We start from the raw sequence: 56884 nt of genomic DNA on the forward strand, positions 1-56884 counted from the left end.
TGATGCATGGGCTGGAAGTTGTAATCCTCACAAACCTCGTCCTGGAGCTTTTCTATATCCTCGTTAACGAACTCTATTATCTTTCCGCACTCAACACATACCAGGTGGTCATGGTGAGCCTTTCCCGCAACGAACTCGTATATGGTACGGTTGTTTAGCTTTATGACCTCTTTTATGACTCCAAACTCCTGAAGGAGCTTTATAGTTCTGTATATGGTAGAGCGGGATACGCTCCTATCGGACTTACTTGCTATCCAGTTTACCAGCTCTTCCACTTCAAAGTGTTTGCCGTAACCCGCTATGAGGTCAATAAGGTTTAACCTGCTCTGGGTCACCTTCATATTGTTACGTTTCAAGAACTTGGTGAACTCCCTCTTTATCTCTCTGAGATTGACACTCATTGCAAAATAATATAGTTAGTCTCATTTTCACCTGCAACTGCCTTTCACTCCCTTAAGAGCTTCCCTACCTCTTCTCTAAGTTCCTCTGTGAGTTCTTCATAGCTTTTTTCATCAGGATATAGGGGTTTTCCTACCCTAACCTTTATCTTTTTAGGCTTAGGGAGCTTATCGTATATAGACCAGGCATCGTACGTGCCTTGAAGCCCCACGGGTACTATGGGTATGTTGAGCTCCCTGCTCAGTATGGCTACCCCCTTCTTGAACTCCATAAGCTCTCCCGTGCGTGTGCGGGCTCCCTCTGGGAATATAACCACAACCTTACCCTCTTTAAGGGCGTAAGCGACCTTTCTAAGGGAATTCTTCAGGTCTCTGTTTATGTTGACAGTTATGACGTGGGCAAGATTGCCGAAGAGCCTAGCAACCGGATTTCTGAAGTAGACCTCCTCGCCAAGGAAGTAGGTGTTTTCGGCGACTCCACCGGGAAGGACCGAGGCGAGGACAAAGGCGTCTAAGTAACTGGCGTGATTGGGAGCGAGGATGAAAGGTGGTTTCGGCAAGTTTTCCAGTCCCTCTACCTCAATCCTGTTGTAGAGCTTGAAGAATAAATTCAGTATGGCTCTTCCCAGTCTGAATATAAAGGGATAGTCTTTCAGTTCGTAACCTGGCGTTTCCTGTAGTATTTCCTTCCAACTCACCTCTCTTATCTCAACGTGCTCCTTCCTGTCTTTAACGAGGTTTATAAGCTCTTTTACCGTGCTGTGTTTTGAAAGCTCCTCCTCGCTTATGCTCACACCGAAGGACCTCTCCAGGAAACTAAGAAGCTCAACCTTTCCCAGGGAATCAAGACCGAGGTCAAGCTCTATATGGTGCGACGGCAACACCGTTTTTCCTGTTTCCTTCTCCAGGTACCTCTTTATCAACTCACCTTCGGGACTTGTAAATACACTCATGTCCTCCTGGGTCTTCGGTTTTTCAAGAGCTTTCTCGTAGAGTTCTGGTAACATAAACCTCCTTAGCTTCCCTAACCTTGTCTTGGGTAGTTCTGTCGGGGACAGTCTGAACCCTACTATCCTCTTCCAATCCGGGAGTTGTCGGTTAATAGGGTCAATCACTTCCCACTTTATGGTTTCTTCAAGGTTTACAATCCCCTTAGCCTTGACCTTCTCCAGGTCTGGGTATATGAGGGCATGTAGTTTCCCTTCCCTATCAAGGATGCCCACTTCCTTTATAAGGTCTGAGCTTCTAAGTATCAGATTCTCAAGCTCCTCGGGTTGAATGTTCTTTCCTGTTCCAAGCACTATCAGCTCCTTCTTCCTACCCTTTATGTAGAGGTAACCCTCTTCATCCATCTCCCCCAGGTCGCCGGTGTATAACCAGCCGTTCTTTATAACCTCCTCAGTTTCCCTGGGCTTGTTCCAATAGCCCTTCATAACGTTGGGTCCTTTTACGAGAACCTCTCCATCTTCTGCGAGTCTGATTTGAACGCCTTTTATGGGTAAACCCACGGAACCAAGTTTTAGCCTGTCCGGGGGGTTAAAGGTAACTATCGGTGAGGTCTCGGTAAGCCCGTAGCCTTCTATAACGGTGAAACCAAGGGTTGTGAAGTCCTCTGCTACCTGAAGGTCTAATTTAGCCCCTCCGCTTACCATATACTTAACCTTCCCTCCGAATACCTGGTGAACCTTGGAGAATACTCTCCTGCGAACAGGCTGGAGTTTTACTCTTTCCATCGCCTTGAAGAGAAGCTTCACAAAGAGGTTCTCTTCCAGTTTCTCCTTAATCCTCTTGTGAAATAGGACATAAAGTCTTGGAACTCCAACTAATATAGTTATACCGTATCTCTGGAGTTTTTCCAGGATATCTTCTGGCGTAAGCTTATCAAGGAAAACCACCGTAGCTCCTATGTGAAGTGGCACTAAAAGGGTTACCATAAGGGGGTAAGAATGATGAAAGGGTAGAATGGCGAGCGTTGAATCTTCCTTTGTAGCTATTCCTGTTTCCGCAACACCCTCTATGTTGGAGAAAAGGTTTCTGAAGGTGAGCATAACTCCCTTCGGAGCTCCCGTCGTTCCGGAAGTATAGAGAAGTAGAGCTATATCCTCAATATCCCTATGGAAGAATCTTTCATATGGTTTGGGTAACGCAACCTCATCGTAATTTATAACCGTAAGCTTAGCCTGTGCAAGCGCAATTGCATCTTCAAGAACTTCCTTTGTCTGGTTTGAACACAGGGCGATCTTGGGTTTTGCATCGGTTATTATGTAGGAGACTTCTTCCGGCGTTGACATGAAATCAACCGGGACCGCTATTGAACCCCTCCTCCAAATGGCGTAGAGGGAGTAGACCCACTCAGGTCTGTTTTCCGATATTATAAGAACCCTTTCATCCGGTAAAGAGTCTATTAGATTTGCAAAAGAGCCTATGTGTTCTATAAGTTCTGCATAACTTATCTCCTTCCCCCCGTAAATTAAAGCAGTCTTTCCGTGATCTCTGACCATTATCTTAAAAAATAGCATGAAGTTTCTTTTAGAGAGCAACCTTGCAAAGCTGGCTAAATGGTTAAGGTTTCTCGGTCATGATGTAAGGGTGATTGAGGGTCCCATAAGGAAGGAGGAGCTTGCAAAAAACCAGGACAGAGTTTTCATAACCACCTCCAAGAGGTGGGAAAAAACCTTAAAGAGAGCCAATATCAGGTATCTCACCGTTCCCCGTTATGACTGGGAGTTACAGCTCTGTATGGTGGTAAAGCACTTTGGTCTTGAACCCAAGTTGAAGCTTGACATATGCGCTTACTGTGGAGCCAAGCTTGTGCCCGTTAAGAAAGAGGAGGTTAAAGAGCGAATCCCTCCAAAAGCTTACGATACAGCTTACGATTTCACCCTGTGCCCCAAATGTGGAGCTCTCTTCTGGAAGGGAACCCACTACGAGGGGATGGTCAGGATGCTTGAGAGAGCCTTAAAGAGGTGTTAGATTACTCCCGATGGTAAAGGTAAAGATATGCGGTATAACCAGACCAGAGGATGCGGAGTTTGCGGTTAGAATGGGTGCTGACTACGTGGGGGTTATACTCTATCCCAAAAGTCCACGTTTCGTCCTACCTGAAGATAGAAAGGAGATACTACGAGCTTCGGAGGGGGCTGTAAAGGTCGCCGTCTTTGTAAACCCAACCCTTGAAGAGGTTTTTTCTGCCTTTGAAGAAGGGTTTGACCTGGTTCAACTCCATGGGGAGGAAGAACCCGGATTCGCTTATAAGTGTGGAATAGAAAGGGTTATAAAGGCTTTCAGGGTGGGAAAAAAACCGCCAGATATAGAAGAAGTTTGGAAAGAGGCACACGGTGTTCTCCTGGATACCTATTCCGAGAAGGCTTATGGAGGGACAGGGAAGGTTTTTAACTGGGAGTTGGCTAAGGCAGTTGCCAGAAAAGGTTTCAGACTCTTCCTGTCTGGGGGATTAAAGACGGAAAATGTAAAGGAAGCTGTTCTTAAGGTTAGACCCTATGCCGTTGATGTTTCATCGGGCGTTGAGCTTGAGCTGGGAGTTAAGGATAAAATTAAGGTTGAGAGTTTTATAAAGGAGGCTAAGAGCTTATGAAAGTCGGTTACGTTGCGATAGTGGGTAAGCCCAACGTTGGAAAGTCCACCCTGCTGAACAACCTGCTGGGTAGAAAGGTCTCAATAGTTACACCCAAACCCGGGACTACCAGAATAAGAGTTCTTGGGGTGAAGAACATCCCGGAGACAGCCCAGATAGTCTTTCTTGACACGCCAGGTGTTTACCATTCAAAAGATTCCGACGTTCTCATAAAGGCTATGAACCAGCTTGCCCGCCAGAGCCTTGAAGATGCGGACGTTATCCTCTTCATGATAGATGCCGAGGAGGGGTGGAGGAAGCGGGACGAGGAGGTCTTTCAGAATTACGTAAAGCCCCTCGCCGAAGAGAAACCCATTATCCTCGTGATAAACAAGGTAGACAGGGTAGGTCCAGCCAAAAACGTCCTGCCCCTTATAGAGGAACTCCACAAGAAACATCCTGAGTTTAAAGAGATAGTTCCCATCAGCGCTCTCAAAGGGGCGAACTTGGACGAACTTGAAAAGACCGTACTCAAATACCTCCCCGAAGGGGAACCTCTCTTCCCAGAGGACATGATAACCGACCTTCCATTAAGACTCTTAGCCGCCGAGATAGTCAGGGAGAAGGTCATGCTCCTCACTAGGGAGGAGGTTCCCACGGCTGTTGCGGTCGTGATAACGGAGATAAAGCCGGGAGATGCAGACCCCAACGTCCTTGTAATAAAGGGAGAGATAATCGTGGACAGGGAGAATCTCAAGCCGATAATAATCGGGAAGAAAGGGCAGAGACTAAAGCAGATAGGGAAGCTCGCAAGGGAAGAGCTTGAGCTCATAACCAACAGGAAGGTATATTTAGAACTCTGGGTGAAGGTGAAGCCCGACTGGAGGAAGAGACCGGAGCTCGTGAGAACCTTTGGCTACATGATGGAGTGATTCTTTCCTCCTTGACAGGGCGATTTTGAGATTGTATCTTAATATCAGCAAAAGGAGGTCGGGAAGAATGGACATGGAGACGGTCCAGCTAGGTCAGGAGTTCACGATAAAATCCATAAGGGACAGGGAAAACCCGATAGTGAGAAAACTCTACGCTATGGGACTCAAAGAGGGAAAGAGAGCAAGGCTCCTACTCAAGAATGGCAGGGTTTATCTCCTCCGCCTTAACAACTCAAGGCTCATAATAGACAGAGATTTAGCCCGGTTCATAGAAGTGGCTTGAAAGGTAATGCCTCACACTCTATCCCGACTGAAAATTTTGAGATTTTATCTCAATCCTGTATTACTTTTACTTATCCCAACCCTTTCCCTCGCTTACTTTCCCTTCACGACTGAGGATGCAGGGACTATCGGAAGAACCTTCGGTTTTGAACTTGAAAACAACTTCACCTACTTCAGATACTACGACGGAACTTATCACCAGGACTACATATTCCAGATAGCGATGGGTCTGGCTCCTAACCTTGACCTTGCGGTGTTTGTGCCTTACAGCAAATTTTATGACGGAGAAAAGACAGAGGGGCTGAATGACGTGGGATTTTACATAAAGCATATTCCCTATCAGAAAAGGCTAAGGCTTGGTTATCTCCTTCAGGTGAACTTTGATACCGGGAAAGAGGGTATAGGCTACGGCAGAACAACCGGGAACGTAAACCTGATTGCGGAGACCACTCACATGGGAACGACCTACGGCATTAACCTGGTCTATATAAAGTCGGGTCATGTGGAGGAGCTCAGGGACTCTTACGGAGCTACATTAGGGGTCTTCAGGGAGTACGGAAATATACTGTCTTACGGATTGGAGCTGAAGGTTCTTACTCCGGAGGACAGGGAAGTGAATACCCTTGACACCCACGCCCTTTTGGGAATGGTATATCACTGGAAGAACAGGGATATAGCCTTAGGTTTTCACAAAACGCTAACGAGACACAGTTCCTTTGTGGACTATGGTCTCCTTGCCGGTATTAAGCTCTCCTTTTGAGGTCAGGATATGAAGAGGATAAAGGTTGCCATAGCTGGAAACCCCAACGTGGGGAAAACGACGATTCTGAACCAGATAGCCGGGACTTCCTTAAAGGTGGGGAACTGGCCCGGAGTTACGGTTGAGAAGAAAGAGGCTGTCGTGAAGTTTGGGGACTACGAAATTTACCTGGTTGACCTCCCAGGGATATACACCCTTGAACCCATCTCGGAAGATGAGAGGATAGCAGTTCGTTTCCTTGAAGAAGAAAAGCCCGATGTGATACTTAACATACTGGAAACCCCAAACATTGAGAGAAACCTTCTCCTAACCACGGAACTTCTGGAATTTGGAATCCCAACGGTTGTGGTTCTGAACATGATAGATGAAGCTAACAAGCTCGGCATTGAAGTTGATGAAAAAAGGATTGAGGAGCTTTTGAATGTAAAGGCTATAAAAACCATAGGAAGAACCGGTTTAGGTACTAAGGATATACTCCCAGCCATAGTTGAGACCTATGAGAAAAAGCTCAGTCCAAAACCTGTGACCTACACTCCTGAGCTTGAAGAAGCGCTTAAGAGGGTATATGACTCCTTAGAAAATAAGGAGGTAAACAAATACGAGCTTATAAAGCTCCTCTTGAACGGGGAAAAGTTTTCCGAACTGAGGAGGGAGCTTGAGAATAGGACAGGAAAGAAGGTTTACGACCTGGTCAACGATGAAAGGTACGCCTTTGCCCACGGTCTCTTTGCGGAGGTCGTTAAGAAAAGAGGAGTTTCGGCTAAGGATATAACCGACAGCATAGACAGAGTGGTTCTTCATCCCTATCTGGGGTTTTTAGTGTTTGTGGCAGTTATCTACATAACCTTCAAACTTGCCTTTGACTTCTCGTCCCCTTTTGTAGACTGGATAGACGGTTTCATAAACAACTTCTTAGCGCCTCTTACTTTTTCCATTATGAAGACTCTCCATCTACCGGAGTGGTTCCTCCGCTTTTTCTCAGAAGCGGTGGTTGGTGGCGTCGGCTTCGTCTTAACCTTTGTCCCTCTTATAGCCGTCCTCTACTTATTTATAACCTTCCTTGAGATGTCGGGCTACATTCCGAGGGTAGCCTTCCTCATGGACAGGTTTATGCACAGGATAGGACTTCACGGGAAGAGCGTAATTCCCCTGATACTCGGCTTTGGGTGTAACGTCCCGGCGATAATAGCCACGAGAACTATGGAATCAACGAGGGATAAGCTCCTTGTAATAATGATGATTCCCTTTATGAGCTGCCCAGCAAGGCTTGTTGTCTTTGCCTTCTTTGCCTCTATATTCTTTAAAGACCACCCAGCCCTCGTTATAACCTTTCTGTACATGCTCGGTATATTTGTTGCCCTTTTGACCGGTTTTCTCCTGAGAAAGACCGTTTATAGAGAGACTCTTTCCCACTTCGTTATGGAACTTCCACCCTACAGACTTCCCTCCCTGAGGTCCGTTTTAACTATAGTGTTAGTTCACGTGAAAGACTTTCTTTACAGGGCGGGGACCTTAATATTCGGTGCCTCTATAGTGATATGGCTACTCCTTAACTTACCGCCGGGTGTAAAGAACCCTTCAGAAAGCATCGCAGGGTCAGTAGGCAGGGCAATAGTTCCTGTTTTTGAACCCATAGGTATAAGCGACTGGAAGGCGACTACCTCTCTTATCCCCGCATTTCTTGCGAGGGAGATAGTTTTAAGTTCCATGGGCACAATATACACAGCTTCAGAAGGCGGTGAGAAGAAGGAGAAAACCTTTGACCTCTGGGAAGCTCTGAAAAGTCAAGTCACAGGTTTGGGAACAGCTCTGAAGGATGCGGTGAGCTCTGTTCTCACCTTTAGCATCACCTCCCTTCAGGTTGATGAGGAAGAAAGCGATACCCTCAGAGAGCTTATAAGGAAGGACTTCACACCAGCTTCAGCCATGTCTTTTATGGTATTTATCCTTATATACACCTCGTGCCTGGGAACCTATGCTGTTATGGTTCGTGAGATAGGTAAGCTAAGAGCCACCCTGTTCCTCGGATACAGCTTCATCGCCGCTTGGGTTACAGCCTTCGTCATTTATAAGGTATTTAACATACTGGGATAATTAACGAATTCTTCCAACTTCTCTGCGTTTATGCCGCTCAGGGAAACGTCCGCATCGGGATGCCCATAAAGGTTACATAGGGTAACTATCTTGGTGTCGGTATGCTTTTTTAAGAGTCTTATCACGAAGTCCGTCCTGTAACAGTGAACTCCGATCATCAGGGTGAGGTCGTGATTTCCATGCAGGATTGAGATATGAGGATTTGGAGGGTCTATTTCCCTTGACGGGTCAAAGTTCTTATTCTTGGGTCTGTAGTCGGGAAGGACGTGAACGTTGAGGTTGGGAAACAACTCCTTTAGCTTCTTTACGAGTTCTGCCTTTCTCTCGGTTTCCTCACTCCATCTCCAAAGAACCAACGGTCCAACTATTATCGTGGGTCTCTCAGCTTTCATTAGGAGCTTCACAGCCTCCCTAAAGGCTTCCTCATACCTAACCTTCTCCCCGTTTATGAAGCCAACGTTCTTATCCTTTTCCTTAACTATCGGAAGTCTTGTCCTGTCCTCCTCAGGTCCGGAAACAGCTTTTGGGATTTTGTAGTACTCGGGTATGAAATCTCTCAGGGGCTCAGCCGGTTGAGGTCTTTCCCTCTTCTGTCTCTCATCATGCTCTTCAACTTTCTCTTTCAGGGACAGAATCTTCTGGGAATCTTCCACGAAGAGGTCAAGCTCAACCTGAAACTCTCCGTGGTAAGCCTTTTCCTCCTCCTCAACACCAAGGTCGTAACAGGTTGTTCCTATTATGTCTATAAGTACTCCGTTGGCTCCCCAGTCTTTAGCCTTCCTGAATATTTCATATCTCTTCTCGTAGAACTCATAGCAACAGTGCCCTATATAGGTGTATCCGTTTTCGGCACACCACTGAAGGGTATCCCGAAGCATTTCAAAGCTTGTTATGGTTATAGGTATCATGCCCCTCTCGTAAGCCATGCGGTACAGGTCTCCAACTGTACACCCACCACACTCACCACAATCATCTGTGTGCCTGTAGTCACACCATGCAGGCTTTGCGCAGTATGGGAGAAGCATAACCTTCGCCTTCTTAATGTTGTCCTTCAGACCACCCCCTATACTACCTATCACCTTGTTCAGACTTTTTTTTTCAATACCGAGGTCTTGGGCTTCCAACTTCCTCAAAGGGAACATAACGGCTTCAACAAAGTCATCAACCGTAAGGTTTACACTCTCAAACCTGTTTTTCTCAAAGAATTCCCTTATCCTCTTTTCTACGTCCTGGACGGGTGTATGTTTCAAATAGGCTTCCAAGTCGTATATGAGCCTTTTAGGGTTTATGAAGAGGTCCCCGTTAATAACCACCTGCTGGAGCAACTTCCTATCGCTGTCCACCTTTGCCGAAACCCTGAAGGTCCCTCCTGGACACCTGTATATACCGAAAAGGACTTCTGAGCTTTCGGGTGCACGCTTTACGTGATATATCCATTCATCGCTCTTGAAGTAGTCCTTCTTCTCCTCTAAAAGCCTTTTCTCTTCTTCCGTGAGTTCCCCCCATTGGGCTTCTATCCCAAATTCTTCCTTAAAGGCTTGAAGGAAAGCCTGGAAGACCTCCTCCTTTTCTGGTATCCTTCCAAGCTCTCTTTTAAGCCACGTTACCCTGTCCTCTGCTGCCTTAATGCCCTTTGAAGTAAGCTTTTCAACTGGTATCTGTAGAGATTTGAGCATTCTCTCCACATTGAAGTCAACCAGAACCGTTCCCTGATAGAGGAAGGCATTGCCCTCAAAGACACCACCCGTTCCCGAAATCTTTTTACCTTCAACCTCTATATCGTTCCTTGGTCTGAATTCTGCTTTGACACCGAGCTTGTTGAGAGCTTTTGCGGCAGCCTTGCATATCTTCTCCGTAATATGCTCGTAACTGAGTTCCCCAAAGTCTCTCCTATCAGCTATTATTTCCCAGCCTATCTGGGTCTCGTCAAAGTATATGGCTCCTCCTCCCGTTATCCTCCTACCTACCTCTATACCCTCCCTTTTCGTGTACTCCTCCCTCACCTCCTGCTCTATGGCTTGATGGTATCCTATGAGAACACACTCGGGCTTGAACTGGAGGAATCTTATGGTGTTTGGTATTTTACCTTCTGCTTTTAGCTCAAGCATAACCTGGTCAAGAGCTATGTTCTCATTCTGGGGTCGCTGCCCTGTATATATAACTCTCCACATATCTTTCCCTCCGTTAAGGGCAATTATACAAGAGTGTAGAACATATATTTAAAGAGTATGCTGATTAAGGTCATCTTGGCGCTCTCCCTCCTCGTACTCTTCTCTTGCTCTGTGCTTGTTGAGGAGAGAAGGGCTGACTCCTGCCTGATTGTTGATGACCCTACAGGTAATCGGGGTACGCTGAAGGTGAACTGCCCTGAACTTTCCTTTCTTCTCTTTTACGACAACTCCCCCGATGGGAGAGACCCTCTGATCCTTGAAGTTAAAGGGATTAAAGCCCGGCGCCTGGAAGGGAAAAGGATAGAACCTTACCACATACAGACAGGCAGCTATGAAACTCTCTCGGGGTGGGCTTATGAGGAGGAATGGAAACTTGGAAATTACTCCCTCAAGGGTTTTGAGTATTATGTGAACGGAGGTACAGCGTGCTACGAAGAGGAGGAGAGAGCAACCGTTGAACTGGTTCGTAATGGAAGAAGGGTTAAGCTGCTAAATCGCTACTGGCATGAAACTGACTGCGGGGGAAATTAAGTCCTTCTAAACCTAAACCTTATACCTTCAAAGAATTCATACACAACCGGTATCACGAAAAGGCTCAGCGGTAGGGCTGTTGTGAGACCCCCTATCACAGCAACCGCAAGGGGCTGCCTCAACTCTGCACCTTCTGTTATTCCAAGGGCTACCGGGAGTAAAGCAAACATTATCGTCAGTGTTGTCATAAGTATAGGACGAAGTCTCTCTTTTCTTGCCTTCATTATCGCATCTCTGACAGTTTCTCCCTCCTTACGGAGCTGAACTATCCTTTCTATGAACAGGACTGAATCCCTTGCCACCAGACCTATCAATAGGATCACACCGAAGTAAGAGGGCAGATTCAAACTTCCGCCCGTGATGTATATGAGACCGAAGACCCCCGATATGGCTAAGGGTAAGGTGAGCATAACCGTGAAGGGGTGGACAAGGCTCTCAAACAGAGATGCAAGTATCATATAAACTCCTGCAACCGCTATTATGAGGGCGAGGGCAAGACCTGCAAAGGCTCTCTGGAACTCCTTTGTCTGTCCGGTAGGTTCAAAGGTGTATCCGGGAGGGAGCCTGTCCCTTAAAAAACCCTCTATCTCTGAAACCGCCTCTCCGAGGGATTTGTCCCTGAGGTTTGCAAAGAGTATAAAGGAATACTGTCTGTTATACCTGTTTATGACCGTATATCCTGGACCGAGCTCGTACTCTATAACGGAAGTTATAGGAATAAGATCTCCCTTTTTTCCTCTTACGAAAACCTTTTTAAGGTTCTCATAGGTCTTCAGGAAGCTTTCTTCGGCTTTAACGTAAGTATCATAGCTCTCTGAACCTAGTTCGTAAGTTCCCACCCAAAACTTTCCAAAAAGAGCTGTTAAGGTGTTTCCTATATCCTCAACGTTAAGTCCCAAATCTCTCAATTTGTCCCTGTCTATCCTTATCTTTATCTCTGGCTGGTTTATCCTTATGTCTGTGTCTATGTCCGCGTAGCCTCCCTTTTCCCTGAGGAAGGAAGTGAGGTTATCCGCTATCCTTCCGAGCTCTTCAAGGGATTCACCCCTTACCACATACTGTATGTCCGTCTGCCTTCCTCCCCTCGCCCCCACTACCGATGGAACCTCAACGGAGGCTCTAACATCCTTTATCTTCCTCAATTCGTCCCTCAGCATGTTCATAACTACCTTCTGGTGAGGTCTAACACTCCTGTCCTTGAGGGTAACGAAGAACATACCCCCGTTCACTGTAGGGCTCACGAGTCCCTCACCCACAGCCATTCCGTACCTGAGAACGTAAGGGTTTGACATAAGAACCTTCTCTATCTCCCGTGCTTTCCGGTTTGTGAATTCAAAAGAAGAGCCCAGAGGGGTTTCAAACCTTATTATGAACCTCCCCTCGTCAACCACCGGGAAGAACTCCTTCTTGGTAATTTTTGCGAGCTGGAGACCTCCCGCAACGGTGGCGAAGGAGAGAACAAGGACTATCAGCTTGTGGTTGAGCGACCACCTGAGGGCAACGTCAAAGATTCTCTCAAACCTATCGTAAGCCCTCATGAATACGTTCTTCTTACCAACGCTGACAAGTCTTGCGGAGAGCATGGGAGTGAATGAGACCGATACCAGAAAGGAGATAGCTATGGAGGTTATCAGGGTGAAGCTGAAAACTCCGAAGAAGACACCTACCGGACCTTTAAGGAAGAGTATGGGGAGGAATATAACTATAAGGGAGGCGGTAGAAGAGAGGAGGGCAAAGACCACTATCCTCGTCCCCACGGTTGCAGCCTCTTTTCCCTTAAGACCCTCCTCGTTCCTTCTGTATATGCTCTCAAGAACAACTATAGCATCGTCAATGACTATTCCAACCGCGACGGCGAGGGCGAGAAGGGAGAGTGTGTTCAGAGAGTTACCCGTGAGATAGAGGACGAATATAGCTCCTAAGATTGATATAGGTATGGCGGAAACAGGTATAAGGGTGAACCTTACGCTCCCCAAGAAGAGGAAAACCACAAGGGCGGTGAGGAGACTACCTATAACTATCTCGTGGGTTGCGTCCGCAACGCTCCTCTTTATGAAAACTGAGGCGTCGTAGTTTATATCTATGTTTACACCCGCCGGAGCTACCTTCCTGAGCTCCTCTATCTTCCTTATCACCCCCTCCGCAGCCTGAACGGTGTTGGTCTTGCTCTCCTTGTAAACTATGAGGGCAACGGCTGACTTTAGGTTAAACCTAACAGCGTTCCTGAGCTCGTCGTAGGAGAACTCGGCATGCCCAACATCCCTGAGCCTTACCCCGTCCCTTAGAATCAGGTTGTTTATCTCCTCTGCGTTCTTGAACTTTCCTATTATCCTGAGCACGTACTCTCTATTTTTGCTGTATATACTCCCAGCCGGGGTTTCTACGTTGTTCTTTCTGAAGACCTCTATAACATCGGTTACGGTTAAATTTCTGGAGTGGAGCCTCTCCGGGTCAATCCTTATCCACATGACCCTGTCCCTGAACCCTCCTAAGTGAACCTCTGCAACACCCCTGACCCTTTCAAACTCCCTCTTTACGACCTTGTCAGCGAAGTAGGATATTACGCCGTAATCCACGTCTCCATGAACGAGGACGGCCATTATGGGAGCCATGGAGGTGTTCAGCTTCCTCACAACCGGTGGGTCAACCCCCTCGGGCATTCTTCTGTAAGCTCTCTGAACCGCATCCCTGACTTCCTGAGCGGCTACGTCAATATCTTTCCCCAGGTCAAAAACTACGCTTATGCGGGAAACGCCGGTGTAACTCTGAGCTATTATTGAGTCTACACCGCTTATGGAGGCAAGCTCCTCCTCTATCTCCCTCGTGACTACCGTGTCCACCACGTATGGGTTAGCTCCCTCGTAGGTTGTGCTTATACTCACCACGGGAAAATCAACATCGGGAAACCTATCAACGGGAATGTTTTTGTAAGCGTATATGCCGAGTATTATGAAGGTGAGCATAAACATGAAGGTGGTTACCGGTCTGTTTATAAAAAACTTGTACATGAGAAGTATTATAATATACCGTATGACTGGTCAGTCATTACTTGTGGTTTTGGTGGCTTTTACCTTTATACTCTCCTGCGGAAGCCCCAAAGAGTCTAAGAAAGCACCCGCAGAAAGAGTGTTTGAGGTGAAGACCGTAGAGCTCAATCCCGTTGACTACACACTCAGATACGAAACCAATGGATACTTAGAGGCTGTTGAAACGACCCAGGTCAAGCCTCTGGTCAGTGGGAAGGTGGTAAGGATACTTGTAGAGGAGGGTAGCTGGGTAAAAAGGGGCGATCTTATGCTAAAGATAGAGGACAAGGATTACAGAGCCCTTTATGAAGAAGCTCTTTGGAACTTGAGGGAAGCCCAGGAAAACTACCAGAACCAGCTCAAGGTTTATGAAAGAAGAAAGAGACTATACGAGAAGGAGCTTATAAGTAAAGAGGAGTTTGAAGAATCCCAGACTAACCTTTTAACGCTCAAGGCAAAGATAGAAAGTCTAAAGGCTTCTCTTGAGAAGAGGAGAATAGACCTCCAGAGAACCGAGTTGAAAGCCCCCTTTGATGGGTACGTTGTGAGAAGGCTTGTAAGCGTTGGTGACCTTGTAGGACCTTCTTCGGTATGTTATGAGGTGGTGAAGCCAGATCCTCTCAGATTTGTGTTTAAGGTTCCCCAGGAGGTGGCTCCTTCCTTAAAGCTTGGCTCTCCAGTGCATATCAAGCTTGGCAGTGGGGAATTAGAGGCAGAAGTTGAATACATCTCCCCCTCCGTAGATGAAAACAGACTGTTAACTGTGAAAGCCAAAGTTAAGAACACTTACGGAAAGCTCAAGCCTGGAATGTACGGGGTGGTGAGTTTTGGATACAAGAAGGTTAAAGCTTTCCTGATACCGGAACAGGCTGTTCAGCTCTTCCAGGAACAGACATTCCTTTGGGTGGTGAGGGATTCAAGAGCGGTCCGCCTTCCCGTTAACGTGGTCGGGCATGAAGATGGTAAGTCAGCGATTCTTGGGCAGATAAAGGAGGGAGAGAAGCTTATAGTTGAAAACCTTATGTTCCTGAAGGAAGGTGTGAGGGTAAAGGAAAAATGAGAGTCCTTCTCCTCCTTTTCCTCTTTACATTCTCTTACTCCATAACCTTAGAAGAAGCCGTTCAGTTAGCCCTGAAGAGAAACATTGAAAGTATAAAATCTGAACTTGACCTGAAGAAGGTTGAAGAGAGGATAAGGGAGGTCAAAGGAAGCGTACTGCCAACGGTTTCTTTCTCCGCTCGCTATACAAGATGGGACCCAAACTATATATCCTCCTTTGTGCCTGAAAACAAGTATATTCTGACCCTTTCACTGAACCAGCCGATATTTGACAAGAGCGTGTGGGATGCCCTTAGGCTTGCCAAGAGGAGCAGGGAGCTTCAGGAGGCGGTGATTAAAGACGTAAAGACAAGTTTGAAGGCTGAGGTAGAAAAACTTTACTGGGCGGTTCTCTTAAAGCGGGAGGTTCTTAAAGAAAAGGAGGAGTCCCTTACTTACTGGGAAAACTACTTTAAACTCGTTGAGGAAAAGTACAAGGAAGGGATAGTACCTAAGTATGAGTTCCTCAGGGCAAGAGCCCAACTAAGACAGGCAAGGGCTGACCTTATAAGGGCAAAGAGCGACTACACGGTTTCCCTCAACTCCCTGAAGAACCTTATAGGCGTGGACGAGGACATCACCGTGGAAGGTACCTTCGGTAAGGGCACCCTTAAAATTGAAGACCCGCGAGAAACCCTGATAAAGAACAACACGAGCTTGCTCGTCCTTGAGAAGACTTTGAAAGTTCAGAGGGAAAATGTGGAGCTCAAAAAAGCTGATTACTATCCCAAGCTCTCCCTCTTTGCCAACTATAACGTGGAGAACATAAAGGACTTTAAGAACGGAAGCATACAGGAAGAAGTAAGGAAAGGCTACAACCTCGGTGTGAGCCTTGACTTTACCATATACGATGGTCAGAAGAGGAGTGCGAGAGTTATGCAGGAGAAATTAGAGGAGATGAAGGTTAGGGAGGAAATTGAATTCAGGAAGAGAGAGCTCCTCAACCAACTGGACTCTCTTCTATCCCAGCTTAAAGCCCTTGAAGAAGAGCTCCTTGCCCGAGAGGATACGCTCCTTGCCTCCGAAGAGTCTTTGAGAAACGCAACTGAGAGGTACAGGGAAGGTGTAGGTTCCCAGGTTGAACTCCTTGATGCGAGAAAAGCTTATGAGGAGGCGAGACTTTCTTACCTTGACTCGGTGTACGTATACAACTCAACGATAGCAGACCTGAAGGCACTTTTAGGGTTTTAGTTTACTCGCTCAGGAGAGCCTTAGGATAAGAGCCAAGGATCTTCACCATCTGAGTCCTGCTCTTTAACTCTCTTAAAACTTCCTTTACCTTCTCATCTTCCCTATGTCCTTCAAGGTCAACAAAGAACACGTAATCCCATGCCCTCTTTCTTGAAGGTCTTGATTCTATCTTCGTGAGATTCACCCCCTTCAGGTAGAAAGCCTCAAGGGCTCTGTAGAGAGCTCCAGGCTCATCTCTGACAGCAAATATGAGGCTCGTCTTGTCCTTTCCCGTGGGTTTCATCTCTCTTTTAGATACTATTAGGAAGCGGGTGAAGTTATCCATGTTCTCTTGAATATTGCTTGCGAGGATATTCAGGTGGTAAGTGTAGCTTGCGACCTCACTTGCTATAGCAGCGGAGCCCTCCTCTTCAAGAACTATCTCGCACGCCTTGGCGGTACTCTCAGTTTCCAAGAGTTGAGCGTTGGGCATATTTTTCTCAAGCCACCCTCTACACTGACCGAGGGCTACCTTGTGGGAGTAAACCCTCTTCACTTCAGAAAGGTTCTCTACGTTTGAGAGAAGGTGCAGATTTATTGGTATAACCACCTCTCCTGAAATCTTCAGGTCGCTCTCCAGGAACATATCAAGGGTGTAGTTCACGACCCCCTCTATCGTGTTTTCAACGGGTACCACCCCGTAGTCCGCCCTCTCAGACTCTACCTCAACGAAGACGTCCCTTATGGTGGCGCAGGGGACGTACTGGGCGGAGAAGCCGAAGAACTCCAGAGCCGCCTGATGGGTGAAGGTAGCCTTAGGACCGAGGTAGGCTATCTTGAGAGGCTTCTCCAAAGAGAGGCAGGCGGAGATTATTTCCCTGTATATGTGGACAAGGGCTTCCGGGGGGAACTCCTCTCCGAACTTCTCCTTATTCAGTTTCAGGACCTTCTCAAATATCGCCCTCTCCCTTTCGGGGACGTGAATCTCCATGTTCTTCTTCTTCTTTATCTCCCCTATCTCCCTCGCTATCCTCGCCCTCTCGTTCAGAAGGCGGAGTATCTCCTCATCTATCCTGTCTATCTCCTCTCTGAGCTTCTTTAACTCCTCCACACTTCTAATTTTAGCCGACCTCCGTGTCTTATACTATTCCCATGAGAAAATTGACGGGTCAGTCACTCCTTTTCCTCCTCATCGTCCTCCTGTTCTCCTGCGGGAAGGAGGAGAAAGCCCTCTACCTGAGCGGAAGGATAGAAGGAGACGAGTATGATATCGGAGCGAAGATAGGCGGGAAGGTGGTGGAGGTGAGGGTAGAGGAGGGTAAGGAGGTGAGGAAGGGGGAAGTTCTTGCAAAGCTTGATTCTAAGGAGCTTGAGGCTAAACTGAGAAGAGCCGAGGCTGTGGTGAGGTCCTTAAGAGAAAAACTCCGTGCCCTTGAGGTGAAAAGGGAACTCCTCGTTAAGGAGCTGGATATAAATCTGAAGGCTTCCGTAAAGAGAAGGGAGGTGGCGAGGGACGAACTTCAGGGGCTTGAGCACACGAAGAGGGAGCTTGAGGTCAGGAAGGAGAAGCTCCTGAAGGACCTGAAGAGGTTCAGGGAACTCTTTAGTAAGGGTGTTATCCCCCAGAGCAAGCTTGAAGAGATAGAAACCGAGGTTGGTTCCCTTGAGGAGAGGATAAGAGCTCTCGGAAAGGCTATGGAGGAATTGAGGAAGAAGGTGGAACTGGCTGAGCTGGAGATAGAGCTGGCGAGGGAGAAGAGGAAGGAGATAGAGGCTCTTGAGAAGGAGATAGCTTCTCTGAGGGAGAGGGTAAGGGAGGCTGAGGCTGGGGTGGAGGAGGTGCGAGCATTGCTGGAGGACACCATACTTCGGTCTCCAATTGAGGGAACGGTGGTTGAGAAGTTCGTTGAGGAGGGAGAGGTAGTTCCCCCAGGAAAGGTTCTCTTTACTGTGGTGAACCTTGATGAACTCTACTTCAAGGGCTACCTTCCCGAGACGAAGCTCGGACTTCTGAGGCTCGGTCAGGAGGCTTACGTAAAGGTAGACTCCTTCCCGGAAAGGAAGTTTCCCGCCGTGGTCTCCTACATAAGCGACAGAGCGGAGTTTACTCCCAAGGAGGTTCAGACGAAGGAGGCGAGGGTAAAGCAGGTCTTTGCGGTTAAGATGAGGCTGAAGGAGAACCCGGGACACGTCCTGAAGCCCGGTATGCCCGCCGAGGCTTACGTGGAACTGAGATGAAGGTAATTGAGGTAAGGGACCTCCGGAAGAGATACAAGAAGAAGGAGGCTCTCAGGGGTGTCTCCTTTGAGGCGGAAAGGGGAGACTTGGGAGTCCTGCTCGGTCCCGATGGTGCAGGGAAATCAACCCTCCTAAAGGTTCTGGCTGGGGTCTTGGAGTTTGATGAGGGGGAGGTCAGGGTCTTGGGGGCGAACTTTAGGGATTATAGGGAGGTTGAGAGGGTTAGGGGGAGGATAGCCTTCATGCCCGAGGGTCTCGGACATAACCTCTACCACACCTTGAGCGTTGAAGAAAATTTAGATTTTTTCGCCGAGATACACGCTCTCCCAAAAGAGGTTGCACGGGAGAGGAAAGAGCTCCTCCTTAAAGTTACCGGACTTTTGGAGTTCAGAGAAAGAGAAGCGGGGAAGCTCTCGGGAGGCATGATGCAGAAGCTGGGTATAGCCTGCTCCCTGATACACCTTCCGGACCTGATAATCCTTGACGAACCAACCACGGGAGTGGACCCCATATCCAGAAGGGAAATATGGAAGCTGCTCCTCATGGTCTCCCAAAAGGAGAAAAAGACCGTTATTATATCTACCTCTTACACCGACGAGGCTGAGAGGGGCACCTTCTTCTCCCTGCTCCACGAAGGCAAGGTCTTGAAGAGTATGAACCCGGAAGAGCTTGGGGATAAGAGTGCCGGGGACATATTTGTGGAGATGGTGGGAGAGAGGAAAGAGGAGGTATCTATTCCCTTTGGGATAAGGGGAGAGGCACCCGACCCTGCCATAGTGGTAGACAGAGTCTCCAAGTTCTTCGGGAGTTTCAGGGCGCTTGACGGGGTCTCCCTTGAGGTCAGGAGGGGTGAGGTTCTCGGATTGCTCGGACCCAACGGAGCGGGGAAGACGACCCTGATAAAGATACTCGTAGGTCTCTACGAACCCTCAGAGGGAAAGGTTCTCGTTGCCGGGGAGGATGACCCTAGAAGGATAAAGAGAAGGATAGGCTACATGTCCCAGAAGTTCTCCCTTTACTCGGACCTGACGGTTAGGGAAAACCTCCTCCTGTGGGGCTCTGCCTACGGGATACTGGGCGGGGAGCTTTCCGAGAGAATAGAGGAAGGTTTGAGGATGCTCAGACTTGAGGAGTTCAGAAACATCCTCGTGAAAGACCTTCCCCTCGGTATTAAACAAAGACTCGGTCTCCTATCCTCCTTCCTCCACGGACCTCCCATACTCTTCCTTGACGAGCCGACCTCTGGAGTTGACCCAGTAGAGAGAAAATTCTTCTGGAAGCTGATAAAGCACCTGTCTGAGGAGAAGGGGGTAACCGTTCTCGTTGCAACCCATCACATGGAGGAGGCTGAGTTCTGCGATAGGGTCTGCCTCCTGAGCAGGGGTAGGGTTATAGCCCTTGACACGCCGGCGGTTTTAAAGCGGGAGCTTGAGCTTGTGGAGGGGAGAGCTTACGAGGTAAAACCCAGAGACCTTTACTCCTCCTTGGAGGCTCTGGAGAGGAAGGGCTTGACGGTAGTCCCCTACGGGAGGAGACTCAAGTTCTTCACGAAAGGGGAGACTGAGGAGGTTCTGAGGGAGATAGATTACGAGTGGCTGAGGGAGGCGGAGGTCAGTATGGAGGACGTTTTCGTCGGCAGGCTGGAGAGGTATGAGGCTTCACAGGGTTAAGGCGATATACCTTAAAGAGCTCAAGGAGCTCGCGAGGGACAGAATATCCAGGGTCGTCGTCTTAGTTGTTCCCTTGATAATAACCCTGCTCTTCGGATACGGGATGTCCCTTGACGTGGAGAACGTTCCCTTCGTCGTGTGTGACGAGGACAAAAGCGCTCTCAGCAGGGAATTCGTGAGCAAGCTTAAGGAAAACAGGGAGTTCTTCAACTTTAAGGGTTACGTTTCCTCCCAGAGGGAGGTGGAGGAACTTCTCCTCAGGGGGAAGGCAAAGTTCGGAGTTGTCATACCTGACAGCTTCGGTGAGAGGCTGAAGGAAGGGAAGAGTGCGAACCTTCAGGTTCTTATAGATGGAACGTTCCCCTTCCAGGCGGAAGTGTCCGGAACTTACGTGGATGCAGTCGCAAACAGCTTCATCCTTGACCTGATACCCCACCTGAGGGAAATGCCCTTCAGCATAGACACCCGTTACTGGTTCAACGAGGAGCTAAAGCAGAAGCACATAACCTCTTCGGGAATACTCGCAGTTGTCTTCACTGTATCGCCAGCCATATTCACGGCGATAATATTCTCACGGGAAAGGGAGAGGGGGACGATTTACAACATCTACACCTCACCTGTGGGGAGGCTTGAGTATCTCCTGGGAAAACAGCTACTGACCCTGAGCGTATACACCGTTAACGTCCTCTTTCTCTCTTTGGTGGTCGTATTCCTCTTCAAGGTTCCCTTCAGGGGGAACTACCCCTTCTTCTTCTTTGCTACGGAGCTCTTTATACTCACCTCCTCAAGCATAGGCATGCTTGTCTCCACATTCCTGAGAACCCAGATAGGGGCGATAGTGGTAACCATGATAATCACGATAATTCCCGCTTTCCTCTACTCTGGATACCTCATACCCGTTAGCTCCATGGGCAGGGAAGCTTACATAGAGGCTCACCTCTTCCCCACCCTTTACTACATGAACATCGTTAAGGGTAGTTTCCTCAAGGGAGTCGGACCCCTTTCTCTGCTTAAAGATACGGTGGCGATACTCTTCTTTTACATCCTGTTCCTGAGCCTGAGCTACATAAGGTTTAAGAAGAGGGAGAGATGAGAGGTTTTCTTTTCTTTCTTTACAAGGAGGTCGTTCAGTTCCTGAGAAACTGGGGACTCCTTATCTTCGTCACCTACGCCTTCACCCTTGATGTTTACATAGCCGCCGTTAGCATGGACGTGAGTCTCAAAAACGCGAGCTTCTACGTTCAGGACTACGATAACTCACCCTTATCAAGGGAGCTCGTGTCTAAGTTCAGAGAGCCCTTCTTTTCCTTTAAGGGTTACGTCTTAGGAGAAGACGAGATAGATGAGCTACTCCTGGAGGATAGAGCCATAGGTGTTATAAGGATACCTCCGAAGTTTGAGGAGAGGTTCATGGAGGGGAAGAAGGTCAGGATAGGGATACTGGTGAACGGTTCGGAGGCTTCGGCGAGCAACCTCTTCTCGGGATACTCCTCAAGGATAATCTCGGACTTTCTCATAAAGGAACTCGGTTTTGAAGAGAAGCCCTTGGAGGTCAGGAGGAGGTTTCTCTTCAATCAGAACGCGGACAGCACCTACTTTATGGGGGTCTCCGAGCTCCTCACCGTCCTGACACTGCTCCTCGTTATTCTTCCCGCTTCCGCGGTTATAAGGGAGAAGGAGATGGGCAACATTGAGATGGTTCTCATATCTCCCTTCCCTACACGTCTTTTCTTTCTCACCAAGTCCCTTGCGATGACCCTCGTAATCCTTATCTTCACGTTTCTATCCCTAACGGTCGTTATAAAGGGAATCCTTGGCGCTCCCTTCAGGGGAAGTTACGCCACATTCCTCCTCATCACCTCGGTTTACGCCTTCGCCACCACAGGGCTCGGTATGTTCATAGCCTCCTTCGCGAGGAACATGCTCCAGGTAATCCAATTGACGATGATGACCCTGATGCCGATGCTCTACCTTTCGGGAACATGGTCCCCTATAGAGTCCATGCCCAAGTTCTTCCAGTATCTCTCCCTCCTCATGCCCCTCAGGTTTTACATAGAGTCTGCCTTCGGGATAATATTCAAAGGTCTCGGTCTCTCGGAACTCTACCCCAACGTTATAGCCCTCCTACTGATAGGGGGTCTCCTGTTTGTTGGAGGAAACTTCTTTATATCAAGGAGGCTCTAACCCTCCATCTCGTTCACGGTTGCCCCGTCGTAGAGTCCGTGTTCAACGGCGACCCTCACGAGGGCGAGCTCGTCCTCACTCAGCTTTTTACCTTTCAGAACCTGTCTTATGAACTCCTGAACAACCTCCTCAACCGTCTCATCGGTTATATCCTCTATCTGTATCTCGTCCCTCTCGGCGACGAACTTTCCAAAGCTCACCGCAAGCTCCTCTAAGTCTGTCATTCTCTACCTCCAAAGGTTTGTTAAAGCATATTCCCTGGGAAGTCCAAGTTGCTGACCTTTGTCAAGTTTCCTATTATCTTAATCTTATACATGGAACCCCAGAGGAAACTTAGGCTTCTTTCAAAACTTGCAAAGTTTGAATGTGAGAAAGAACCTGACCTTGAGGGATGCATATACAAAGCGTCCACACCGATGGGGAAGAAGCCCATACTGAAAACCATGCTTTCAACTTACTGCGATAAGAACTGTGATTACTGCGTCTTCAGAAGGGACAGGGACAACACACCGAGGCTATTCATAAACCCTGAGGACATGGCTAAGGGTTTCATGGAGCTTTACAGAAAGGGGAGAGTTCGGGGACTCTTCCTGTCCTCTGGAATATTCATCCACCCTGAGGTAACCATGGAGAAGCTCATAGATACAGCCAGCATTCTCAGAAAAAGGTACGGGTATAAGGGGTACATACACCTTAAACTCATGCCCGGTGTGAGTCTACAGACGCTTGAGGAAGCAGTCAAGCTTGCTGATAGGATTTCTATGAATATAGAAGCTCCCAACGAGGACAGGCTTAAACGTATAGCTAAAGGAAAAAGCCTCAGGAATGAAATAATTCCAAAGATAGCCCAGGTAAGCAGACTCCTTGAGAACTACGAAAGTAAAAGCCACATAACCCAGGTAATGGTAGGGGTCAGCGGTGAGACCGATGAGGAACTTCTCAGGAGTAGTGAGTACCTTTACAGAAAACTAAGACTCAACCGCGTTTATTACAGCGCCTTCTTCCCCGTGAAAGATACTCCTCTTGAGAACAGACCTCCCGAATCAAAAAGAAGAGAGCATCGGCTCTATCAGGCAGACTTCCTTATAAGGGATTACGGCTTCTCATGGAAAGAGCTGCCTTTTGAGAACGGTAAACTCCCAGAGGATAGGGACCCAAAGGAGGCGTGGGCTGAGAGGAACATCCACCTCTTCCCGGTTGAGTTGAACAGGGCGGATTACGAACTTCTAATAAAAGTTCCTGGAATAGGTATAGAAACGGCAAGAGAGATAATAAGAAGGAGACTAAAGGGTGCTCTAAAAACCCCGGAAGACCTTAAAGGCATAAGGAACCTGAAGAAGATATTGAACTACGTAACACTGATGGGAAGGTACTACGGGGATATTCTTGTTTATAAGGTGTAAGATATATCTTTAAAAGAAATATGAAGGACAGAAACCAAGAGCTTACCCCCATGCTTGCCCAATACCACTACTTTAAAAACGAGTATTCGGACTGTCTTCTATTCTTCAGGCTGGGAGACTTTTACGAACTCTTTTACGAAGATGCGGTGGTCGGCTCAAAGGAGTTAAACCTGGTACTTACCTCAAGACCTGCCGGGAAGGGAAGGGAGAGGATACCCATGTGCGGTGTTCCTTATCACTCCGCCGATAATTACATAAAGAGGCTTGTTCAGAGGGGTTTCAAGATAGCTATATGTGAGCAGGTTGAAGATGCCTCTCAGGCTAAGAGTATAGTAAAGAGGGAAGTTGTCCGGGTAATAACCCCCGGCACATACTTTGAGAAAGACACCGCCGGGTTTGCCTGTATATACAGAAAGGGGAAGTTTTATTACCTTGCATATCTGAACCTGTCAATCGGTGATTTTGTGGGTGCAAGGGTAAAGACTGAAGAACTCCTTGATTTTCTTTCCAAGTTCAACATAAAGGAGCTTCTGATTAAAGAGGGAGAAGAACCCCCCTCGGCGGTGATAAAAACCCTGAGCGTATTTATAACAAAACTGGATGATGAGTTCTTTGAAGAGGGTGTAGAACTTCTAAGGAAGGCGTTTGACATACACAGCGCAAGGGCGTTGGGCTTTGATGAGGAGGAGTTTCTTATTCCCCTTGGCGCGGCGTACAGGTACGCAAAGCTTACCCAAAAAGGTTTCACGCCCTTTATCAAAAAACCAAAACCCTTTCAAGACGAAGGTTTTGTGCGCATAGACCTGAAGGTTAGAAGGGGACTTGAGCTTCTTGAGAGTATAGAGGGGAGGAAAGACCATTCACTCTTTGGGGTTCTTGACATGACCCTTACGGGCATGGGGCGCAGGAGACTTAAGTTCCATATACTGAACCCTTTTAGAAACGTTGATAGGATAAGTAAAGTACAGGAAGCTGTTGAGGAGCTCGTACAAAATAGGGAGAAAAGGTGCAGGCTCAGAGAGATACTGTCAGGAATGGCTGACCTTGAAAGACTCGTATCACGTATAAGTGCTAACATGGCGACTCCACGTGATATCCTTCACCTAAAGAACACCCTTTACAAGGTGGAGGACCTCAGGGAGGAGATAGGGAGTCTTGGTTCAGGGCTCTTTAAGGATATGGTGGTAAACCTTGAGAGCCTGAAAAGCATAGCTGATGAGATAGACAGGGTTTTGGTTGATGAGCCACCTATTCATGTGAAAGAAGGGGGACTTATAAAAGCCGGTGTTGATGGGTTCTTAGATGAGCTACGTTTCGTTAGGGACAACACAAGGAAGCTCTTAAAGGAGTATGAGAAAAAACTCAGGAAGGAGACAGGCATATCTAGCCTGAAGGTTGGTTACAACAAGGTTATGGGTTACTACATAGAGGTGACTAAACCCAACCTCAAGTACGTGCCTGAGCATTTTAGGAGGAGACAAACACTGACCAATGCAGAGCGGTTCATAACGGAAGAGCTAAGCAGGCTTGAGGAGAAAATACTCTCCGCCCAGAGCAGGATAAACGATATAGAGTACGAACTCTTTGTTCAGCTGAGGGAGAAGATAAATGGAGAACTTGAGAAGGTCGGCAGGAACGCCCAGATCGTGGGAGAGATAGATTACATACAGGCTCTTGCGGAGGTTGCCGACAAAAAGGGATGGGTTAAACCGGAGGTCAACGATGAGTTCTGCATAGAGATAGAGGAGGGGAAACATCCTGTTATTGAAGCTTTTACCAGAAGCTACGTGCCAAACGATACCTTCATAAATGAGGAGAGTTTTATACACCTGATAACGGGACCGAACATGGCTGGTAAGTCCAGCTACATAAGACAGGTGGCTCTGATAGTCTTGCTGGCTCATATGGGTAGCTTTGTTCCCGCTAAAAGGGCTAAAATTGGGAGTGTTGACGCCATATATACTCGTATAGGTTCTGGAGATATCCTCGCCCTTGGTGTCTCTACCTTTATGAACGAGATGCTAGATGTGGCTAGTATGTTACTGAACGCCACAGACAGAAGTCTCATAATTCTTGACGAGATAGGAAGGGGAACTTCAACCTATGACGGGATAGCCATAACCAAAGCGCTAACTGAGTTCATTTCCAGAAGAATCGGAGCTAGGACTTTACTTGCCACCCACTTCCTTGAGCTTACAGAGCTTGAGGGGAAAGTTAGAGGGGTGAAAAATTACCACATGGCTGTGAGTGAAGAGGGCAGCGGCGTAGTTTTCCTATATACACTGCTACCCGGTAAAGCTGAAGGGAGCTTCGGTATAGAGGTTGCAAGGATGGCCGGATTGCCTGAGGAGCTTATAAACAGGGCTAAAGAAATCCTGCTCAGTTTTGAGGACAAGAGCCTGCCCCTCTTGGAGGAGACTTTTAAACGTTCAGAAAAGAGCATAACAGAGGCGGAGTTAGATGCCATTATAGAGGACGTATTATCCATAGATGTGGCAAATACAACGCCCTTACAGGCACTGCTGAAGCTGGCAGAATTGAAGGAGAAAATAATCAGGGTAAGAGAAGGTAGATGAGGGTGGCTTTATTCACAGATAACTTCAGGGGGGACATGGGAGGAGGCACAAAGATAGTTATTGACCTTGCTAAAGGGCTTAGAGACGAAGGGCACGAAGTCTTAGTTGTAACCGGACAGGAGACGGATGAGGCGGCTGAAGGTTTCAGAGTTTTTAACCTTCCAAGCTTGAAGTTTCCCTTTTACGATAAAGCTGAGATGGTCTTTCCAAGTATCGGGCTTATAAGAACTATGAAGGAGTTCAATCCAGACATAATCCACTACCACGAACCTTTTACGGCGGGAATATTAGCTCTCCTGGTATCAAAGAATATAGGAAAACCGGTAGTTGGCTCAATTTACATAGATCCGAGCCACGTTTCCCAATACACGCTGAAAATAGACAGAGGTGGTTTTGCCAAGGCTCTAGTCGGTTTTATGAGCAGGCAATCAGACGCGCTCGTATTCATATCTGAGTATCAGAGGAAGACCTATGAGAGGTTTTTGGATAGAAGTAGGATAACGAAGGTCATATATCCCGGTATTCCGGACTACTTTTTCAGAGGCAAGGCGGAGTTTGGTAAAACTGTGGTAACCGTCTGCAGGCTAGCTCCTGAAAAGAACCTGAGTTTCGGTTTTAGGGTTATAGCCAAGCTCCAAAGGATGGGTAATTTTGATTATCTCTTGGTGGGTGAAGGACCGGAGAGAAAAAAACTTGAGAAGCTTGCCAAAAAGCTGAATTTGAAGGTTGAATTCCTTGGAAACTTGAAAAGGGAAAGGCTCCCTGACCTTTACAGCAGGGCTTCCCTGTTTTTCCTTCCGTCAAAAACAGAAACCTTCGGGCTTGTCCTTGCAGAGGCAATGGCTTCAGGGCTTCCTGTTGTGGCTCTCGGCAGGGGAGCGGCTCCTGAGGTCATCGGTGAAGGAGGAATTATATGTGAGGAGAACGAAGACAGGGTCGCGGAAGCTATGGCCTCCCTGTTGGAAAACTCCAGACTCTGGAAAGAGAAGTCGGAGAAGGCAAGGGAGAGAGCTAAATTCTTTAAAATGGACAGGTTCGTAAGGGAGCACGAGGAGCTTTACGGTAAGCTCCTTTAATTCCCTTTCTAATGAAATTAAATTAAACCCTATGGACGAGATTAAGCTTGTTGATGAATACTTAGAAAAGTTAGACTGGGAGGTAAGAGAGAACAGCAACATGACCTACTCCCTTCAGGGTCTTAACTTCTACGTCACCTCAAAGGTCATAAGGAACTACTGGCTCAAGAGGATATACCCCGAGAAGATAGCGGAGGCTCATATAAACGGAGACTTCCACATCCACGACCTTCAGGTTCTGAGCGTTTACTGTATGGGATGGGACCTCCTGGACCTCCTCATGACAGGCTTTAAGGGAGTTCCCGGAAAGATAGAGAGCAGACCTCCCAAACATTTCACCTCAGCCCTTGGTCAGGCAGTGAACTTCCTTTATACCCTTCAGGGGGAGGCGGCGGGTGCTCAGGCGTTCTCCAACTTTGACACACTCATGGCACCCTTCGTAAGGTACGACGGACTGAGCTACAGACAGGTGAAGCAGGCTATACAGGAGTTCGTTTACAACCTCAACGTCCCTACGAGAACGGGATTCCAGACCCCCTTCACGAACCTCACCTTTGACCTTAAGGTTCCCGCTTTCCTCGCAGACCAGGCTGTTATCGTCGGTGGAGAGGTTAAGAACGAGACCTACGGAGAGTTCCAGGAAGAGGTGGACATGATAAACCAAGCTTTCTTCGAGGTTATGACCGAGGGGGACGCGAGGGGAAGGGTTTTCACCTTTCCCATACCAACCTACAACATCACGCCCGACTTTGACTGGGACAACCCCAAGCTAAAGGGTCTCTGGGAGATGACCGCCAAGTACGGCATACCCTACTTCGCCAACTTCATAAACTCGGACATGAAGCCTGAGGACGTGAGGAGTATGTGTTGCAGGCTCAGGCTTGAAACGAGGGAGCTCCTGAAGAGGGGAGGAGGGTACTTCGGTGCCAACCCTCTGACGGGCTCTATAGGAGTAGTTACCATAAATATGCCGAGGCTCGGATACCTCTCCGAGAGCGAGGAGGAGTTCTTTGAAAGGCTCGGGAGGCTCATGGACTTAGCTAAGGAGAGCCTAGAGATAAAGAGGAGAGCGATAGAGGACTTTATGGAGAAGGGTCTCTACCCTTACTCAAAGTTCTATTTGAGGATGGTAAAGGAGAGGTTCGGCGAGTACTGGAAGAATCACTTCTCTACTATAGGACTGGTAGGTATGAACGAGGCTTGTCTCAACCTCTTCGGTGTAAGCATAGCAGACCCAAAGGGAAGGGAATTCGCCATCAGGGTTTTAGACTTCATGAGGGAGAAGCTCCTCCAGTATCAGGAGGAGACAGGGAACCTTTACAACCTTGAGGCTACACCTGCAGAGGGAGCCTCCTACAGGCTCGCAAAGCTTGATAAGGAGAGGTATCCGGACATAATAGTGGCAAACGAGGAGGAGGTAAAGAGGGGAGCGGAACCCTTCTACACCAACTCCACCCAGCTGCCCGTAAACTACACCGACGACCCCTTTGAAGTTCTTGAGCATCAGGACAAACTCCAGGTAAGGTACACCGGCGGCACGGTGGTTCATTTCTTTGTGGGAGAGAGGATAAGGGATTCGGAGAGCGTAAAGAACTTCGTCAGGAAGGTCTGCGAGAATTACAGGCTACCCTACTTCACCATAACCCCCACCTTCAGCGTCTGTCCCACCCACGGCTACATCTCCGGGGAGCACGAGACCTGTCCCATATGCGGTGAGAGGTGCGAAGTTTACTCAAGGGTTGTGGGATACCTGAGACCGGTGAGCCAGTGGAATGCGGGCAAACAGGAGGAGTTCAAGCTCAGGAAGACCTACAGGATAACCTAAATGCGAATAGGTGGTATCCAGAGGTTCACCCTCATAGATTTTCCCGGAAAGGTAGCCTGCATAGTTTTCACCCAGGGGTGCAACTTCAGATGTCCTTACTGCTACAACAGGTCCCTTGTCCTCCCTGAGTACTTTGAAGAGCCTATCCCCGAGGACGTGTTCTTCAGATTCCTCAGGAGCAGAAGGGGGCTTCTGGACGGAGTGGTAATAACCGGGGGAGAGCCGACCGTTCAGGAGGACCTCTTGAATTTCATGGAAAATATAAAGAGCATGGGGTTTCTCGTGAAGCTTGACACCAACGGGAGCCATCCGGAGGTTGTAAAGGAGGTTATAGAGAGGGAGCTCGTAGATTACATAGCTATGGACGTAAAGGCTCCTCTCAGGAAGTACAAAGAAGTCATAAGGGTGGAGGACTTTGACGTGGGGAACATCGTGAGGAGCATTCACCTCCTAATGGACTCCGGCGTGGACTATGAGTTCAGAACAACGGTGGTCAGGGAGCAGCTGACTCCGGAGGACATACTTGAAATAGGAAAGCTCATAAAGGGTGCCAAGCGATACGCCCTCCAGAAATTTGTGGTTACCGACACCCTCCTTAACCCCAGTTTTAAGGAGAAACACACCTACACCGAGGAGGAACTTGAAAGGATAGCCGAAGGACTGAGAGAATATATAGAGGAGGTAAAAGTGAGATGAAGGAAGTTCTAATAGGGTTAGCGCTTATAGGAGCTCTCGCTTTTGGGATAACGGAAGGGGAGTTTAAGAGCGACGTTGATTACGTTCAGAGGGTGGAGAAGAGGCTTGATGTGTTGGATAAAAAAGCGCAAGAGGAGGGGCTAAGAACCGAAATAATAGATGAACTGAATTCTTACGGTTACCCACTTCAGGTTATAAAGGATAAGTATTTCATGGAAAACGAAGCCAGGTATAAGAAGTTTTACGAGAAGGTTAAAAGGGTTTACGAAAAGGTCCTGTTCGTAAAGAGAGGGATATTTCCAGAGATATTAAGGAGGGAGATATCAGGACTTCACATTCCTTTCTGTGACGTAAAGAGCGAAGGTAAGAGGAGAGAGACCTTGACCCTTGTTATGAAGAACCCGGATAAAGAGGCGGATGTGATTAAGGTTATGACCCAGACCCAGCTTCAGTATGCTCACCTTCTTGGTATAGAGAGTATAAAGTTTGAGAAGTGCAGGTGATACAATATTTAAAGGGAGGTATAAGATGGAAATTTACTGTGATGCAGAGAGGATATTTATATCAAGAGACTACAGAGTTGAGGGTATATCCAAAAAAGAGTTTATAGAGACGCACAAAGAGAATGTAGTCTGGCAGTCTGCGAAACTTTCGGAAACACCCAGAAAGCTCACCAACACCAGATACCACCTTGTAGGTGCTGGTGGAGCAAAGTTGGTTAGGATGGACAGGAGCAACGGTGAAACCGTGGAAATAGATGCGGGTAATGAGGTAAAAGATATAGCAAGCGACCTCAGAGACGTATTCTTTGTGACCGCGGAAGGGATTTACAGGGTTCCTGCGGAGAGGTTCGCTGAGCCGGAGATAGTGAGACTTCCCGTATCCGACATCTTGGACAAGCCTGTAAAGTCGGTTGATGTCCTCGGTAACTTCCTCTTTGTGATAGCGGGGAACTTTCTATACAAGCTATCAACGGAAGGAGAGAAGCTATCCGAGAAGGCTCTCGCCGATGGACTTAAAGTTCTCTCCGATTACGATGGTCCCGTTGCCATAACCGAGAAGGAGGTAATTTACTTCACCGAAGACATGGAGGTTCTCTCAAATGGTAGCTACGAAGGGGTTTTTATAAAGGCGGAGCACGGAGCCTACAACACCTTCCTCCTCTCAGATAAAACCTTCAGCGTCTTCGGGAAAACCGGAAAAAGGTACGCCCACGTTGAGGCGGCTCATTACTCCTCCTTTACGGAAGGTCTGAACCACATTTACTTCTATGACGAAGAGGAGAAGTCCCTCTCCCTGGCAGGTAAGAAGGACCTCTTGGGGGATAACTTCCAGGAGATAGACCTTGCAACGCTTGTAGGCATAGTTATGGGGTCCCTTATGCTCGCCGAGAGGGAAGGAGCGGAGGTTCTCGTAAGGGAAGAGAAGGGTTTTATAGACACCCATATAAATGGAGAGCTTGTACCTGTGGAGAAGATCATACTCAGGCTTTCCAAATACTTCCCGGAAGTCTTCTACCTGTATAAAAACCCCGGATACTATGAGCAGATAGATAGTTTTGCCGAGAGGTTTGACCTGTTTAAGGTGGAGGGTAGAGATATAAGGCTTAACACGGATTTGCTTGAGAGACTCATTGAGATGCACTCTTCCTTTAAAACCTTTAAGGAGGATATAGCGAAGGGGATCATAGACCTGGCAGTTAAATAACTTTTACGCTTCTCTCTCCCTTCTCTATATAACCGCACAGAAAGGAGTCTTTTCCAAGTATCTCAAGGGCTCTTTCTTTATCTGCCTCGGATACAACAGCTATCATTCCTACTCCCATGTTGAATGTTCTGAACATCTCCCTCTCTTCCACACCGCCAAGCTGTTGAATCCAAGGAAAAACTGGGTTCTCCGGTATTCTTTCCTTCTCCACTACAGCTCTGACATCTCTTGGTAGGACTCTTATGAGGTTCTCAGGTATGCCTCCACCCGTTATATGGGCGAGTCCCTTGACCTTTACCTGGGACTTTAATCTCTTTACTTCCCGTGTGTATATCCTTGTTGGTGTCAGTAGAACCTCACCAACGCTCTTACCAAATTCTTCAATTTTATCCGTAAGTTTTACACCGCTATCCTTGAGGACTTTCCTTATCAGGGAGAATCCGTTGCTGTGAAAACCTGATGACCTTATACCCACCAGTATGTCGCCAGGTGAAATCTCCTTTCCTGTTATTACATCCCCCTTTTCACATATACCCACGCAGAAGCCGGCAAGGTCATAAACCCCTTCCGGGTAAAAGCCAGGCATCTCAGCTGTCTCCCCTCCTGCAAGGAAGACCTCTCCCATCTTGCATCCTTCAATAATCCCGTTTATAACCTTCTTAAGAGTTTCAAGCTCTATCTTCCCGACCGCTATGTAATCCAGAAAGAATAAGGGGTCAGCTCCAGTAGTTAAAACGTCATTCACGTTCATGGCAACGAGGTCAATCCCCACTGTGTCATGAACGCCAAGCTCCTGAGCGACCTTCAATTTCGTTCCCACCCCATCGGTAGAGGAAAATATCACGGGTTCTCTGTAACCTTTTACTTCTATCCCACTTGCGAAGCCACCAAACTCTGTGACCAATTCCTGAGAAAAGGAACCTTTTACCTTTTCCTTTATGTACTCAACAAATTCGTTTGCCCTGTCAATATCAACTCCTGCATCTCTGTAAGTTGTCAAGACTCTTCCCTCCTGAAGTAAAACTCTTCAACCACCGTGTATATAGGACCTATGCTGCTTAAAGAGCTTGAGATGAGAGCTATCCTGTCAACACTCTCCTCACCGAAGTTAAAGTTCTTATACCTGTTCATCAAGCTCCCGAGCTTCCTTTTGTCCGCTTCTTTGATTCTGCACACGGTGACGTGGGGATGGAAGGGCTTTGCGTCAACCCTTATGCCAGCCCTCTTGTTCAGCTGAGCAACCTCATTGGCTAATCTCTTCAGTTTGTTCTCTCCTCTTGATACACCTATCCACAGTATTCTGGGTCTTTTTCTGTCTGGAAACACCCCCAGAGACCTGTACTGCACCTTGAAGGGGGAGTACTTTTCCGCTAAGCTTTGGAGATTTTTAAGTACGCTAACTGCTTGTTCCTGGGAAATATCCCCCAGAAACTGGAATGTCATATGAAGGTTCTGAGGCTCTACCCATTTACCTTTCACGTATCCTTTAGTTTCCTCTCTCAATTTCTCAACGTGCTCATAGATACCCTTGGTTGTGAAAAAGCCAACAAAAGCACGCATACTGGCTCTATTTTATCACTGGAGTTTTAATCGGTTAGCTCAATAGGTGAGGCTAGAGCGATGCTTCTCAGCCCAAGGTAGAAAACGTAAACCTTAGCCTTGTAAGTCAACACATGGGCTGTGTACTTTCCTCTCTCGGAAACGGGCATATTAATCCTATTCTGTTCATATATACCTTTCAAGTCCCCGTTATGAAAAAGCATTACCAGGGGGTTCTTTACGTTGCTATCAACCACATACCGGAAGCTGTATGTGGTTCTACCTCCAGGTAGATAAAAGCTCATTTCAGAATAGGCAAAGACCTTTGCATCCGCATCGCCGAAAACCACAAGGGCTCCTTTAAGGAAGTCGTCCACGTAAGCCTCCCTCAGAAGTATATCCTTTGATGTATACACGTTTCTCCTGTTGCCAAGTATGTAATCGTAGGAGGGAAAGTCAAAGCCGAAGAAAGTGGACAGCAGGATTCTATCATCGTGGGCAACAAGATAACAGTTATGGGGTTTTCTGTATATCTTCCGGGTGAGTATGTCTTCCGGGCTTCTTCCGATTAAGAGTTTAGGTACACGCTCAAAGAGCGTGTGAAGCAGCTCTTCAGAGAGAGGTATATCAGAGGTTCTGAGGACAAGACAGTCCTTATTTTGAGGTGTGGGGAAAAGTCTGTTCTCTAAATTTTCTGGGAAATCTCCAAAGGCTATATCAAACTTCTTTTCTTCAAGAGCTTTAAGTAGGTTCTTTATGCTTCCGGCGTGATTTGAGAAAGCCGTCTTAACATCGTAAGCGAAGGTGTACCTGTACACAACCGGCCGAGGGTAAAACTCTGCAGGTGCGTAGTTTGTGTAAGGGATTATCTGCATCGGTAGTAGCTGGTAGGTTATAAAGCCCCATATATAGAAGCTTAAGGTGTATCTAATAACCCTTTGGACTCTCATCAAACCAACCTGTAAAGTTTGTCATCCTGTAGATTTTATAACTCTTTACCTTTTCTCCTCTCCAAAATATGTCCACGCTCTTCAAAAATTCGTAGTTTTTAAAGTGTTTTTTAACTCTATCCGGGAGTCCCCAATCGGAGATAAATAGGGCATCTCTGCCTTTATAAGTTTTTAGCCTATCCCTCCAGAGGTAATACTGGGTCATCCTTCCAAGATGAAAAACAAAGGTTCTAGGATTCCCTTCAACATAGAAGGCAAGCTCCGCCGCTATCTGGTAGGAACTTGAAAATACGAGTTCCTTTCCTGTATAGAACTTGCCCACCTCCCTTCCCAACTCTTCCCATCCGATCATCACTCTGGCAGGGTCTCTTTTAGGGGGTAATAGTTTCCTGAGACCAACATAGTCAATAAGTGGAGTGAAGTGGAGTAAGATTATGAGGGAACCTGAGAGTGTAACCACACCGATAAAAATGGGCTTAGAGCGCTTCAGGAGTTTATCCATAAATAAAGCGGCAAGTACAGCTCCCGTGAAGTATCCAAACCCAGCCCAATTTGCATACACCTTCTTCTTTAAAGCCAGGGATGAGAAGAAGATAAAAACAGGGAGGGAGTAAACCGTAAGGAAAACAAGTCTGCTATCCCTTTCCCTAAAGGTCTTCCACCAGCCATAAACCATAAAGAAGAAAGGAAAAACTGACAGTAAGAGCACCTGACCCCCGATGAACTCAAAGAACGTTCCTAAGTTAGGGAAGTGGGCGTTCTTCTCAGCGAGGGCAGATACATGTCTGAAGGATATGAAGTTGTGCTTTATGTTCCATACTAAAACCGGAAGAGAAAGGGTAAAAGCTGGAATAAGGGAAATATAAGGATTTGTAGAGAGGAGCAACTCTCTATTCACCAGGAACAGATAAAGGAGCGTTAACGGGAAGAGAAAAACAGCCGGATACTTACTTAGAAAGGCAAGCCCTGCAAACACACCAACCCAGAACCACAGCGCAGCGGTATTTCGTTCAACAGCCATGTATATGAGCATTACAGTTACTCCCCAGAAGAAAACCAAGGGAGCATCCGTGGTCATCAGAACCGAGTTTATGGCTGTTCCTACAAATAGATTCGGAATAACCGAGGATAGCAGCGCAACCCTCTCGTTAAAGAGCTTGTTTACAAAGATATATAGAAGAACGGACATAACAAAAGAAAGAATTACGGGGGTTATTCTGACGCCGAGCTCTGTGTTTCCAAAGACGGAAGTTGAAAGGAAGTTCAGGTAAGCAACCATAGGGGGTTTTGAGTAATAACTGAGGTCCAGATGCCTTGACCAGTCCCAGTACTGGGCTTCTTCAGGAGACAGGTCTATAGGATAGAGGATTATATAGGCAAGTCTGAATAGCATAAAAAGGAGGTTTATCAGTACGGCAAGTGTGAACGGGCTCATACCTTCAGTTCTTGACCTCTGAGGAGTCTATCTATGTTAGGCTTGTGTTTGTAAACTATGAGGACAGCTATAACGATGCCCATCAGAAATATGTGAGAAGGGTACCCAGAGATAAGAAAGAGAAGAGGAGCTACAACGGACGCTGTGATTGAAGCTAAGGAGACGTACCTCTTCCACTGCAGTATCACAAACCATACAAGGAGTGAAAGGAGGGCAAGCTTAAAGGACACAGCCAGGATCACACCGAAGGCTGTCGCTACCCCCTTCCCCCCTCTAAATCTGTCAAAGATAGAAAACATGTGTCCGAGAACGCTTGCAATCCCCGCAAACATGACCGCTTTGCTCTCAACCCCGTAAAAGCTTATAGCTAAGTATGTCGGTATGAAGCCCTTTAACATATCAAGGAAGAAAACAAGAGCACCGAACTTCTTTCCCAGGACCCTGCTTACATTCGTGGCTCCAACGTTTCCGCTTCCAACCTCCCTCAAATTCACACCCTTGAGCTTAGCTATTATCTCTCCGGGTAGAACCGACCCTAGGAGGTAGGCAAATAAAACCAGCAGAAACTTTTCCATGCTTAAAAATTATATTGGTTTTTACCTTCTGTTCAAATCTTGTTAAATTAAAGGGAATTATAAATGTTGAATTAACATCAACCTCCAAATAAGATTAAAACCGATGAAAAAGCTTGCAGCTTTAATTTTGCTGTCTTTTATAGGTATTTCCCTTGCAGGGGAGCTGGACGAGCTTATAAAATTTGCTCTTGAAAATAACCCCAGAGTAAAATCCTTTGATAATATTAAAAACTCTTTAAGTTACAGGGAAAATTTTCTTAGGAGTCTGCCAAACCCACGGTTGACTTTCGCTTTAAACAATCTTGACACAGAACATTACTTCCCCACGGAAAAGAACCCTATGAGCAGTTTCGGACTGTACCTAACCCAGAAGTATGTTCTGCCGGTGAAGAGGGAAAGAGAAGCCAAAATAGCGAGCGAGAGACAGGTAGAGGTCTTGATTAAAAAGGAAAGATATGAGAAGGAGCTCGTTCGGAACATAAAACTCCTCTACTGGGATTTTTCTTACTCCCATGAGATGGAGAGGATAATTAGAGGTATAGAGCAAGAGATACATTCCCTTATAGAGATAACTGAGGAGAGGTACAGGTACGGAAAAGCTTTACTCTCTGATTTGCTCCTTCTTAAGGTTGAGCTCTTAAAGGTAAGGGAGAGGCTTGCCGATGCTGAAAGGTTGAGAAGGACAAGCCTTGAGAGAATCTACGCCCTTGCCGGTGGACGGTTAGAGCTTAACGGTGGAGAACTTAAGGTTCTTGACTTCCCTGAAAACTTTGACCAGGGTAAGAACGTGGAGGTGAAGCTTGCTAAAAGGGAGCTTGAGGTGATAAAGAGGGAAATTGATAGAGCCGGGGTGGAACATTATCCGGACTTGTTTCTCTCCGCAGGTTACGCGATAAGACCCAACATACCCAACCTGATAACCTTCAGTGTTGGACTGACTTTACCTGTGTGGAAGGGAAAGAGGGAAGACATGCTGGTCTTGGAGAAGAAGGAAATTTACAACTCAAAACTTTTAGAACTTGAGGATGTAAGACTAAAGGTTTCCGGTGAGTTTGAAGCCTTAAAGGAATCTTACAGGATAACTTCCCAGATACTATCAACGGTGGAAGAAGAGATAGAGGAGAAGAAAAAGGAAATTGAGGCGCTTCTGATAGCATATGAGTATGAGAAGACAGACATAAGGGAGATTCTCAGAGCCTACAGACTTCTCTGGTCTTTAGAGTTTGACAGGGCAAAGCTTTTAAAGGAATTGAATCAAATAGTTGCTAAGGTGGAGGCGTTGCAATGAGAAAGGTTTTACCTGGGTTGTTTGTAATTTTAGGTCTTCTGCTTTCAGCTTGTGGCGGGAACAGCTACAAGGAGGTTGTAACCCTTGAACAGAAAGGGGTCAAGGTGACAATTCTCTCTAGCGATGGAAAGATAAAGTCAGGGAACAACAAGATAGAGGTGAGGGTTAACCCTCCGAAACCCCTGAAAGAATTCTACTTCTACATGCCACCCATGCCGGGAATGGACGAGATGAGGGACGCTGCCTCTCTGAAAGAAATAGAGCCAGGAGTTTACAGAGGTCAGCTCAAGGTCAGCATGGACGGACCCTGGCAGATAAGGGTGGTTCTTGAGGATACTATGCTGACCAAAGATGTATTCGTTCCACTCTCCAAGACAGCTCTCGCGGGAGGGGGACCGGCAAGCTCCGCCCACGCCGGACACATAATGGTGAAGCCTGAAAAGCTTCAGCTCTTAGGTGTTGTCACGGAACCTGTTAACAAGAGGGACCTTATAAAGACTTTCTCAGCTGTTGGCTATATAAACTATGACCTTTCAAAGATATACGACATAACGGTCAGGGCGGATGCCTGGGTAACGGATACCTATAGGAGGTTTGTGGGAGAGTATGTCAAGAAAGGAACACCCCTCATGAGGGTCCTCAGCCCCGACATACAAATTGCCCTTGATGAACTCAGACTTGCTGAGAAGAAGGGAGACCCTGAGCTGATAAAGAAAGCTAAGGAGAAACTGGAGTATCTGAAGGTGAAGGAAGTCGTCAGGGCTCCCGCCAGCGGTGTGATACTTGAGCAAAAGGTCTATGAAGGGGGGTACATCAAGGAGGGTCAGACTGCTTACAGAATAGCGGACATCTCTTCCGTCTGGGTAATAGCCGAAATACCTTTTAAGCAGGCGAGATACATAAAGAAAGGGACACTGGCTCTTATAACCCCCGAAGATAACCCTGAAAACATGATAGAGGGAGAGGTGGACTACATCTTCCCAGAGGCGGACCACATGGCAAAGACCGTGAAGGTGAGGATAAAGGCTAAGAATAGGGGAATAGCTCTTAAGCCAAACGCTCTGGTGGATGTTCTCTTTGAAGTTCCCATCGGTGAGGTCCTTGCGGTTCCAGAAACGGCGGTAGTGGACACTGGAAAGAGAACCCTCGTCTTTGTGGAGATGGAACCGGGCATGTACATGCCTGTTAACGTGAAGCTCGGAAGGAAGGCGGAGGGCTTTTACGAGGTAATGCATGGTCTGAAGGAGGGACAGAAGGTTGTGGTTAAGGGAACGTTCCTCTTGGACTCGGAGGCACAGATAAGGGGAATATACGGTCAGCAGGGCGGAGGAGGACATCACCATCACTGAAGGAGGTGTAATTATGAAAGGGATTTTGGCTCTCTTAACCTTGGCAATACTTGGATTCTCCTTCGGGAGGGAGATAACTGCTTTTTATAACCCCAACTGCGGTTGCTGCCACAAGTACTTCAAGAGGCTTGAGGAGAAGGGTTATGTAATAAACCGCATTGAGGTCAAGCCCGACGAACTCTTCAAGAAAAAGGATGAACTCGGTGTCCCCGTTGATAAGCGTTCCTGCCACACTATGGTTATAGGAGCCAGGTTTATAGAGGGGCACGTTCCGGTGGAAGGTATAGAGGCGTTGCTTAAGGAGAAGGACGCCAAGGGTGTTTACTCTCCCCACGGAGTTCTGAGCGGCTGGGGTGCGGAGGAGCAAATTTACGAAATCATTCAATAAAGGAGGTGGAGCATGAAGAAGCTACTCTTAGCAACAGCAGCAGCGCTTACGCTCTCAGGAGCGGGATTCTCCCAGATGGGAGGCATGCACGATATGATGGGCGGTCAGGGAGGTATGATGCCCATGATGATGCAGGACCAGGAAATGCGTAAACTCATGATGGAACACATGCAGAAATGCAGGGAACAGATGATGAACGACCCGAGGGTTCACGAGAGGATGCTCCACATGCTGACCATGCACCCCGAAGCCTTCAAGGAAGCCATTAAGAAGAATCCCGAACTCAAAAAGAAACTCCAGGAGCTACTCAAGTGAAGAGGTTTATAATAATTTTCTGCGCGCCTCTTCTCTTTTCCCTTTTTTCTTTTTCCCACGAGAGGGAGGCTGTTTACGAGGTGTCAGAACCTTCAGCTGTTCAAGAGAAAATAGTTTATCCAGAGGTGGTAAAACTGCACCCTCCTGTAGTTCACTTTGCTGTGGCTCTTCCTCTCTTCACCCTCCTCTTGGAGGGTCTTTATCATCTGAGGGGTAGAAAGCCCGACGAGGTTGAGTTCTTTGCTTTGCTTCTGTCCTCGGGAGCGGTTATAGGAGCGGCTGTGACGGGCTATATAGCCCACGAGAGTATGGAAAACTTGCCCATAACCCCACAGGCGCTTGAGTTGCTACATACCCACCAAACCTTAGGAATAGCCTTGGCTGGTCTGTTTTCCCTCGTGTTCCTGCTCAGGCTCGTTTACACCTTTAAACCCGTTCCCATAATTCACCATCTTTACCTTCTTCTCTTACTCACCGGCGTAGCCGGTCTCTTGTATCAGGGAAACCTCGGGGGAAAGCTCGTTTACAACTTCGGACTGGGGGTGTCAGGATGAAAAGAGTTGCCTTACTTTTAGGATTGCTTGCCGCTTTTGTTTTCTCCTTTGCTCAACCCAAAGACCCTCCCAAGGGAGCAAAGTGTGTGGTCTGCGGTATGGACGTGAACATGATGCCCAAGTTCACCTCACAGTTAAAGCTCAAGGATGGGAAGTACGTATACACCGAATCTCCCAAGCACGCGATCCAGTACTACCTCAAGAACAAGGACAGGGTGGCGGAGCTATGGGTCAGGGACTTCTCAAGTGGGAAGTGGATAGACGGCAGGCATGCTTACTACGTTCCTGTTGACGAAGGTCCTATGGGACCGGATATAGTTGCCTTCAGGAGCCTGGTAGAGGCAAAGAAGTTTGCCAAAGGAAAGAAGGTCTTTAAATTCAGGGACATAGATGCAGAGTTTCTGAAGCACCTGGACATGGGACACATGCACTGAAGGAGGTTATGAGATGATGGACTGGGGAATGCACGGATGGGGAGCTGGGCTTTTGTGGGTTCTTGTTGTCCTCTTCCTTATCCTCGGGATTTTAGCCTTTGCTAAGTATCTTATGAAAGGTTGAAGGGGGCGTTACCCCCTCACCTTAAAAGGCAAAGTCAAGTATCAGAGAGGTCAAGTGCGTATCTTCAGGAGCGTTTACCCCGGAAAAGTTTGTTGTCGTGTACTCCGCCCCAAGCCTGACGTTAGGTCTGATCAGATAGGAGACATGAACGGTGGTATCGGCTCTTTTTACTCCATCTTCGTTATCTGTTGTAAGAGGGTTATCGCTTTTATATTTGTAGTTACCGTAAAGCAGAGACAAGCCGAGTCTGTACTTCCAGTAAAGGGTGGCTGAGAGGTTGTAGCCGTTGTGTTTGAAATCCGGGTTTGAGGGGAACTTGTCCTTTCCGTTCACGTATATTCCGTTAAGCTCAATGCCAATGTCTCCAATATTGTAAATCACCCCAGCATCGACCCCGTATCTTCTCGGCTTTACAAGGGTCTGGTCTGTAATAGGGTCTTCATCCTTCCCAATATAGGTGAAGAGTCCTATATTGAGGTCCGCGGGAATGCCCTGAGGAGTTACAGCTACCCTTCCGTAGAAGTCAAAGGGATCAGACTTATCCTTGTTCAGAGTGCCGTCATCCCTAACTATCCCCGTGTAGGCTCCCACACTGGCATAGACCCAGTTAGAAACGCTCGCGTATAGGGAAGCGCCGTAGTTGTGATTGTCCCACAGGTCGCTCGCGTCTTTTTTCCTTACTCCTTCCCAGACGGTCGTTCTGAACCTCGTTATCCTTGAATACAGGTTAAGTGAATCAAAGGGATCAGTTCCCGTAGGGGAGGTCTTACCGCCCACTATACCGACGACCGTGTTATTTCCAAAGTCTTTAACTAAAGCCACCTTTACTATCTCCGGTTCAAAAGGCTCTCCCTCTTCAGATGCGAAGGCTGCAAAGGTTCCTACGTTCTCGCTTATCCTGCCTGCAAAAGCTATTACAACCTCGTCGGGGAATATGACTTCCCTGTCCTCTCCTTTCTTTTTACTGTAAGGGTAAGAAAGGACTCGTATGGAAACAGGGTTGTACTTTAGTATACTTTCTCCCTCGCCTGTCAATATATCCTCTATAGCTTTTCCATCCGTGTATCCTCTTATCTTGAAGGTTCTTCCGTAGGCATTCAGCCTCGGCGGTATAGTGTGGCAGGTACTGCATGATAGTCCTGTTTGCCTTGCAAAGCTTGGCATAGCTTTAGCTTCAGAGGGAAGTATGACTTCCTTTGGAAGCTCCGGACACCTGCTGTTGAAGTACTCGTTCACCGCAAAGGGCAGAACCGCTCCCGTCAAGGCTGCAAGTGTAAGAATTTTCCCTTTCATTTTAGCACCCCCTTTTTTGTGATTTAAATCACCCTTGAGGTTTAATTTCTATCCCCCCCCCAGATTTTGTCAATTGTTAAATTAACGAACTTTTAACGTTAAATAAACATCTTGTATTAACACATAGAACACTTTTATTATTCCTCAGAATGGAGGTTCAAAAATGGAAAACGAAATAATCAGGGAGGTTTATACCTGCCCCCATCACCCTGAAATCAGACAGGATAAACCGGGAAAATGCCCGAAATGCGGTATGGAACTGGTAAAAATGGAGGAAAAAAAGGAGCATAAACATATGGAACATACCTGTGGTGCCCATATGAAACATGAACATACGGAACATGTACACGAAGAACACAAAGCCCACGCGGGACACGACCACGCCATGCATATGGAAGAGATGAAGAGAAAAGCGATAGTTTCAACAGTCCTCACAATTCCCGTTGTTCTCTATTCCAGAAGCATACAGGAACTCCTCGGTTTCTCCATGCCCGAGTTTCCCGGAAGCGAGTGGATAACTCCCCTCCTTTCCACTGTGGTCTTCCTATACGGTGGTGTTTTCTTCATAAAGGGCATGCTGGACGAGCTCAGGCTCAAAAAGCCCGGTATGATGACCCTTATCGGCATCGCCATATCGGTAGCCTTTATATACAGCCTCTCAACCCTCGTATTCGGCGGTAAGGAGTTCTTCTGGGAACTCACAACCTTAATAGTGGTGATGCTCTGGGGTCACTGGATAGAGATGAAGTCGGTCTTAGGAGCTTCCCGCGCTCTGGAGGAGCTCGTCAAACTTATGCCAACTAAGGCGAACCTCATAAAGAACGGTAAAATAGTTGAGGTTCATGTTTCGGAGCTCAAGCCCGGAGACATAGTTCTCGTAAAACCGGGGGAAAAGATACCCGCCGACGGGGTGGTCATAGAGGGCTCAACCCACGTGAACGAGGCTATGCTCACGGGAGAGTCCAAGCCCGTTCCAAAGAAAGCCGGGGACAAGGTCATAGGCGGTGCCATAAACATGGAAGGCTCTGTAAAGGTGAAAGTTGAAAAGACGGGAGAGGAGACCTATTTAAGTCAGGTTCTGAAGCTCGTTAAAGAGGCTCAGGAGTCAAAAACCAGACTACAGGACATGGCAGATAGGGTCGCCTTCTACCTTACTGTGGTTGCGATAGGGATCGGAGGTCTCGCCTTTCTTGTCTGGGTATACCTTGAAGGGAACCTTCAGTTCGCCGTTGAGAGGGCAGTGACCGTGATGGTCATAGCCTGCCCCCACGCCCTCGGGCTTGCCATACCCCTCGTCGTAGCCATATCCACCTCCTACTCCGCGAGGAATGGGATACTGGTGAGGAACAGGTTGGCTTTAGAGACCATAAGGGATGTTGATGCGGTGGTCTTTGACAAAACGGGAACTCTGACGGAGGGCAGGTTCGGGGTTTCGGATATAGTGTCAGTCGGGCTCTCTGAGACGGAGCTCCTCAGGCTGACCGCCGCCGTTGAAAAGCACTCCGAGCACGTCATAGCTCAGGCGATAGTTGAGGATGCGAAGGAAAAGGGCTTGAACCTTCCCGAGGTCAAGAACTTCAGAGCGGTGCCCGGAAAGGGTGTGGTGGGTGAGGTTGAGGGTAAACAGGTTGCGGTCGGGACGAACCTTCTGATGGAGGAGTTGAAGGTTGAATTAAGTGCGGAGGTGCTTAACAGGGTCAAAGAGCTGGAATTTCAGGGAAAGACCGTCGTCCTCGTTGCGGTGGACGGGAAGCTAACAGGAGCTATAGCCCTCGCCGACAGGATAAGGAAGGAGTCCTACGAGGCGGTTTCAGAGCTGAAGAAGCTCGGTAAGAGGGTAGTTATGATTACAGGGGATTCGGAGGAGGTTGCCCGCTACGTGGCGCAGGAGCTCGGGATAGACGAGTTCTTCGCAAGGGTCCTTCCCCACCAGAAGGCTGAGAAGGTGAAGGAGCTTCAGAGCAGAGGCATGAAGGTTGCGATGGTGGGAGACGGTATAAACGACGCTCCCGCCCTCGTTCAGGCGGACGTTGGGGTTGCCATAGGTTCGGGAACGGACGTTGCCATAGAGAGCGCCGACATAATCCTCGTCAAGAACGACCCCCGGGACGTGGTGAAGGTTATGAAGCTTTCGGTGATAACTGTAAAGAAGATGGTTCAGAACCTCTTCTGGGCTGCGGGCTACAACGTCATAACCATACCCTTAGCTGCGGGAGTTGCGGCACCGTGGGGGATAATCCTGAAGCCCGCCGTGGGAGCCATTTTCATGAGCGCGAGCACCGTGATAGTTGCTATAAACGCAATGCTCATGAGGAGACTGCTCAAGTAATTTCTGGAGGGCCCTTGGTATGGTAAAGCTGACCCAGTTCTTCATTCAGAACAGAATAGCGATACTCTTTGCCACCTTATTTCTACTCCTTTACGGCTACTACTCCCTCAAGAAGACGCCCATAGACGCTATCCCCGACCTCTCGGACGTTCAGGTTATCATCTACTCCAAGTGGATAGGTCAGGTTCCTCAGGTCATAGAGGACCAGCTCACCTACCCCCTCGTCACCAACATGATGGGTGTCCCAAAGGTTAAAACCGTCAGGGGATACTCCGTTCCCAACTACTCCCTCGTCTTCATAATCTTTGAGGACGGAACGGACCTCTACTGGGCGAGGTCAAGGGTCCTTGAGAAGCTCGCCACCATAAGGGGACAGCTTCCGAGAGAGGCGGACATACAGCTCGGACCTGACGCGACAGGTGTGGGATGGGTATATCAGTACGCTCTAGTCTCAAAGACGAGGACCTTAGACGAACTCTGGGCTCTCCAGAACTTTTACGTTAAGTACGCTCTCTTAGCCGTTCCGGACGTTGCGGAGGTTGCCTCGGTCGGAGGATACGAGAAGGAGTACAGGGTTCTAATAAAACCCGAAAAGCTATACCAGTACGGACTCTCCCTCAAAGACCTGTACATGGCTCTCAAGAAGACGAACGTTGAGATGGGAGGGAAGTACGTTGAGATAAACGAGAGGGAGTTCCTTGTAAGGGCTGTGGGATACGCCCAGAGCAGGGAGGACCTCGCTAAGACGGTCGTAGCTTACAGGAACGGCGTTCCCATAAGGATAGAGGACCTCGGAAAGGTTGTAGAGACCCCCGCCTACAGGATGGGAGTGGCGGACTACAACGGGATGGGGGATACGGTCGGCGGTATAGTGGTGATGCGCTTCGGAGCCGACGCCTACAAGGTCATAAAGAACGTCAAGAAGAAGATAGAGGAGATAAAGAAGGGACTTCCTGAAGACGTAGAAATTGTCCCCGTTTACGACCGCTCAACCCTGATAGAGAGGGCTATAGACAACCTCAAGACCAAGCTCATAGAGGAGTCCATAGTCGTCTTAGCTATAGTCGGCATATTCCTCTTCCACGTCCAGAGCGCGATAGTGATAATCGTCTTCCTGATAGTTTCGCTCCTTGCCACCTTCATAACGATGAACCACCTCGGGATTACCTCCAACATCATGTCCCTCGGAGGGATAGCGATAGCGATAGGGACCATGGTGGACGCTGCGATAGTCCTCGTGGAGAACGTTCACAGGAGGAGGGAGGAAGGGGACGACCTCATGACCGCCATAACCCACTCCGCAAAGGACGTGGGAAAGCCCATATTCCTTGCACTTCTGATAGTTACCGTCTCCTTCGTTCCCCTCTTCGCCTTGGAGGGTCAGGCGGGGAGGTTATTCAAACCCCTCGTTGCCACAAAGACCCTCTCCATGCTCGTCGCCGCAATTATATCGGTGGTGGTAGTTCCCGTTCTCATCTACTACCTCGTCAGGGGAAGGATTCCGCCCGAGGAGAAGAACCCGATAGTTAGATTTTTGATAAGGGTTTACGACCCCCTCTTCCATATCTCGGTAAAGCTCAGGTATCTCATGCTCCTACTCTTCGTAGTTATGGGAGCGAGCACCTTCTACTTCTACGAAAAGCTTGGAAGGGAGTTCATGCCCGCCCTGAACGAGGGAACGATACTCTACATGCCCACCACCGTTCCCAGCGTCTCCCGTCAGGAGATATTCAGGGTCATAAACCTTCAGGACAGGATAATAAAGCAGTTTCCGGAGGTTGAGAGCGTATTCGGGAAGGCAGGGAGAGCGGAGACAGCCACCGACCCCGCCCCCTTCTCAATGATAGAGACCTTCATAACCTTGAAGCCCGAAGAGGAGTGGAGGAAGGTCAAGGAAGAGCGCTTCTACTCCAGCTGGAAAATACCTGAGTTCTTCAAGAATGTTCTGCGTAAGCTCTTCCCCGAAGAGAGGACGATAACCTACACCGAACTCATAAGGGAGATGGACCAGGCTATATCTATCCCCGGTCTTTCCAACATGTGGACGATGCCCATCAAGGGAAGGATAGACATGATAACCACGGGGATACAGACCCCCCTCGGGATAAAGATATACGGAGACGACATAAACACCCTCAACGAACTCGCGCAGCAGATAGAGCAGACGCTCAAGGACGTGGACGGGATAATGAGCATCTTCGGGGAGAGGTCAACCAAAGCTACCTACATAGAGATAAGACCAAAGAGGGAAGCCCTCCAGAGATACGGACTCACCATCTCGGACATAAACATGGCGATAGCTCAGCTCTTTGCCAACTCCCCCACCTCAACGATGATACTCGGAAGAGAGCGCTACGGGATAACCCTCGGGGTTCCCTTGGATTACCGATACGACCTTGAGAACCTGATGATACCCCTGAATAACAGGTTAATCCCCCTCTCCGCCGTTGCGGATATCGTCAGAACCGAAAGCCCCATAAGCATAAAGTCCGAGAACGGACTTCTGACGAGCTACGTCTTCATAACTCCTAACCCTGAGGTGGACATGGGAACGGTTATAGAGAGAGCCGAGAAGGTCCTTCAGGAGAAGCTCAAGCTACCCAAGGGATACTACTACGAGTGGAGCGGTCAGTTTGAGTACTGGAAGAAGGCTCTTGAGAACCTGAAGGTCATAATCCCCGTTGTAATACTACTGATAGTTCTTCTCGTGTGGTTCACCTTCAACAAGCTCTTTGAGACAATACTCGTCCTCCTTACCCTTCCGGTCGCCACCTTCGGCGGTGTGATGTTGATGTATATGCTTGACTACAACATATCCATAGCCTCTATAGCGGGATTCCTAGCCCTATTGGGTATCGCGGCGGAGATGGGGATAGTGATGGTGGTTTATATCCAGAACTCTCTCCTGCACACGGCTACGAGGTACGGAGGGAAGATACAAGACAGGAAGGAAGCCTTTGAGGCTATATACCGCGGAGCGGTCAAGAGGATAAGACCCATATTCATGACCTTCTCCGCCATACTCCTCGGACTCCTCCCCATAATGAGGGGGCACGGCACAGGTTCTGAGGTGATGTCAAGGATAGCGGCTCCGATGGTAGGCGGAATACTCTCCACCTTCGTGATAGTCCTCCTCTTCGTACCAGCCCTTTACGCGATATACATGGAGTGGGGCACGAGGAGAAAAGGTGAGAGTTCTTAAGAGCGGGCGACGGGACTTGAACCCGCGACCTCCTGCTTGGGAAGCAGGCGTTCTACCACTGAACTACGCCCGCTGGATATTAATTATATAACCTACAGCTTCCCTGTGAGTATAAGTAACCCGAAGAAGATAAACAGGACACCGGCGCCTTTCTGGATAAACTCAGCCGGCAGCAAGTGTCCTACCTTATCACCGAGGAAAGCCCCTACAAAATTAACAACAGCTAACGCGATTACAGAACCCAAGAAAGCTTTTACCCAGCCATATTTGGTAGCAAAGGCGAAGGTAGCGAGCTGAGTCTTGTCCCCGAGTTCTGCAATAAATATGGCAGTGAATATAAGGATCACCTCTTTCATAGATGTATATCTTAACTAGAAAAATTAGAAAATTTAACCAAACCCACGCCCTAAGTCCCTTCTGTAAGGGAGGGGATACAGGGCGTTGCCCGAATGGGCGTTGATAGGAATCTAAACTTGAAGTAGATTATACGCTGAGATGTCCAGAGCCAGGGAAGAAACTAAATTCTTACTGACCTACAGGTTCAGAGCCTATCCTTCAGCACTGTTAGAATACAAGATGGAAAACTGGTTTCATATTCTTTGCACACTCTATAACCATGCCCTTGAGGAAAGAAAGAGAGCCTGGAAGAAGGAAAAGAAAAGCATTACCTACACATATCAGCAGAATGCCCTTCCCAGGCTCAAAGAAAAAGACCCTTCCCTGAACCTTGTCCACTCTCAGGTCCTTCAGGATTGTCTGAGAAGAGTGGATAACGCATTCCAGAAGTTCTTCAGGAAGGAAGCCAAGTATCCAAAGAAAAAGAAACTTTCCGGATACCGTTCCTTCACCTTCCCACAGGTATGGATGAAGCAGAAGGGAAAACTCGTAGAGGTTGTAAAGCTGGAAAGACAAAATAGCAGGTTTGCATATCTGTATCTTCCTAAGCTCGGAAAACTCAAGATTAGACTTCACAGGGAGATAGACTGGGAAAAGGCAAGAACTGTAACCGTAAAGAGAGAACCCTCTGGAAAGTGGTATGTGTGTATAACGGTTGAAGTAGAGCTTGGGCAGATACTGAGGGAAGCAGAGGAGAAAGCTGTAGGGATAGACCTCGGAGTAAAGAACCTTGCTACCACTTCAGAGGGAGAGTTTATAGAGCATCCCAGATTTTTGCAGAGACTTGAGAAGAGACTCAAGAGGGAACAAAAGAAACTCTCAAGGAAGGAGAAAGGTTTAAACAGCTGGGAGAAGCAAAGGAGGAAGGTGGCAAAGGTTCACGAAGAGTTCCCAAGACTTTGGCTGAGAGACTCCATGAGTGTCCCGAGTGTGGAGCGGTAATGGATAGGGATTACAATGCGAGGGTGAACATACTGAGAAAAGGTCTCGCCCGTCTCAAGGGTGGTAGGGTCGGAGCGACCCGAACTTACGCCTGTGGAGAGGGCACTGGCGGGACACCTTCAGAAGGAGGTTCACGGTTTACATAGTTTCTCACAGGGTATTCCGTCTCCATCACCATCACCATCAAGCCTCTTTAGACCACATACCCTGAAGTAGAAAATAGCTTCATCACAGGAATTCATTTGAGAGCAGTACCTTTTATCACCGCATCTCTTTACAGGAAAATTTCTAATCTTAGCCTCAGCCCATAAACCTTTATTGTTTTCTCTGGCATACTTGAATGCTTCCCTGAATCTGTCGGTGTACTTTACGTTGGGAGGTATGGTCAGTAGGCTGGCGTACCCTTCCCTGAGTATAAGCTCGTTCAACATCCTGCCATCGGGCAGATAAACGTAAGCCAGAAGCCTGCCATACTTATCTCTCCTTTGTATGTCAAACTCAAGTCTTACCCTTGTACCTGGGGAAACCACACCCATTACAAAACGCTTTGCTTTTATTCCAAGAGCTATAACTTCCTTGGGTGAACCAAATTCACTCTGTTTGTAAACCCTTCTGTTCATGGTACTTTCTGGGGTATCAATACCTATCAATCTTACTTTTTCTCCCGAACACAGGAGGGTATCACCGTCAATTACTTTCTCAATAATGCACTCTTGGGCAAACAGGAGAAAGGGTATTAGCATTAAAGGGAGCATGAACCTCACAAAGAAAATATAAGATAATATTCCCCATGCGGGTTCTTATAACAGGTGGAGCTGGTTTTATCGGTTCCAATATAGCTTTTGCCCTTCAGGACGAATATCCAGATGCCAAGGTTTATATCCTTGACAACTTCTCCTCTGGACACTTCAAAAATCTCATAGGTTTCAAAGGAGAAGTGATCACGGGAGATATAAGGGATAAGGCGCTGTGGGACGAGCTCAGGAAAAGGTTATCCTTTGACGTCGTATATCATGAGGCTGCGATAACCGATACCACGGTTACTGACCAGAAGCTTATGATGGAGGTGAACGCTGACAGCTTCCGATACATCCTTGACTCAGCCCTTGAGTGGAACGCCAAGGTGATATACGCCTCCTCAGCGGGAGTTTACGGAAACACACCCCCACCTATGGTGGAAGATAGGGGACTTGAACCTGAGAACGTGTACGGATTTTCCAAGCTGATGATGGACCACATAGCCCAGGATTACATGGAACGCTACCCGGAACTCAGGATTGTGGGCTTTAGATACTTCAACGTTTATGGACCCAGAGAGTCCTATAAAGGAAAGACGGCGAGTATGATATACCAGCTTGCTGTTAAAATGATGCATAAGCAGAGACCCAGGATATTCAAGTGGGGAGAGCAAAAGAGGGACTTCGTCTACATAAAGGATGTGGTCAAAGCCAATCTCCTGGCTCTTGAGAAGGAGCTTTCAGGAATATTTAACATAGCCACGGGCGTAGCCCGTAGTTTCAATGAAATAATAGATATCCTGAACAGAGAGCTTGGGACAAACCTTGAGACGGAATACTTTGACTGCCCATACGACTTCTATCAGGAACACACACAGGCGGATATAAGCAGGGCAAGAAAAGAGCTGGGCTACGAGCCTGACTTTAGCCTTGAAGAGGGGATAAGGGACTACTTGAAGTATATAAAGGCTTAGTACTTCCTCTCTGCAGGCTGATACTTGGTTATCCTCACTGGTATGTAGTCTACCTTGAGTTTACCGTCTTCGTAATAGATTAGGGAATGCTTGAGGAAGTTCTCATCATCCCTTTCCGGATAGTCTTCCCTGCTGTGTCCACCCCTTGACTCCTTCCTGTGAAGTGCTCCGTAAGCTACAGCTCTTGCAAGCTCAAGCATATTCCTGAGTTCAAGGAGCTCTATAAGGTTCGTGTTAAAAACTCTGGATTTATCCACTACGGGGATACTCTCCCATCTTTCCATGAGCTCTGAAAGTTCTTCATAGGCTTCTTTTAGGGACTTCTCATCTCTGAATATCCCCATCTTAGCCCAGGTAACCTCGCCCATATGTGCCCTGACTTGAGCGAGGCTTTCTCTTCCCTCCCTCTTGAAGAGGCTCTCTATAAACTCTTTAGACTCATTCTGCTCGCTATCTGATATGTCTAAGCTCTCTGTGGACTTAACAAACTCCCTGACCGCTATACCGCAGAATTTACCGAACACAAGCAACTCAATAAGTGAATTCCCTCCAAGTCTGTTTGCACCATGGACCGATACGCAGGCACACTCGCCTATAGCGTAAAGTCCCTTCAAGGGTGTTTCAGAGGTTCTGTAATTTGTTATGTGAATACCCCCCATACAGTAGTGGGCTGTTGGTCTTATTGGGACAGGGTCTTTCACCGGGTCAACGCCTTCAAAGTCTATTGCAAGCTGTCTAACCTGGGGAAGTCTCTCCTTTATCTTCTCCTCACCAAGATGTCTGAGGTCAAGGTATATGTAAGCTCTTGCACCTTCCCCTATTCCTCTTCCCTCCATTATTTCATACTCTATAGCCCTTGAAACCATATCCCTGGGGGCAAGCTCCATTTTTTCCGGAGCATACTTCTTCATGAACCTCTCGCCGAGTTTGTTTATAAGGTATCCGCCCTCTCCCCTGCACGCCTCTGAGAGGAGTATGCCGGTCTTGGCAAGCCCGGTAGGGTGAAACTGAATAAACTCTATGTCTTTCAATGGGACACCCTTTCTAAGGGCTACAGCCTGCCCGTCTCCCGTGTTTCCGATAGCGTTCGTACTTCTAAACCAGTATATCCTCGCAAAGCCTCCGGTTGCCAGGACTACAGCTTTAGCTTGAAGAATAACCACTTCTCCGTTCTTTATGTCATATACGGAAACGCCTTTTACCCTGTCGCCATCGTGTATTAAATCCAGGAGGAAGAACTCATTGTAAAAATCTATGTTGTCCTTGGCGAGAGCCTGCTCGTAGAGGGTATGAAGCAGGACGTGTCCAGTTTTGTCGGCAGCGTAAACGGTTCTTGGAAAAGAGGCTCCACCGAAAGGCCTTTGAGCTATCCTGCCGTCCTCAAGCCTGGAGAAGGGAACGCCCCACCTGTCCAGCTCGTAAACTATTTCCGGGGCGTTCTCGGTCATGAAGAAGACAGCATCCTGGTCTGCAAGAAAGTCCGAGCCCTTTATGGTATCGTAAGCGTGAGCCTCCGGATTATCGTCAGGTACAACATTTCCGAGCGCTGCGTTCATACCGCCCTGGGCAGCACCTGTGTGAGAGCGGGTTGGATACACCTTGGATACGAGAGCTACCTTTATCTCAGGGTCTCTTGCTATTTCTATAGCGGCACGGAGTCCAGCTCCGCCTCCACCAACAACGACTGCATCGTACCTTTTCAGCATAAGATAATAATATAATGAACTGGATTCTCCTTTCCCTCCCTCTTATCGCCTCCTTCTCAACATTGATAGCTACCGTTGCTCTGTACCTAACCCTCAGAGAAGCCTTTAAAGAAGTTAAAATACCTGAACCCTACAGAGAGGAGATAGATATAACCCCGATAAGCAGAGCCTTAGGCAAGGTGTTTCCTCAACCAACTATGAAGGAGGGTAGCATCCTAGCAGAAGAGACACCCCAGTCTGGTGATGTGAAGCTGCTCGGTACGGCTGTAGGCATAAGGGGCTTGGCTCTACTCAGGGTCGGTGGAAAGACCCTTATACTTGAGGAAGGTGAGGAGAAGGAAGGCGTGAAACTCATTGAGGTTGGTAGGAGCTGGGCTATAGTCTCTGTGGGCGGTAGGAAAGTAAACTTAAGAGTTGAGAAGGCAAGGGTTCCCTCAGCTACTCAGGAAGACCTTAACGTTGGTACAGATGTAAATTCCCATGACTTGAAGATTTCCAGGAGGGAGATAGAGATGGTAACGAAAGACCCCGGTATAATGTTCAGGGAGATAAGGCTTGTACCTTACGTTAAAGGTGGAAAAACGGAGGGTTTCATCTTTGAGTGGATAAAACCAGGAAGTCTTTTTTACAGAGCGGGGCTCAGAAAGGGAGACGTTCTCGTCTCCATAAACAACATGGACATAAAGAGCGGGGAGGACGCCTTCAGGATACTTCAGGTGCTTAGGAATGAACCCAGTTTAAGGGTTGTAGTCCTTAGGAACGGACAGAGAAGAGAAATCAACGTCAGGATTGAGTAACGTCTTCATATATTTTTATTAACCTTTGAGCGAGGGTAGGGTTCTTTCTCTTTAGCTGATTGGCAAATTCTCTTACATGGGAACCTGCTCCCTTAGGTATCTCTATGTTATTGTCTTTTTCAAGCTCCTTTAACTTCGTCAAGTACTTTTCCCTTGCTAACATGCTGGCAACGCTTACTGCAATGTCCCTCTCTCCCTTTTCTATAAATTCAACCCTTGAATAACTCTGAAAAGGGTTCCTTGAAGAGTACCTGTCCACCACTATCCTGCCAGGGTTGAATTCTCTGGAGACTTCATCTATTAACTTTTTGTAGGCATCGTCCATGAGCCTATTTATATTTCTGTATTTCTTGTACAGCTCGTTGAACCTCTCAGGCATAAGAGTGATACACTTCACCTTAACAAGCTTGCGAAGTTCTTGAGCTTTCTTCATAATATCCTCATCCTTGAGGAGCTTGGAGTCCTTTGGGTTAAGGAGAAGAACCTTCTTAAAATTTTCGGGAGGGATAACTGCACAGCAGAGGACTAAGGGACCAAAGATGTCTCCTTTCCCTACCTCATCACAACCCGCAAGTGGGAACCTTGGGTATTCTATTACCCCAAGAACTTTACTTGCCCAACCCTCTGCATCCTTTCCCTGAATCAGCAACGTCCCCGACGGATACATATTGAAGTAAATACCTTTCCCCTCGTAGCTCCATAAGGTGTTCTTAACTTTACGGGGTTTTAACCCTGACTCCTTAAGGGAGGTCTCAACCTTCTCTATCTCTTCCTGAGGCAGTCTCAGAGCCACCATAAGATTTACAATTTAATCATGCTTGTCCTTGAAAAACTCTCTAAAAGGGCTGCGGTTGGACACAGGGGCATACCGGCACTTGAGCTGGAAAACACCCTCCCTTCAATACGGAAAGCTGTAGATCTGGGTGCTGACATAGTGGAGGTGGACGTCCAGAGGACAAAAGATGATGTGCTCATTTTAAGCCACGATGAGAACTTGAAGAGAACCTATGGAGTGGACATAAATGTGAGGGAAGCCCTCTGGGAGGAGCTAAAGGGTATTAAGAAGGGAGACTACGGTATTGCGAGGCTTGAGGATGCCTTTGATGTTGTTGCCGGAAGGGCTGGCATGTTTGTTGAGATAAAACATCCTGAGGATACACACCATGTTTTTGAGCTCATAGAGAGGAAAGGGGTAAAAGACTGGGTGGCGGTTATAAGCTTCCACCTTGAGGTTATGGAGGAGCTGAAGGGAAAACTGATTACGGGACTGGTTTATTCTAAACCGCCGGGTATGATACCTCAGGCAAAGAAAGCAGGATGCAGCATCGTCCTTCCCAAGTATATGCTCGCAACCCAGAAAGCTGTGGATTTTGCCCACAGACTCAAGCTTTTTGTGGTTGCCTGGACCGTGAACGACCTCGCTAAGGCAAGGGAGCTCTGGGACAGGGGAGTTGACGGGATAGCCACCGATGATATCCGTATCTTGAAGGAAACCTTGAAGGCTTAACCTATCAGGTCTATCTTATATCTCCAATGCTTGTGGATGAGTTTGATGTAGCTGTTATAGGCGGTGGTCATGCGGGGATAGAGGCAGCTCTTGCCTCAGCAAGGATGGGGGCAAAGACCGTTCTCTTTACATTAAATGCCGACAACATAGGACAGATGTCCTGTAACCCCGCCATAGGTGGGATAGCAAAGGGGATAGTCGTGAGGGAGATAGACGCCCTTGGCGGGGAGATGGGAAAGGCGATAGACAACACAGGAATCCAGTTCAAGATGCTCAACACCCGTAAGGGTAAGGCTGTCCAATCTCCAAGAGCTCAGGCGGATAAAAAGAGGTACAGAGAGTATATGAAAAAGGTATGTGAGGGACAGGAGAACCTCTACATAAAACAGGATGAAGTGATTGATATAGTCCTCGGCTCGGATAATGAGGTTGTTGCGGTAAAAACTAAACTGGGTATAGAGTACAAGGTTAAAGCTGTGGTCGTGACTACAGGCACGTTCCTGAATGGACTCATATATATAGGGGACAAAACCTTTCCTGCTGGAAGAGCGTGGGAGCCTCGCTCTGAAGGGCTGGCTGAGTTCTACAGAAGACACGGATTTCCGTTGTTGAGATTTAAGACAGGAACACCAGCAAGGCTGGACAGCAGGACTATAGACTACTCGGTGCTTGAAAGGGCACCCGGAGATGACCCACCCCCTAAGTTCTCCTTCTGGACTGAACCTTTGGGTTCGTACTGGTTTGAACCGGGAAAGGAACAGGTGGACTGTTGGATAACCTACACCACTCCAAAGACCCATGAAATAATAAGCAAAAACCTCCATAGAACAGCCCTTTACGGGGGGTTAATAAAAGGTGTGGGTCCAAGATATTGCCCTTCAATAGAGGATAAAGTGGTGAAATTCCCAGATAAGGCGAGGCATACAGTATTCCTTGAACCGGAAGGACTTGACACTATAGAAGTGTATCCAAACGGGCTCTCAACCTCCTTGCCAGAGGAAATCCAATGGGAGCTTTATCGTTCAATACCCGGTCTTGAAAGGGTTGAGCTTATACGTCCAGCTTACGCGATAGAGTATGATGTTGTTCCTCCGACAGAGCTTTATCCGACCCTGGAAACTAAGAAGATAAGGGGACTTTTCCATGCGGGAAACTTCAACGGGACAACCGGTTATGAGGAGGCTGCAGGGCAGGGTATCGTTGCAGGTATAAATGCGGCATTGAGGGCTTTAGGCAGAGAGCCTATATACCTTAGAAGGGATGAAAGTTACATAGGTGTGATGATAGATGACCTCACCACAAAAGGTGTACTTGAGCCTTACAGGTTGTTCACCTCAAGGTCGGAATTCAGGCTTTATCTCAGGCAGGATAACGCCATACTCAGGCTTGCCAAGCTTGGGCATGGGTTGGGTCTGCTTAACGATGAGCAGTTTAACCTTGTAAAGGAGATAGAGGGTGAGATAGAAAGGTGGAAGGAGTTCTACAAGAGAGAGAAGGTCTCCGTTGCAGTTGGTGAAGGCATTAGGAGCTATACGGTAGCGACCCTTTTTACTGCGGACTATACTATAGAAGACCTTAAGGAAAAGTTTGGTTATAGCGTACCCGAACATCCTTATGTCAAGGAAGAGCTTGAGATAGAACTAAAGTATGAACCTTACATAGAAAGGGAGAGGAAGTTAAACGAGAAACTCAAAAGACTTGAAGATATAAGGATACCTGAAGATATGGATTACAGCAAAGTTCATGGACTTACCAACGAAGCCAGGGAGAAGTTGAGCAAGATGAAACCCCTGACTGTAGGTCAGGCTGCCAGAATAGACGGTATAACCCCGGCTGCAGTAACAGCGCTCCTCATTTACCTGGGTAAACTTGAATGATTTACTTTATCTCTGACACGCACTTTTACCATTTCAACATTCTAAAGCTCAATCCCCAAGCCCGGAAGTTTGGTTTTGAACGTATAACCGTTGAAGCTCTGGAGAAAACCCTCAAGGAAGGTGATACCCTGTACCACCTCGGAGACTTTACCTGGCAACTTTACGATGAGTTTGGTGTTCTTGAAAGATGGAAGGAACTACCTGCAAGAAAGGTACTTATCATGGGAAACCACGATGAGAGATTCGGAAGCTCTGTGCTCAGGGAGTTCTTTGATGAGGTCTATGAATTTTCGTTATTGTTGGAAGAGTCGGGCAGGAAATTTCTCCTTTCCCACTACCCAGCCCTTGACCTTAAAACGAACAGATTTCCCGATAGACAGGAAAGGGTTGAAAAGGAGTTTTTTCAAAGCGGATGTGATTTTCTCGTACATGGACATGTCCATTACAACAACGGCGGACCGATGTGCGGGTGTGGCTCAAAGGGAATTCCCTGTTTTAATGTAAATGTTGAGCTTCATAACTTTAGACCTGTAAGTTTAGAGGAATTACTCTTTGCAGGTTGTGAAGGAAAACTGTGATAAATTCCTCCTCTTCTATTCCCAGTTCCCTTAAAGAGACTATCCTTTCAGAGAGAAGCTCAGCAGGTACACCTATCAGCTCCTGCACCCTTTCGTAATCAAAATCAAGGTAAACGCTCCCGTGCACCAGAAAACTCCTTTTGAGAGTTCTCATAGCCATTGATACCAGTTTCCTTTTCCTGTA

At 47.6% G+C, this 56884-nt stretch carries 52 protein-coding genes, 1 tRNA gene and 1 pseudogene (2 of these 54 running past the window's edge); 36 read left to right on the forward strand and 18 right to left on the reverse strand.

Features of this window, described 5'->3' with window-relative positions:
* Both BCF55_RS02760 and BCF55_RS02765 read right to left on the reverse strand, forming a co-directional pair.
* Nucleotides 1–401, reverse strand: partial view of a Fur family transcriptional regulator gene (locus tag BCF55_RS02760; RefSeq protein ID WP_121009672.1) — the 5' portion only. It extends 55 nt beyond the left edge of the window; 401 of the gene's 456 nt are visible here — the first part of the coding sequence; its start codon is at nt 399–401; its stop codon lies off the left edge, out of view.
* A gap of 44 nt (nt 402–445) precedes the next feature.
* Nucleotides 446–2917: an AMP-binding protein gene (locus BCF55_RS02765; protein ID WP_245960379.1), complete on the reverse strand. Its 2472-nt coding sequence runs from the start codon at nt 2915–2917 to the stop codon at nt 446–448.
* Between BCF55_RS02765 and BCF55_RS02770 the strand changes: the two genes are divergently transcribed.
* The 6 genes from BCF55_RS02770 to feoB all read left to right on the forward strand — a co-directional run bounded on the left by BCF55_RS02770 (nt 2916) and on the right by feoB (nt 8040).
* Nucleotides 2916–3371 carry a Mut7-C RNAse domain-containing protein gene (locus tag BCF55_RS02770; protein ID WP_121009675.1) on the forward strand — a complete coding sequence of 152 codons (456 nt, stop codon included), beginning with the start codon at nt 2916–2918 and terminating at the stop codon, nt 3369–3371. The genes BCF55_RS02765 and BCF55_RS02770 overlap by 2 nt on opposite strands.
* 10 nt (nt 3372–3381) lie before the next feature.
* On the forward strand, nt 3382–3993 hold the full coding sequence (locus BCF55_RS02775) for a phosphoribosylanthranilate isomerase (RefSeq protein WP_121009678.1): 612 nt from the start codon (nt 3382–3384) through the stop codon (nt 3991–3993).
* Nucleotides 3990–4904 carry a GTPase Era gene (gene era / locus BCF55_RS02780; RefSeq protein WP_121009681.1) on the forward strand — a complete coding sequence of 305 codons (915 nt, stop codon included), beginning with the start codon at nt 3990–3992 and terminating at the stop codon, nt 4902–4904. Before BCF55_RS02775 ends, era begins: the two co-directional genes overlap by 4 nt.
* Before the next feature lie 67 nt (nt 4905–4971).
* Nucleotides 4972–5187 carry a FeoA family protein gene (locus BCF55_RS02785; protein ID WP_121009683.1) on the forward strand — a complete coding sequence of 72 codons (216 nt, stop codon included), beginning with the start codon at nt 4972–4974 and terminating at the stop codon, nt 5185–5187.
* A 36-nt stretch (nt 5188–5223) separates the two neighbouring features.
* Nucleotides 5224–5946: a hypothetical protein gene (locus BCF55_RS02790; RefSeq protein ID WP_121009686.1), complete on the forward strand. Its 723-nt coding sequence runs from the start codon at nt 5224–5226 to the stop codon at nt 5944–5946.
* A gap of 9 nt (nt 5947–5955) precedes the next feature.
* The gene (gene feoB / locus BCF55_RS02795; RefSeq protein WP_121009689.1) at nt 5956–8040 is read left to right on the forward strand and encodes a ferrous iron transport protein B; all 2085 of its coding nucleotides are present in this window, start codon (nt 5956–5958) and stop codon (nt 8038–8040) included.
* Here the strand turns inward: feoB and BCF55_RS02800 are convergent.
* Nucleotides 8013–10211: a carbon monoxide dehydrogenase beta subunit family protein gene (locus BCF55_RS02800; RefSeq protein ID WP_121009693.1), complete on the reverse strand. Its 2199-nt coding sequence runs from the start codon at nt 10209–10211 to the stop codon at nt 8013–8015. The genes feoB and BCF55_RS02800 overlap by 28 nt on opposite strands.
* A gap of 57 nt (nt 10212–10268) precedes the next feature.
* Here BCF55_RS02800 and BCF55_RS02805 point away from each other — a divergent pair, with 57 nt between their 5' ends.
* A complete protein-coding gene (locus BCF55_RS02805) occupies nt 10269–10742 on the forward strand; it encodes a hypothetical protein (protein ID WP_121009696.1) in 474 nt (157 codons plus the stop codon).
* On the opposite strand, the gene BCF55_RS02810 is transcribed toward BCF55_RS02805, so the two are convergent.
* Nucleotides 10739–13750 carry an efflux RND transporter permease subunit gene (locus BCF55_RS02810; protein ID WP_121009699.1) on the reverse strand — a complete coding sequence of 1004 codons (3012 nt, stop codon included), beginning with the start codon at nt 13748–13750 and terminating at the stop codon, nt 10739–10741. The genes BCF55_RS02805 and BCF55_RS02810 overlap by 4 nt on opposite strands.
* A 22-nt stretch (nt 13751–13772) precedes the next feature.
* Here BCF55_RS02810 and BCF55_RS02815 point away from each other — a divergent pair, with 22 nt between their 5' ends.
* On the forward strand, nt 13773–14828 hold the full coding sequence (locus tag BCF55_RS02815; RefSeq protein WP_170144734.1) for an efflux RND transporter periplasmic adaptor subunit: 1056 nt from the start codon (nt 13773–13775) through the stop codon (nt 14826–14828).
* The gene (locus BCF55_RS02820) at nt 14825–16057 is read left to right on the forward strand and encodes a TolC family protein (RefSeq protein WP_121009702.1); all 1233 of its coding nucleotides are present in this window, start codon (nt 14825–14827) and stop codon (nt 16055–16057) included. The genes BCF55_RS02815 and BCF55_RS02820 overlap by 4 nt, the downstream gene beginning before the upstream one ends.
* Nucleotide 16058: 1 nt before the next feature.
* On the opposite strand, the gene pheA is transcribed toward BCF55_RS02820, so the two are convergent.
* A complete protein-coding gene (gene pheA / locus BCF55_RS02825) occupies nt 16059–17147 on the reverse strand; it encodes a prephenate dehydratase (RefSeq protein ID WP_121009705.1) in 1089 nt (362 codons plus the stop codon).
* A gap of 41 nt (nt 17148–17188) precedes the next feature.
* On the opposite strand from pheA, the gene BCF55_RS02830 reads away from it, so the two are divergent.
* The 5 genes and pseudogenes from BCF55_RS02830 (at nt 17189) to BCF55_RS02845 (ending at nt 22128) form a co-directional block, all read left to right on the forward strand.
* Nucleotides 17189–18274: an HlyD family secretion protein gene (locus tag BCF55_RS02830; RefSeq protein ID WP_121009708.1), complete on the forward strand. Its 1086-nt coding sequence runs from the start codon at nt 17189–17191 to the stop codon at nt 18272–18274.
* Nucleotides 18271–18759, forward strand: a pseudogene (locus BCF55_RS09875) (ATP-binding cassette domain-containing protein); the annotation flags it as partial. The gene BCF55_RS02830 and the pseudogene BCF55_RS09875, both read left to right, overlap by 4 nt.
* 219 nt (nt 18760–18978) lie before the next feature.
* Nucleotides 18979–19944, forward strand: a complete 966-nt coding sequence (locus BCF55_RS09880; protein ID WP_425480285.1) for an ABC transporter ATP-binding protein — start codon at nt 18979–18981, stop codon at nt 19942–19944.
* Nucleotides 19925–21037 carry an ABC transporter permease gene (locus BCF55_RS02840; protein ID WP_121009714.1) on the forward strand — a complete coding sequence of 371 codons (1113 nt, stop codon included), beginning with the start codon at nt 19925–19927 and terminating at the stop codon, nt 21035–21037. Before BCF55_RS09880 ends, BCF55_RS02840 begins: the two co-directional genes overlap by 20 nt.
* Nucleotides 21034–22128: an ABC transporter permease gene (locus BCF55_RS02845; protein WP_121009717.1), complete on the forward strand. Its 1095-nt coding sequence runs from the start codon at nt 21034–21036 to the stop codon at nt 22126–22128. Before BCF55_RS02840 ends, BCF55_RS02845 begins: the two co-directional genes overlap by 4 nt.
* Here BCF55_RS02845 and BCF55_RS02850 read toward each other — a convergent pair.
* Nucleotides 22125–22352, reverse strand: a complete 228-nt coding sequence (locus tag BCF55_RS02850; RefSeq protein ID WP_121009721.1) for a hypothetical protein — start codon at nt 22350–22352, stop codon at nt 22125–22127. The two genes, BCF55_RS02845 and BCF55_RS02850, sit on opposite strands and share 4 nt — an antisense overlap.
* A 90-nt stretch (nt 22353–22442) precedes the next feature.
* On the opposite strand from BCF55_RS02850, the gene BCF55_RS02855 reads away from it, so the two are divergent.
* From BCF55_RS02855 to BCF55_RS02885, 7 genes are read left to right on the forward strand one after another with little or no spacing between them, the layout of a single operon-like run.
* Complete coding sequence (locus BCF55_RS02855; RefSeq protein WP_121013128.1) at nt 22443–23531, forward strand: radical SAM protein; 1089 nt, start codon at nt 22443–22445, stop codon at nt 23529–23531.
* 20 nt (nt 23532–23551) lie between these two features.
* Nucleotides 23552–26107, forward strand: a complete 2556-nt coding sequence (gene mutS / locus BCF55_RS02860; protein ID WP_121009724.1) for a DNA mismatch repair protein MutS — start codon at nt 23552–23554, stop codon at nt 26105–26107.
* Nucleotides 26104–27183: a glycosyltransferase gene (locus BCF55_RS02865; RefSeq protein WP_121009727.1), complete on the forward strand. Its 1080-nt coding sequence runs from the start codon at nt 26104–26106 to the stop codon at nt 27181–27183. Before mutS ends, BCF55_RS02865 begins: the two co-directional genes overlap by 4 nt.
* A 31-nt stretch (nt 27184–27214) precedes the next feature.
* The gene (locus tag BCF55_RS02870) at nt 27215–29008 is read left to right on the forward strand and encodes a ribonucleoside triphosphate reductase (protein WP_121009730.1); all 1794 of its coding nucleotides are present in this window, start codon (nt 27215–27217) and stop codon (nt 29006–29008) included.
* The gene (locus tag BCF55_RS02875; protein WP_121009733.1) at nt 29009–29704 is read left to right on the forward strand and encodes an anaerobic ribonucleoside-triphosphate reductase activating protein; all 696 of its coding nucleotides are present in this window, start codon (nt 29009–29011) and stop codon (nt 29702–29704) included.
* On the forward strand, nt 29701–30207 hold the full coding sequence (locus tag BCF55_RS02880) for a hypothetical protein (RefSeq protein WP_121009736.1): 507 nt from the start codon (nt 29701–29703) through the stop codon (nt 30205–30207). Before BCF55_RS02875 ends, BCF55_RS02880 begins: the two co-directional genes overlap by 4 nt.
* Before the next feature lie 25 nt (nt 30208–30232).
* Nucleotides 30233–31411, forward strand: a complete 1179-nt coding sequence (locus BCF55_RS02885; RefSeq protein ID WP_121009739.1) for a hypothetical protein — start codon at nt 30233–30235, stop codon at nt 31409–31411.
* On the opposite strand, the gene purM is transcribed toward BCF55_RS02885, so the two are convergent.
* Genes purM through plsY form a run of 5 tightly spaced genes read right to left on the reverse strand, consistent with a single transcriptional unit; the run spans nt 31404 to nt 35910 of the window.
* Nucleotides 31404–32411 carry a phosphoribosylformylglycinamidine cyclo-ligase gene (purM, locus tag BCF55_RS02890; protein ID WP_121009741.1) on the reverse strand — a complete coding sequence of 336 codons (1008 nt, stop codon included), beginning with the start codon at nt 32409–32411 and terminating at the stop codon, nt 31404–31406. The genes BCF55_RS02885 and purM overlap by 8 nt on opposite strands.
* Nucleotides 32408–32971 (reverse strand): RNA 2',3'-cyclic phosphodiesterase, encoded by a 564-nt coding sequence (gene thpR / locus BCF55_RS02895; RefSeq protein WP_121009744.1) that lies wholly within the window; start codon nt 32969–32971, stop codon nt 32408–32410. Before thpR ends, purM begins: the two co-directional genes overlap by 4 nt.
* A 26-nt stretch (nt 32972–32997) precedes the next feature.
* The gene (locus BCF55_RS02900; RefSeq protein WP_121009747.1) at nt 32998–33900 is read right to left on the reverse strand and encodes a hypothetical protein; all 903 of its coding nucleotides are present in this window, start codon (nt 33898–33900) and stop codon (nt 32998–33000) included.
* The gene (locus BCF55_RS02905) at nt 33878–35335 is read right to left on the reverse strand and encodes an ArnT family glycosyltransferase (protein WP_121009750.1); all 1458 of its coding nucleotides are present in this window, start codon (nt 35333–35335) and stop codon (nt 33878–33880) included. Before BCF55_RS02905 ends, BCF55_RS02900 begins: the two co-directional genes overlap by 23 nt.
* Nucleotides 35332–35910 (reverse strand): glycerol-3-phosphate 1-O-acyltransferase PlsY, encoded by a 579-nt coding sequence (gene plsY, locus BCF55_RS02910; RefSeq protein ID WP_121009753.1) that lies wholly within the window; start codon nt 35908–35910, stop codon nt 35332–35334. The genes BCF55_RS02905 and plsY overlap by 4 nt, the downstream gene beginning before the upstream one ends.
* Before the next feature lie 103 nt (nt 35911–36013).
* On the opposite strand from plsY, the gene BCF55_RS02915 reads away from it, so the two are divergent.
* Genes BCF55_RS02915 through BCF55_RS02940 form a run of 6 tightly spaced genes read left to right on the forward strand, consistent with a single transcriptional unit; the run spans nt 36014 to nt 40238 of the window.
* Nucleotides 36014–37198 carry a TolC family protein gene (locus BCF55_RS02915; RefSeq protein ID WP_121009756.1) on the forward strand — a complete coding sequence of 395 codons (1185 nt, stop codon included), beginning with the start codon at nt 36014–36016 and terminating at the stop codon, nt 37196–37198.
* The gene (locus tag BCF55_RS02920; RefSeq protein WP_121009759.1) at nt 37195–38547 is read left to right on the forward strand and encodes a FixH family protein; all 1353 of its coding nucleotides are present in this window, start codon (nt 37195–37197) and stop codon (nt 38545–38547) included. The genes BCF55_RS02915 and BCF55_RS02920 overlap by 4 nt, the downstream gene beginning before the upstream one ends.
* Before the next feature lie 13 nt (nt 38548–38560).
* Entirely contained in the window at nt 38561–38935 is a 375-nt protein-coding gene (locus BCF55_RS02925; RefSeq protein ID WP_121009762.1) for a DUF411 domain-containing protein, read from the forward strand.
* A 12-nt stretch (nt 38936–38947) separates the two neighbouring features.
* Nucleotides 38948–39250: a hypothetical protein gene (locus BCF55_RS02930; protein WP_121009765.1), complete on the forward strand. Its 303-nt coding sequence runs from the start codon at nt 38948–38950 to the stop codon at nt 39248–39250.
* Nucleotides 39247–39804 (forward strand): DUF2231 domain-containing protein, encoded by a 558-nt coding sequence (locus tag BCF55_RS02935; protein ID WP_121009768.1) that lies wholly within the window; start codon nt 39247–39249, stop codon nt 39802–39804. The genes BCF55_RS02930 and BCF55_RS02935 overlap by 4 nt, the downstream gene beginning before the upstream one ends.
* Nucleotides 39801–40238 carry a nitrous oxide reductase accessory protein NosL gene (locus BCF55_RS02940; RefSeq protein ID WP_121009770.1) on the forward strand — a complete coding sequence of 146 codons (438 nt, stop codon included), beginning with the start codon at nt 39801–39803 and terminating at the stop codon, nt 40236–40238. The genes BCF55_RS02935 and BCF55_RS02940 overlap by 4 nt, the downstream gene beginning before the upstream one ends.
* A gap of 145 nt (nt 40239–40383) precedes the next feature.
* Here the strand turns inward: BCF55_RS02940 and BCF55_RS02945 are convergent, their stop codons facing one another.
* Nucleotides 40384–41655 (reverse strand): porin family protein, encoded by a 1272-nt coding sequence (locus tag BCF55_RS02945; protein WP_121009773.1) that lies wholly within the window; start codon nt 41653–41655, stop codon nt 40384–40386.
* Nucleotides 41656–41818: 163 nt separating this feature from the next.
* Between BCF55_RS02945 and BCF55_RS02950 the strand changes: the two genes are divergently transcribed.
* Together BCF55_RS02950 and BCF55_RS02955 are read left to right on the forward strand one after the other, a co-directional pair.
* Complete coding sequence (locus tag BCF55_RS02950; protein WP_245960380.1) at nt 41819–43984, forward strand: heavy metal translocating P-type ATPase; 2166 nt, start codon at nt 41819–41821, stop codon at nt 43982–43984.
* Nucleotides 43985–44003: 19 nt separating this feature from the next.
* Nucleotides 44004–47186 (forward strand): efflux RND transporter permease subunit, encoded by a 3183-nt coding sequence (locus BCF55_RS02955; protein ID WP_121009776.1) that lies wholly within the window; start codon nt 44004–44006, stop codon nt 47184–47186.
* 1 nt (nt 47187) lies between these two features.
* Here the strand turns inward: BCF55_RS02955 and BCF55_RS02960 are convergent.
* Nucleotides 47188–47259 (reverse strand) — tRNA-Gly (locus BCF55_RS02960).
* A gap of 19 nt (nt 47260–47278) precedes the next feature.
* A complete protein-coding gene (locus BCF55_RS02965) occupies nt 47279–47542 on the reverse strand; it encodes a TMEM165/GDT1 family protein (RefSeq protein WP_121009779.1) in 264 nt (87 codons plus the stop codon).
* A 139-nt stretch (nt 47543–47681) separates the two neighbouring features.
* Between BCF55_RS02965 and BCF55_RS02970 the strand changes: the two genes are divergently transcribed.
* Together BCF55_RS02970 and BCF55_RS09760 are read left to right on the forward strand one after the other, a co-directional pair.
* The gene (locus tag BCF55_RS02970) at nt 47682–48524 is read left to right on the forward strand and encodes an RNA-guided endonuclease InsQ/TnpB family protein (protein WP_245960381.1); all 843 of its coding nucleotides are present in this window, start codon (nt 47682–47684) and stop codon (nt 48522–48524) included.
* Entirely contained in the window at nt 48482–48670 is a 189-nt protein-coding gene (locus BCF55_RS09760) for a zinc ribbon domain-containing protein (protein WP_245960382.1), read from the forward strand. The genes BCF55_RS02970 and BCF55_RS09760 overlap by 43 nt, the downstream gene beginning before the upstream one ends.
* On the opposite strand, the gene BCF55_RS02975 is transcribed toward BCF55_RS09760, so the two are convergent.
* On the reverse strand, nt 48656–49279 hold the full coding sequence (locus BCF55_RS02975) for a thermonuclease family protein (protein ID WP_121009782.1): 624 nt from the start codon (nt 49277–49279) through the stop codon (nt 48656–48658). The genes BCF55_RS09760 and BCF55_RS02975 overlap by 15 nt on opposite strands.
* Before the next feature lie 35 nt (nt 49280–49314).
* On the opposite strand from BCF55_RS02975, the gene rfaD reads away from it, so the two are divergent.
* Nucleotides 49315–50235 (forward strand): ADP-glyceromanno-heptose 6-epimerase, encoded by a 921-nt coding sequence (rfaD, locus tag BCF55_RS02980; protein WP_121009784.1) that lies wholly within the window; start codon nt 49315–49317, stop codon nt 50233–50235.
* On the opposite strand, the gene BCF55_RS02985 is transcribed toward rfaD, so the two are convergent.
* Nucleotides 50232–51938: an FAD-dependent oxidoreductase gene (locus tag BCF55_RS02985; protein ID WP_170144793.1), complete on the reverse strand. Its 1707-nt coding sequence runs from the start codon at nt 51936–51938 to the stop codon at nt 50232–50234. The genes rfaD and BCF55_RS02985 overlap by 4 nt on opposite strands.
* Before the next feature lie 17 nt (nt 51939–51955).
* Here BCF55_RS02985 and gspC point away from each other — a divergent pair, with 17 nt between their 5' ends.
* Nucleotides 51956–52738 (forward strand): type II secretion system protein GspC, encoded by a 783-nt coding sequence (gene gspC, locus BCF55_RS02990; RefSeq protein ID WP_245960383.1) that lies wholly within the window; start codon nt 51956–51958, stop codon nt 52736–52738.
* Here gspC and rnhC read toward each other — a convergent pair.
* The gene (gene rnhC / locus BCF55_RS02995; RefSeq protein ID WP_121009790.1) at nt 52725–53534 is read right to left on the reverse strand and encodes a ribonuclease HIII; all 810 of its coding nucleotides are present in this window, start codon (nt 53532–53534) and stop codon (nt 52725–52727) included. The genes gspC and rnhC overlap by 14 nt on opposite strands.
* Before the next feature lie 18 nt (nt 53535–53552).
* Here rnhC and BCF55_RS03000 point away from each other — a divergent pair, with 18 nt between their 5' ends.
* The 3 genes from BCF55_RS03000 to BCF55_RS03010 are packed head-to-tail and all read left to right on the forward strand — an operon-like array spanning nt 53553 to nt 56700.
* Nucleotides 53553–54245, forward strand: a complete 693-nt coding sequence (locus BCF55_RS03000) for a glycerophosphodiester phosphodiesterase (protein ID WP_121009793.1) — start codon at nt 53553–53555, stop codon at nt 54243–54245.
* A 26-nt stretch (nt 54246–54271) separates the two neighbouring features.
* The gene (gene mnmG, locus BCF55_RS03005; RefSeq protein WP_121009795.1) at nt 54272–56122 is read left to right on the forward strand and encodes a tRNA uridine-5-carboxymethylaminomethyl(34) synthesis enzyme MnmG; all 1851 of its coding nucleotides are present in this window, start codon (nt 54272–54274) and stop codon (nt 56120–56122) included.
* Nucleotides 56119–56700: a metallophosphoesterase gene (locus tag BCF55_RS03010; protein WP_121009798.1), complete on the forward strand. Its 582-nt coding sequence runs from the start codon at nt 56119–56121 to the stop codon at nt 56698–56700. Before mnmG ends, BCF55_RS03010 begins: the two co-directional genes overlap by 4 nt.
* Here BCF55_RS03010 and BCF55_RS03015 read toward each other — a convergent pair.
* A protein-coding gene (locus tag BCF55_RS03015; protein ID WP_121009801.1) for a lipoate--protein ligase family protein crosses the window boundary here: on the reverse strand, nt 56645–56884 show its final stretch. The gene runs 375 nt beyond the window's last position; the window shows 240 of its 615 coding nt (coding positions 376–615); its start codon lies beyond the right edge, outside the window; the stop codon is at nt 56645–56647. The two genes, BCF55_RS03010 and BCF55_RS03015, sit on opposite strands and share 56 nt — an antisense overlap.

Source organism: Hydrogenivirga caldilitoris (assembly GCF_003664005.1).
In the GTDB taxonomy this organism is placed as follows: domain Bacteria; phylum Aquificota; class Aquificia; order Aquificales; family Aquificaceae; genus Hydrogenivirga; species Hydrogenivirga caldilitoris.

Excerpts from the sequence above, each read along its gene's own strand:
- BCF55_RS02905 (WP_121009750.1), bottom strand. The coding sequence starts at position 35,335 with ATGAGCCCGTTCACACTTGCCGTACTGATAAACCTCCTTTTTATGCTA.
- BCF55_RS02800 (WP_121009693.1), bottom strand. The coding sequence starts at position 10,211 with ATGTGGAGAGTTATATATACAGGGCAGCGACCCCAGAATGAGAACATA.
- BCF55_RS02845 (WP_121009717.1), top strand. The coding sequence starts at position 21,034 with ATGAGAGGTTTTCTTTTCTTTCTTTACAAGGAGGTCGTTCAGTTCCTG.
- BCF55_RS02900 (WP_121009747.1), bottom strand. The coding sequence starts at position 33,900 with ATGAGAGTCCAAAGGGTTATTAGATACACCTTAAGCTTCTATATATGG.
- BCF55_RS02880 (WP_121009736.1), top strand. The coding sequence starts at position 29,701 with ATGAAGGAAGTTCTAATAGGGTTAGCGCTTATAGGAGCTCTCGCTTTT.
- gspC (WP_245960383.1), top strand. The coding sequence starts at position 51,956 with ATGAACTGGATTCTCCTTTCCCTCCCTCTTATCGCCTCCTTCTCAACA.
- BCF55_RS02950 (WP_245960380.1), top strand. The coding sequence starts at position 41,819 with ATGGAAAACGAAATAATCAGGGAGGTTTATACCTGCCCCCATCACCCT.
- thpR (WP_121009744.1), bottom strand. The coding sequence starts at position 32,971 with ATGCGTGCTTTTGTTGGCTTTTTCACAACCAAGGGTATCTATGAGCAC.
- mnmG (WP_121009795.1), top strand. The coding sequence starts at position 54,272 with ATGCTTGTGGATGAGTTTGATGTAGCTGTTATAGGCGGTGGTCATGCG.
- BCF55_RS02850 (WP_121009721.1), bottom strand. The coding sequence starts at position 22,352 with ATGACAGACTTAGAGGAGCTTGCGGTGAGCTTTGGAAAGTTCGTCGCC.
- BCF55_RS02805 (WP_121009696.1), top strand. The coding sequence starts at position 10,269 with ATGCTGATTAAGGTCATCTTGGCGCTCTCCCTCCTCGTACTCTTCTCT.
- BCF55_RS02830 (WP_121009708.1), top strand. The coding sequence starts at position 17,189 with ATGAGAAAATTGACGGGTCAGTCACTCCTTTTCCTCCTCATCGTCCTC.
- BCF55_RS02775 (WP_121009678.1), top strand. The coding sequence starts at position 3,382 with ATGGTAAAGGTAAAGATATGCGGTATAACCAGACCAGAGGATGCGGAG.
- BCF55_RS02865 (WP_121009727.1), top strand. The coding sequence starts at position 26,104 with ATGAGGGTGGCTTTATTCACAGATAACTTCAGGGGGGACATGGGAGGA.
- mutS (WP_121009724.1), top strand. The coding sequence starts at position 23,552 with ATGAAGGACAGAAACCAAGAGCTTACCCCCATGCTTGCCCAATACCAC.
- BCF55_RS02875 (WP_121009733.1), top strand. The coding sequence starts at position 29,009 with ATGCGAATAGGTGGTATCCAGAGGTTCACCCTCATAGATTTTCCCGGA.
- BCF55_RS02770 (WP_121009675.1), top strand. The coding sequence starts at position 2,916 with ATGAAGTTTCTTTTAGAGAGCAACCTTGCAAAGCTGGCTAAATGGTTA.
- BCF55_RS02945 (WP_121009773.1), bottom strand. The coding sequence starts at position 41,655 with ATGAAAGGGAAAATTCTTACACTTGCAGCCTTGACGGGAGCGGTTCTG.
- era (WP_121009681.1), top strand. The coding sequence starts at position 3,990 with ATGAAAGTCGGTTACGTTGCGATAGTGGGTAAGCCCAACGTTGGAAAG.
- feoB (WP_121009689.1), top strand. The coding sequence starts at position 5,956 with ATGAAGAGGATAAAGGTTGCCATAGCTGGAAACCCCAACGTGGGGAAA.
- BCF55_RS02925 (WP_121009762.1), top strand. The coding sequence starts at position 38,561 with ATGAAAGGGATTTTGGCTCTCTTAACCTTGGCAATACTTGGATTCTCC.
- BCF55_RS02965 (WP_121009779.1), bottom strand. The coding sequence starts at position 47,542 with ATGAAAGAGGTGATCCTTATATTCACTGCCATATTTATTGCAGAACTC.
- BCF55_RS02915 (WP_121009756.1), top strand. The coding sequence starts at position 36,014 with ATGAAAAAGCTTGCAGCTTTAATTTTGCTGTCTTTTATAGGTATTTCC.
- BCF55_RS03000 (WP_121009793.1), top strand. The coding sequence starts at position 53,553 with ATGCTTGTCCTTGAAAAACTCTCTAAAAGGGCTGCGGTTGGACACAGG.
- BCF55_RS02975 (WP_121009782.1), bottom strand. The coding sequence starts at position 49,279 with ATGCTCCCTTTAATGCTAATACCCTTTCTCCTGTTTGCCCAAGAGTGC.
- BCF55_RS02765 (WP_245960379.1), bottom strand. The coding sequence starts at position 2,917 with ATGCTATTTTTTAAGATAATGGTCAGAGATCACGGAAAGACTGCTTTA.
- BCF55_RS03010 (WP_121009798.1), top strand. The coding sequence starts at position 56,119 with ATGATTTACTTTATCTCTGACACGCACTTTTACCATTTCAACATTCTA.
- plsY (WP_121009753.1), bottom strand. The coding sequence starts at position 35,910 with ATGGAAAAGTTTCTGCTGGTTTTATTTGCCTACCTCCTAGGGTCGGTT.
- BCF55_RS02885 (WP_121009739.1), top strand. The coding sequence starts at position 30,233 with ATGGAAATTTACTGTGATGCAGAGAGGATATTTATATCAAGAGACTAC.
- BCF55_RS02930 (WP_121009765.1), top strand. The coding sequence starts at position 38,948 with ATGAAGAAGCTACTCTTAGCAACAGCAGCAGCGCTTACGCTCTCAGGA.
- BCF55_RS02810 (WP_121009699.1), bottom strand. The coding sequence starts at position 13,750 with ATGTACAAGTTTTTTATAAACAGACCGGTAACCACCTTCATGTTTATG.
- rnhC (WP_121009790.1), bottom strand. The coding sequence starts at position 53,534 with ATGGTGGCTCTGAGACTGCCTCAGGAAGAGATAGAGAAGGTTGAGACC.
- BCF55_RS09880 (WP_425480285.1), top strand. The coding sequence starts at position 18,979 with ATGGTGGGAGAGAGGAAAGAGGAGGTATCTATTCCCTTTGGGATAAGG.
- BCF55_RS02855 (WP_121013128.1), top strand. The coding sequence starts at position 22,443 with ATGGAACCCCAGAGGAAACTTAGGCTTCTTTCAAAACTTGCAAAGTTT.
- BCF55_RS02870 (WP_121009730.1), top strand. The coding sequence starts at position 27,215 with ATGGACGAGATTAAGCTTGTTGATGAATACTTAGAAAAGTTAGACTGG.
- BCF55_RS02920 (WP_121009759.1), top strand. The coding sequence starts at position 37,195 with ATGAGAAAGGTTTTACCTGGGTTGTTTGTAATTTTAGGTCTTCTGCTT.
- BCF55_RS02940 (WP_121009770.1), top strand. The coding sequence starts at position 39,801 with ATGAAAAGAGTTGCCTTACTTTTAGGATTGCTTGCCGCTTTTGTTTTC.
- rfaD (WP_121009784.1), top strand. The coding sequence starts at position 49,315 with ATGCGGGTTCTTATAACAGGTGGAGCTGGTTTTATCGGTTCCAATATA.
- BCF55_RS02840 (WP_121009714.1), top strand. The coding sequence starts at position 19,925 with ATGAGGCTTCACAGGGTTAAGGCGATATACCTTAAAGAGCTCAAGGAG.
- BCF55_RS02820 (WP_121009702.1), top strand. The coding sequence starts at position 14,825 with ATGAGAGTCCTTCTCCTCCTTTTCCTCTTTACATTCTCTTACTCCATA.
- BCF55_RS02955 (WP_121009776.1), top strand. The coding sequence starts at position 44,004 with ATGGTAAAGCTGACCCAGTTCTTCATTCAGAACAGAATAGCGATACTC.
- BCF55_RS02970 (WP_245960381.1), top strand. The coding sequence starts at position 47,682 with ATGTCCAGAGCCAGGGAAGAAACTAAATTCTTACTGACCTACAGGTTC.
- BCF55_RS02815 (WP_170144734.1), top strand. The coding sequence starts at position 13,773 with ATGACTGGTCAGTCATTACTTGTGGTTTTGGTGGCTTTTACCTTTATA.
- BCF55_RS02785 (WP_121009683.1), top strand. The coding sequence starts at position 4,972 with ATGGACATGGAGACGGTCCAGCTAGGTCAGGAGTTCACGATAAAATCC.